Annotated in this window: 46 protein-coding genes (1 of these 46 running past the window's edge); 25 read left to right on the top strand and 21 right to left on the bottom strand. The window is 43.1% G+C overall.

The annotated features are described in order from the left end of the window. The first annotated feature begins 191 nt into the window (after positions 1-191). Genes galE through ACT3TH_RS09370 form a run of 4 tightly spaced genes read left to right on the top strand, consistent with a single transcriptional unit; the run spans position 192 to position 4,242 of the window. Positions 192-1,163 (top strand): UDP-glucose 4-epimerase GalE, encoded by a 972-nt coding sequence (gene galE, locus ACT3TH_RS09355; protein ID WP_444755584.1) that lies wholly within the window; start codon positions 192-194, stop codon positions 1,161-1,163. A 14-nt stretch (positions 1,164-1,177) separates the two neighbouring features. Next, entirely contained in the window at positions 1,178-2,266 is a 1,089-nt protein-coding gene (locus ACT3TH_RS09360) for a glycosyltransferase family 4 protein (RefSeq protein WP_444755585.1), read from the top strand. A 29-nt stretch (positions 2,267-2,295) separates the two neighbouring features. After that, positions 2,296-3,258, top strand: a complete 963-nt coding sequence (locus tag ACT3TH_RS09365; protein WP_444755586.1) for a glycosyltransferase family 2 protein — start codon at positions 2,296-2,298, stop codon at positions 3,256-3,258. A gap of 3 nt (positions 3,259-3,261) precedes the next feature. After that, positions 3,262-4,242 carry a capsular polysaccharide synthesis protein gene (locus tag ACT3TH_RS09370; protein ID WP_444755587.1) on the top strand — a complete coding sequence of 327 codons (981 nt, stop codon included), beginning with the start codon at positions 3,262-3,264 and terminating at the stop codon, positions 4,240-4,242. Between the two features lie 13 nt (positions 4,243-4,255). Here the strand turns inward: ACT3TH_RS09370 and ACT3TH_RS09375 are convergent, their stop codons facing one another. The 3 genes from ACT3TH_RS09375 to aspS all read right to left on the bottom strand — a co-directional run bounded on the left by ACT3TH_RS09375 (position 4,256) and on the right by aspS (position 8,050). Beyond that, the gene (locus tag ACT3TH_RS09375; RefSeq protein ID WP_444755692.1) at positions 4,256-4,972 is read right to left on the bottom strand and encodes a glycosyltransferase; all 717 of its coding nucleotides are present in this window, start codon (positions 4,970-4,972) and stop codon (positions 4,256-4,258) included. A gap of 228 nt (positions 4,973-5,200) precedes the next feature. Further along, the gene (locus ACT3TH_RS09380) at positions 5,201-6,157 is read right to left on the bottom strand and encodes a lysophospholipid acyltransferase family protein (protein WP_444755588.1); all 957 of its coding nucleotides are present in this window, start codon (positions 6,155-6,157) and stop codon (positions 5,201-5,203) included. A 69-nt stretch (positions 6,158-6,226) separates the two neighbouring features. After that, on the bottom strand, positions 6,227-8,050 hold the full coding sequence (gene aspS / locus ACT3TH_RS09385; RefSeq protein WP_444755589.1) for an aspartate--tRNA ligase: 1,824 nt from the start codon (positions 8,048-8,050) through the stop codon (positions 6,227-6,229). 361 nt (positions 8,051-8,411) lie between these two features. Between aspS and sohB the strand changes: the two genes are divergently transcribed. From sohB to ACT3TH_RS09410, 5 genes are all read left to right on the top strand, one after another. Then, the gene (gene sohB / locus ACT3TH_RS09390; protein WP_444755693.1) at positions 8,412-9,401 is read left to right on the top strand and encodes a protease SohB; all 990 of its coding nucleotides are present in this window, start codon (positions 8,412-8,414) and stop codon (positions 9,399-9,401) included. 303 nt (positions 9,402-9,704) lie between these two features. Further along, complete coding sequence (locus tag ACT3TH_RS09395; protein ID WP_444755694.1) at positions 9,705-10,955, top strand: acyl-CoA dehydrogenase family protein; 1,251 nt, start codon at positions 9,705-9,707, stop codon at positions 10,953-10,955. 213 nt (positions 10,956-11,168) lie between these two features. Then, positions 11,169-12,458, top strand: coding sequence for a phosphotransferase family protein (locus ACT3TH_RS09400; protein WP_444755590.1), 1,290 nt, complete (start codon positions 11,169-11,171; stop codon positions 12,456-12,458). Positions 12,459-12,513: 55 nt separating this feature from the next. After that, positions 12,514-13,269: a histidine phosphatase family protein gene (locus tag ACT3TH_RS09405; protein WP_444755591.1), complete on the top strand. Its 756-nt coding sequence runs from the start codon at positions 12,514-12,516 to the stop codon at positions 13,267-13,269. Positions 13,270-13,476: 207 nt separating this feature from the next. Further along, positions 13,477-14,346 carry an SDR family oxidoreductase gene (locus ACT3TH_RS09410; RefSeq protein WP_444755592.1) on the top strand — a complete coding sequence of 290 codons (870 nt, stop codon included), beginning with the start codon at positions 13,477-13,479 and terminating at the stop codon, positions 14,344-14,346. Between the two features lie 96 nt (positions 14,347-14,442). Here the strand turns inward: ACT3TH_RS09410 and ACT3TH_RS09415 are convergent, their stop codons facing one another. The 5 genes from ACT3TH_RS09415 to ACT3TH_RS09435 all read right to left on the bottom strand — a co-directional run bounded on the left by ACT3TH_RS09415 (position 14,443) and on the right by ACT3TH_RS09435 (position 21,266). Beyond that, entirely contained in the window at positions 14,443-16,134 is a 1,692-nt protein-coding gene (locus ACT3TH_RS09415) for an AMP-binding protein (protein WP_444755593.1), read from the bottom strand. 626 nt (positions 16,135-16,760) lie between these two features. Further along, positions 16,761-18,452 carry an AMP-binding protein gene (locus ACT3TH_RS09420; protein ID WP_444755594.1) on the bottom strand — a complete coding sequence of 564 codons (1,692 nt, stop codon included), beginning with the start codon at positions 18,450-18,452 and terminating at the stop codon, positions 16,761-16,763. A gap of 474 nt (positions 18,453-18,926) precedes the next feature. After that, positions 18,927-19,700: an ABC transporter permease gene (locus ACT3TH_RS09425; protein WP_444755595.1), complete on the bottom strand. Its 774-nt coding sequence runs from the start codon at positions 19,698-19,700 to the stop codon at positions 18,927-18,929. A 126-nt stretch (positions 19,701-19,826) separates the two neighbouring features. Continuing rightward, complete coding sequence (locus ACT3TH_RS09430; protein ID WP_444755596.1) at positions 19,827-20,639, bottom strand: ABC transporter ATP-binding protein; 813 nt, start codon at positions 20,637-20,639, stop codon at positions 19,827-19,829. 36 nt (positions 20,640-20,675) lie between these two features. Then, positions 20,676-21,266 carry a hotdog domain-containing protein gene (locus ACT3TH_RS09435; protein WP_444755597.1) on the bottom strand — a complete coding sequence of 197 codons (591 nt, stop codon included), beginning with the start codon at positions 21,264-21,266 and terminating at the stop codon, positions 20,676-20,678. 215 nt (positions 21,267-21,481) lie between these two features. On the opposite strand from ACT3TH_RS09435, the gene xthA reads away from it, so the two are divergent. From xthA to ACT3TH_RS09450, 3 genes are all read left to right on the top strand, one after another. Beyond that, positions 21,482-22,306: an exodeoxyribonuclease III gene (gene xthA, locus ACT3TH_RS09440; RefSeq protein ID WP_444755598.1), complete on the top strand. Its 825-nt coding sequence runs from the start codon at positions 21,482-21,484 to the stop codon at positions 22,304-22,306. Positions 22,307-22,394: 88 nt separating this feature from the next. Continuing rightward, positions 22,395-23,618: a bifunctional glutamate N-acetyltransferase/amino-acid acetyltransferase ArgJ gene (gene argJ / locus ACT3TH_RS09445; protein ID WP_444755599.1), complete on the top strand. Its 1,224-nt coding sequence runs from the start codon at positions 22,395-22,397 to the stop codon at positions 23,616-23,618. A 401-nt stretch (positions 23,619-24,019) separates the two neighbouring features. After that, a complete protein-coding gene (locus tag ACT3TH_RS09450; protein WP_444755600.1) occupies positions 24,020-24,418 on the top strand; it encodes a DUF4377 domain-containing protein in 399 nt (132 codons plus the stop codon). 107 nt (positions 24,419-24,525) lie between these two features. Here ACT3TH_RS09450 and ACT3TH_RS09455 read toward each other — a convergent pair whose 3' ends face one another. Next, positions 24,526-25,959 carry an L-serine ammonia-lyase gene (locus ACT3TH_RS09455; protein WP_444755601.1) on the bottom strand — a complete coding sequence of 478 codons (1,434 nt, stop codon included), beginning with the start codon at positions 25,957-25,959 and terminating at the stop codon, positions 24,526-24,528. Positions 25,960-26,509: 550 nt separating this feature from the next. On the opposite strand from ACT3TH_RS09455, the gene ACT3TH_RS09460 reads away from it, so the two are divergent. Beyond that, positions 26,510-27,958 (top strand): solute carrier family 23 protein, encoded by a 1,449-nt coding sequence (locus ACT3TH_RS09460; RefSeq protein WP_444755602.1) that lies wholly within the window; start codon positions 26,510-26,512, stop codon positions 27,956-27,958. A 91-nt stretch (positions 27,959-28,049) separates the two neighbouring features. Here the strand turns inward: ACT3TH_RS09460 and ACT3TH_RS09465 are convergent, their stop codons facing one another. Then, the gene (locus ACT3TH_RS09465) at positions 28,050-28,982 is read right to left on the bottom strand and encodes a DMT family transporter (protein ID WP_444755603.1); all 933 of its coding nucleotides are present in this window, start codon (positions 28,980-28,982) and stop codon (positions 28,050-28,052) included. Between the two features lie 302 nt (positions 28,983-29,284). Between ACT3TH_RS09465 and ACT3TH_RS09470 the strand changes: the two genes are divergently transcribed. Then, positions 29,285-30,313, top strand: a complete 1,029-nt coding sequence (locus ACT3TH_RS09470; RefSeq protein ID WP_444755604.1) for a WG repeat-containing protein — start codon at positions 29,285-29,287, stop codon at positions 30,311-30,313. Between the two features lie 173 nt (positions 30,314-30,486). On the opposite strand, the gene ACT3TH_RS09475 is transcribed toward ACT3TH_RS09470, so the two are convergent. Continuing rightward, on the bottom strand, positions 30,487-31,524 hold the full coding sequence (locus ACT3TH_RS09475; protein ID WP_444755605.1) for an alpha/beta fold hydrolase: 1,038 nt from the start codon (positions 31,522-31,524) through the stop codon (positions 30,487-30,489). A 27-nt stretch (positions 31,525-31,551) separates the two neighbouring features. After that, positions 31,552-31,716, bottom strand: coding sequence for a rubredoxin (locus ACT3TH_RS09480; RefSeq protein ID WP_021814629.1), 165 nt, complete (start codon positions 31,714-31,716; stop codon positions 31,552-31,554). A gap of 480 nt (positions 31,717-32,196) precedes the next feature. Between ACT3TH_RS09480 and ACT3TH_RS09485 the strand changes: the two genes are divergently transcribed. Beyond that, complete coding sequence (locus ACT3TH_RS09485; protein ID WP_444755606.1) at positions 32,197-32,763, top strand: adenine phosphoribosyltransferase; 567 nt, start codon at positions 32,197-32,199, stop codon at positions 32,761-32,763. A gap of 86 nt (positions 32,764-32,849) precedes the next feature. On the opposite strand, the gene ACT3TH_RS09490 is transcribed toward ACT3TH_RS09485, so the two are convergent. Then, a complete protein-coding gene (locus ACT3TH_RS09490) occupies positions 32,850-33,338 on the bottom strand; it encodes a hypothetical protein (RefSeq protein WP_444755607.1) in 489 nt (162 codons plus the stop codon). A 120-nt stretch (positions 33,339-33,458) separates the two neighbouring features. After that, a complete protein-coding gene (locus ACT3TH_RS09495; protein ID WP_444755608.1) occupies positions 33,459-34,400 on the bottom strand; it encodes a transaldolase in 942 nt (313 codons plus the stop codon). 512 nt (positions 34,401-34,912) lie between these two features. Here ACT3TH_RS09495 and pheA point away from each other — a divergent pair. The 6 genes from pheA to ACT3TH_RS09525 all read left to right on the top strand — a co-directional run bounded on the left by pheA (position 34,913) and on the right by ACT3TH_RS09525 (position 42,112). After that, the gene (gene pheA, locus ACT3TH_RS09500; RefSeq protein ID WP_444755609.1) at positions 34,913-36,091 is read left to right on the top strand and encodes a prephenate dehydratase; all 1,179 of its coding nucleotides are present in this window, start codon (positions 34,913-34,915) and stop codon (positions 36,089-36,091) included. 98 nt (positions 36,092-36,189) lie between these two features. Next, a complete protein-coding gene (hisC, locus tag ACT3TH_RS09505; RefSeq protein WP_444755610.1) occupies positions 36,190-37,332 on the top strand; it encodes a histidinol-phosphate transaminase in 1,143 nt (380 codons plus the stop codon). Between the two features lie 188 nt (positions 37,333-37,520). Next, positions 37,521-39,809, top strand: a complete 2,289-nt coding sequence (locus ACT3TH_RS09510; protein ID WP_444755695.1) for a bifunctional prephenate dehydrogenase/3-phosphoshikimate 1-carboxyvinyltransferase — start codon at positions 37,521-37,523, stop codon at positions 39,807-39,809. Between the two features lie 385 nt (positions 39,810-40,194). Then, entirely contained in the window at positions 40,195-41,157 is a 963-nt protein-coding gene (gene rarD / locus ACT3TH_RS09515; RefSeq protein WP_444755611.1) for an EamA family transporter RarD, read from the top strand. 45 nt (positions 41,158-41,202) lie between these two features. Then, a complete protein-coding gene (folB, locus tag ACT3TH_RS09520) occupies positions 41,203-41,589 on the top strand; it encodes a dihydroneopterin aldolase (RefSeq protein WP_444755612.1) in 387 nt (128 codons plus the stop codon). Continuing rightward, positions 41,579-42,112, top strand: a complete 534-nt coding sequence (locus tag ACT3TH_RS09525; protein WP_444755613.1) for a 2-amino-4-hydroxy-6-hydroxymethyldihydropteridine diphosphokinase — start codon at positions 41,579-41,581, stop codon at positions 42,110-42,112. The genes folB and ACT3TH_RS09525 overlap by 11 nt, the downstream gene beginning before the upstream one ends. Positions 42,113-42,217: 105 nt before the next feature. Here ACT3TH_RS09525 and ACT3TH_RS09530 read toward each other — a convergent pair whose 3' ends face one another. The 6 genes from ACT3TH_RS09530 to ggt all read right to left on the bottom strand — a co-directional run bounded on the left by ACT3TH_RS09530 (position 42,218) and on the right by ggt (position 51,237). After that, positions 42,218-42,664, bottom strand: coding sequence for a PACE efflux transporter (locus ACT3TH_RS09530; protein WP_444755614.1), 447 nt, complete (start codon positions 42,662-42,664; stop codon positions 42,218-42,220). 177 nt (positions 42,665-42,841) lie between these two features. Next, positions 42,842-43,717, bottom strand: coding sequence for a serine O-acetyltransferase (gene cysE / locus ACT3TH_RS09535; RefSeq protein ID WP_444755696.1), 876 nt, complete (start codon positions 43,715-43,717; stop codon positions 42,842-42,844). A gap of 201 nt (positions 43,718-43,918) precedes the next feature. Continuing rightward, the gene (locus ACT3TH_RS09540) at positions 43,919-44,800 is read right to left on the bottom strand and encodes an RNA methyltransferase (protein WP_444755615.1); all 882 of its coding nucleotides are present in this window, start codon (positions 44,798-44,800) and stop codon (positions 43,919-43,921) included. Continuing rightward, positions 44,801-45,172 carry an Hpt domain-containing protein gene (locus ACT3TH_RS09545; protein ID WP_444755616.1) on the bottom strand — a complete coding sequence of 124 codons (372 nt, stop codon included), beginning with the start codon at positions 45,170-45,172 and terminating at the stop codon, positions 44,801-44,803. It abuts the gene before it with no gap. Positions 45,173-45,243: 71 nt separating this feature from the next. Then, positions 45,244-48,978, bottom strand: a complete 3,735-nt coding sequence (gene dnaE, locus ACT3TH_RS09550) for a DNA polymerase III subunit alpha (protein WP_444755617.1) — start codon at positions 48,976-48,978, stop codon at positions 45,244-45,246. A 309-nt stretch (positions 48,979-49,287) separates the two neighbouring features. Next, a complete protein-coding gene (gene ggt, locus ACT3TH_RS09555; protein ID WP_444755618.1) occupies positions 49,288-51,237 on the bottom strand; it encodes a gamma-glutamyltransferase in 1,950 nt (649 codons plus the stop codon). Between the two features lie 313 nt (positions 51,238-51,550). On the opposite strand from ggt, the gene ACT3TH_RS09560 reads away from it, so the two are divergent. Beyond that, positions 51,551-53,530, top strand: coding sequence for a hypothetical protein (locus ACT3TH_RS09560; protein ID WP_444755619.1), 1,980 nt, complete (start codon positions 51,551-51,553; stop codon positions 53,528-53,530). A 75-nt stretch (positions 53,531-53,605) separates the two neighbouring features. Beyond that, positions 53,606-55,231, top strand: coding sequence for a hypothetical protein (locus ACT3TH_RS09565; protein ID WP_444755620.1), 1,626 nt, complete (start codon positions 53,606-53,608; stop codon positions 55,229-55,231). A gap of 161 nt (positions 55,232-55,392) precedes the next feature. Here the strand turns inward: ACT3TH_RS09565 and ACT3TH_RS09570 are convergent, their stop codons facing one another. After that, positions 55,393-55,920, bottom strand: a complete 528-nt coding sequence (locus ACT3TH_RS09570) for a Spy/CpxP family protein refolding chaperone (protein ID WP_444755621.1) — start codon at positions 55,918-55,920, stop codon at positions 55,393-55,395. Positions 55,921-56,187: 267 nt separating this feature from the next. Between ACT3TH_RS09570 and ACT3TH_RS09575 the strand changes: the two genes are divergently transcribed. Continuing rightward, positions 56,188-56,895 carry a response regulator transcription factor gene (locus ACT3TH_RS09575; RefSeq protein WP_444755622.1) on the top strand — a complete coding sequence of 236 codons (708 nt, stop codon included), beginning with the start codon at positions 56,188-56,190 and terminating at the stop codon, positions 56,893-56,895. Beyond that, positions 56,895-57,671 carry the start of a sensor histidine kinase gene (locus tag ACT3TH_RS09580; protein ID WP_444755623.1) on the top strand. It continues 867 nt past the right edge of the window, so only the first 777 of its 1,644 coding nucleotides appear in the window; it begins with the start codon at positions 56,895-56,897; the stop codon falls past the right edge of the window. Before ACT3TH_RS09575 ends, ACT3TH_RS09580 begins: the two co-directional genes overlap by 1 nt.

The raw sequence follows: 57,671 nt of genomic DNA on the forward strand, positions 1-57,671 counted from the left end.
GGCTGTCAGTAGAAGTATGCATGGATTTACTCGCGTAGGTATTATAAGTATTGTATTATAGAAGCACTGAAATATTTAATATAAACAAGGATTTTTAATAGTGCGCATTGTAGTCATTTATATATATGATTGCGAATAAATAGTTTTGTGAAATCTAATTGTTTTAATTATATAAATTAAATAGGAAATCTATGTTATTAGTAACGGGTGGGCTTGGGTACATTGGCAGTCATTTTGTGATAGTGGCGTTACAATCAGGATATGATGTTGTGGTTATAGACAACTTATCAAATAGTCATGCCCACACACAACAACACATAGAGACCATCGCTCAATCTCACTTTCAATTTATTGAAGGGGACATAAGAAACAAATCGTTGTTAGAGCGTATATTTAAACAATATCAAATAGATACTGTCATACATTTTGCTGGTTTAAAAGCGGTGGCAGAATCTGTTGTAAGTCCGATGCGCTACTACGATAATAACGTATATGGCAGCTTAGTCTTATTAGAAGCTATGCAGGAACACTGTATACAAAAGATTGTTTTTTCATCATCGGCCACTGTATATGGTGAGCCTCAGTATTTACCCTACGATGAGAAGCACCCAACCATTCCTATCAATCCTTATGGTCATACCAAGCTACATGTAGAGAATGTACTGCAAGATGTCTGTCAAGCTGATAAGGATTTTGCAGCAGTTACGCTGCGCTACTTTAACCCAATTGGCGCACATCCTTCTGGTCTAATTGGTGAGAACCCTAAGGACATCCCTAATAACTTGATGCCATATATAGTTAAAGTGGCTCAGGGAAACTTACCTTATTTACAAGTCTTTGGTGATGATTATGATACTCGAGATGGTACAGGTGAGCGGGACTATATTTATGTTATGGACTTAGTACAAGGCCACCTCGCTGCCCTCAGTTATCTAAACAAAAAAGGGTTCCATATATTCAACTTGGGGACAGGAACAGGAACCACTGTTTTAGAATTGGTTGCAGCGTTTGAAGCCGCGAATTCGGTGACTATCAATCAGCGCGTTATGCCAAGGCGTGAGGGAGATCTGTCTAAATTTTGGGCAAATCCAAGTCTTGCTAAGACAGAGCTAAACTGGCAAGCTGTGACTCCTTTGCATGTTAGTTGTCTACTTAACTCATAACAGTGGTGAAATCATTGAAAGTATTGCATTTCGTGACAGGTGGTTTTTCGGGTGCAACCAAAGTTGCTGTTGATTTAATTGCCTCTCACAATAAAATAGCCCATGTTGACAATCTATTAGTGATGCGCCGCAAAAAAACCACGACATTAGAAAAGCTATCAGAGCTTGATGATAAAAATATCAACTATGAGTTGGTTACTGGCAGTACGCATATAGCGACCGTACGAGAATTGAAAAAGATATGTCAGAAGTGGCAGCCAGATATCTTAGTTGCTCATGGGTTTCCAGAACACTTATTGGGACGACAGGCAGGATTGCTTGCAAAAGTACCGATTTTAATACAAGTCGAGCACAATTCTAAAGAGCGTTATACACCTTGGAAGCTTTACCAGACACGTAAATTAAGTAAGCACACAGACAAAGTCGTTGCCGTATCAAAAGGTGTGGCGCAGGTATTGACCGAGCAGCATCTTGAGGCTCCTATACAAGCCATCCCTAATGGAATTGATACTGAACGATTTGGTGGTATCAATCCCGTAGCTATACTTGATAGACCAAAAGATTTAATCATGGTTGGTCGTTATGCTAAAAGCAAAGACCATGTGACTTTGATTGAGGCGCTGCATCAGCTAAAGCAAAGAGGGTTTGCACCAAGCTTGACTTTGGTTGGAGACGGGCGCAAACAATATAAACAGCAAGTAAATAGTCTTGTTGAGCGCTATGGACTACAAAGCCAAGTTAACTTTATTGAATATAGCCGTGAGGTTGATACACTATTATCGCAGCACAAGGTTTTTGTGATGTCGAGCCGGTTCGAGGGGTTGAACCTTGCAGTATTAGAAGCGATGGCAAGTGCTTGTGTGGTGATTGGCAGTCGAGCCATTGGTGTAGAGGAGCTGATCGAAGATCAAAGAGATGGCTTTTTGTTTCCGATTGGCGATGCTACTGCCTTGGCGGATATCATTGAGACCATATTGTCTAAACCTGTCGATTATCAATCACTTGCTCTGTCTGCTAGGGAAAAGGTGTTAGCATATTACAATCAGCAAAAAGTGACGCAGGCTTATTACCAACTCTTTCAGGATTTATTAACGAGCCATTAATTATCATAAAGTTTTAGTGTGAGTGTTATATGAATAGAGACGACATAACAATTGTTATTTTAATACCTGTTTACAATGTAGCAGAATATGTAGAAGAATGCATAAAATCGGTACTAGAGCAAATCGATACTAGAGCAACTTTATTAATAATGAATGATGCTTCAACAGACAATAGCGCAGAAGTCATCAGAATTTTCGAAAATCATCCTCAAGTGCAAATCTTTGATGCACCTCATAATAGAGGTTTATCCGCCACACGTAATGCGCTTTTCGATATGGCTCAGGCGGACTATGTATGGTTCATTGATTCTGATGATCTCATGTATGAAAACGCATATTTATCAGTTATGTCTCAATTAGAAAAACTAAATTCAGATGTATTGTGTGCGGATTATGTATCATTACGAAAAGAGAAAGAAGTAGAAAAAAAAGCTTTCATAGGTAAGGCTTGCCAGAATTTTACTAATAAAAATAATAGTTTCTTAAACAATATTATTGAAAATAACAGTAATCACGTTTGGAATAAGGTTTTTAGAAGACAGTTGATACAAGATATAAGATTTAAAGAAGGATTAAATTTTGAAGATATCCTATATATGACTGATGTCTCATTAAAAAACTTCCAATATAGCTATTTAAAACAGCCTGTAATAAAGTATAGAGAGCGTGAAGGCTCTATCTCAAAAAACTTCGACAAAAAATATGTAGATGATTATCTATTTGCCTTTACTTATCGCGTTGATAATTATCAGAGATCTGAAAAAAAGGATGAGTACTATTACTTATTATATAAGGTATATAAGCGTTATGTGGGGTTGTTAAGTAAAATAGCTAAAAATAATCAGGAAAATTTATTAAAAGACACTTATGATAAATACAATAGCTATTTTTCAGATCTTTATCTGATTGCGATTAAAGAGCTCCCAATGCATAAAAAAATTATCCTTAATATTAAAAAATCCAAATTAAATAATATTTTGATAGGTGTATAGTACATGGAAAAGATTTTTGAGGTTATCAGTAATAAGCCTTTTAAAATATTCTATAATGGTCTTGTGCCTAGAAGTATAAGGAAGCGCTGGAATTATCAGTATGATGATAAAATTAAGCAAGAAAAAGTAGCTTCTTACTGGATAACAGTTATTAATCAATACGCTGATAAAAAAATCCAGAAGTATGATATTTTGCCAGTCAATGAGGAACTGGTAGGAAAGAGAATAATTTGGCAATATTGGGGACAAGGGTTAGAGGATTTGCCCGAGATGGTTGAAATATGTTTTGCTTCAGTAGATAACCATGCGCATGATTATAGGGTTATCAGAATTACTGATGATAACTTGAATGAATATATAAAGCTTCCAGATTTTGTTAATGAAAAACGTAAAAACGACGTGTTTAGTCGAGTGTTTTTTTCTGATTTGCTTCGTATTGCATTGTTGTCTGTTTATGGAGGAGTTTGGCTAGATGCCTCAATTTTATTGACAGATAGACTACCTAAAGAATATACAAGCTCTGACTTTTTTATGTATAGCCGTGATCCTAACTCGCTTAACAAAAATTGGGGAAAAAATGATACACATTTTTATTTCAATTGGCGTGATGAGTTCAAAGTAAAACACCTTAATAGTATTATTTTTTCTAAGCCAAACTCATTAGTTGCAAAAACTTTGACTGACTTGCTACTCTATTATTGGAAAACTGAAAATAAAATAGACTATTATTTTTTCTTTCAAGTAATGGTTAATGAACTGAAAAATATGAATATAATTAATTTTAGTTTTCCAGTAGAGGATGATACGCTACCGCATTTACTACAGACTGAAATGAATAATAAATTTAAAAAAGAGAAGTATGAACATATTATAGAACAAGCTTCCTTACATAAACTTAGCTTACATGAAAAATTTAAGGAAAAAGATATCTTGGGTAATCTAACCTACTATGGTTTCTTAAAAAAAGAGTTTTCTAATAAATAAAATATTCAAAAGCTTACTGCCAATGCTCTTTTAGCCAAGGACTGGCTTTTGCATGACGATACCATTTACCGCCACCGCCATTAATGGCATCTGGTGGATTGATTTCACCATGGAAGACGACAATTTTTGCACCATTAGGTAGAGTCGGTGCGCGTACTAGGTTAAAAGGAATAGGCGCCATACACTGATACTTAAAGCTGACACACCAGTCTTTATCCCAATACTCTAGATTATGGTGCTCACGCAAGTAATTAGACAGATACGCCTGTTCATGGCGAACTTGCTGACGAATAGTGTCAAAGTTACGCTCAAAGTTTGCTAACAAGTCAGGGTAGGTATGCATACCAATGTTAAAGCGATATACAGAGCTATTGCCGATCATGCGCCACGGTTTTTTCCAGTCACGAATGATGACAACGCTGTCTTCGTGTTCAGCTTTATAGGTAAAGAAAGCATCGATATTATCAACGATGACAATGTCAATGTCCAAAAATAACGCAACACCTTTGAGATCATAAAGCTCAGGCTTAAAGGTAGTGAGTTTTTTCCAGCCACGTTCGGGACCCGCTGGTAAGTCCATTTCAGGTATAGGATAACAAGTAATAGCAGGGTCAATGCCAGTGCTGTCATCAGTTAGGCAAACCATCTGAAAATCTAAGGTAAGATGGCGACTGACCATATTATAAAGACGGTTAACGTATTCACAACCGTATTTATCTCCCCATTTCATACAAATGACGTAACGCTGTTCAGAGACGTCACGGTCTATTTGTGTTTGGTCTGTCGATGCGCAAGTCGTTGTATCCGCTGCCATAATATACTCATATAAAAATAGAAAAATAAATAAAATAAAGGATTTACATGCTAAAAAGACTAAAAATCTTCCATGATGCTAGCACAGCCATTACGTACAAATGTGTTTGTAATATTAAAGTCCTTGATACTACCTATCTAGTTTTTAGTTGTTTATGTGATGAGTATTCTTATATGCATCTGCGGTGATGCTTGCGTGATTTGCCTGAACGAATGCTGCTAGCTCAGATTTTTCCGCATTGTAAGGATTACCCAATGTTGGAACGTGCTTAAAACGTCGGTATCCCCACATATAGTGACTGCACTCATCTTCAATCATTCGTTGCATTGCTTGATTAAGAGCATAAGCCGCAGTTTCGGCATTACGGTCATAAAGGGCAGGATCATCGAGTTTATAGCAATAGATGTCAAAACCGCGACCATCGTCACGGCGAATACAAGACAAACCGACCAGTGCACATTTGGTTTTGCTCGCAAGTTTTGAGGCCAGTGTGCTGGTTAAGGTGTTAATCCCGAAAAAAGGGACTACTACGCCACCTGAAGGGTCAGGCACATGATCAGGCAATACGATGCTAAAACCGCCTTGCTTTAGTGTTTTGAATATAGCTTTGACGCCACTGCCATCAGTAGGAACCAACGTGGCATTGAGCCGCGCACGACCCTTGAGCACAAAGTCATTAGTCAAATCACCTTTGACAGGCTTGTACATGATGGTTGGCGAACCAAATTGATTCAGCCATGCGTTCATCATCTCCCACGTACCAAGATGCGGTACGATTGCGAGCATACCGTTAGGACTGGCAAGGCCTTCTAATAAAATGTCTTTATCATGGACGTCACAGATTTGAGCAATACTCCACTTAGGAGGCATCGCCCAGCTTTTGATGGATTCGATACTGGTTAGGCATTGATGATAAACAATATCTTTGGTCAACGATTTTTTTTGAATATCAGATAAGGTGGGGGCAACCAGTGCCATATTGGTGCTAATAGTACGCATGATACTCAAACTTGGTATTTTAATGATTATCCAAGCGACAAAACGTGCCAATATCTGTAGCACAGACAAGGGCACGTATTTGAAAATATGATACGGATTCATAACCCTCCACACGGCGATGAATCACGTAAAAGATACTGTGAAAAATAAAAAGACATATCAAATCATTTATTAGGTGGGTTTGTTGGCATCAGCTTGTACTTTTTCACGCACACGAATACCAAGATCACGTAATTGCTTGCTATCCACTTCAGCTGGTGCTTGAGTTAGTGGGCATTCAGCCGTTTTGGTTTTTGGGAAGGCGATGACATCACGAATAGAGTCTGCGCCTACCATCAACATAATCAAACGATCTAAACCAAAAGCCAAACCACCATGCGGCGGTGCACCAAATTTCAAGGCATCAAGTAAGAAACCAAACTTGTCTTCAGCCTCCTGCTCGTCAATACCTAGAGCATCAAGTACAGCTTGCTGCATATCAAAAGTATTGATACGTAAGCTGCCGCCGCCAATCTCAGTACCGTTCAACACCATATCATAAGCGATAGAAAGGGCAGATTCTGGATTGTTTTTCAACTCTTCAACTGAGCCTTTAGGCTTGGTGAACGGATGGTGCATTGACGTCCAGCGACCGTCATCAGTTTGTTCAAACATTGGAAAGTCAGTTACCCAAAGTGGCGCCCACTGGCAAGTGGTCATTTCAAGATCTAGACCGATTTTTTGACGTAGGGCACCGATTGCATCGTTTACCACACTGGCTTTATCAGCACCAAAGAAGATAATGTCGCCATCTTCTGCCGCAGTACGTTTAATCAGACTAACAAGTACATCATCAGTCATATTTTTGATGATAGGAGACTGTAGGCCAGATTCTTGGTCAACACCATTGTTGATTTTGCTTGCGTCATTGACTTTGATATAAGCCAAACCGCGAGCGCCATAGATACCAACGAACTTAGTGTATTCATCGATTTGCTTACGACTTAACGAAGCACCGCCAGGAATGCGTAAAGCAGCCACACGACCTTTAGGATCATTAGCAGGACCTGCAAATACTTTGAAATCAACATCTTTCATCAAGTCTGCAACGTCGATCAGTTTCAACGGAATACGTAAATCAGGCTTGTCTGAAGCATAATCACGCATCGCTTCGGCATAAGTCATACGTGGAAATTGTTCAAACTCAACGTCCATCATCGTCTTAAACAAATGCTTAATCAGACCTTCGTTGATGTTCATGATTTCTTCTTCATTTAAGAAAGAAGTCTCAATATCTACCTGAGTAAATTCAGGCTGACGATCGGCACGTAAGTCTTCATCGCGGAAACATTTGGCGATTTGATAATAACGGTCAAAGCCCGACACCATCAATAACTGCTTAAATAGCTGTGGTGACTGGGGTAGTGCAAAGAAGTTACCTGGGCGAGTACGTGATGGTACCAGATAATCGCGCGCGCCTTCAGGGGTTGCACGAGTCAAAATAGGCGTTTCAACGTCTAAGAAGCCGTGATCATCTAAGTAACGACGAATCGCTGAGGTGGCTTTGGCACGGAAAACCATACGCTCCTGCATTTGCGGACGACGCATATCCAGATAGCGATACTTAAGACGCAAGTCTTCTGATACGGTCGTCTTTTCATCATTTAATGGAAATGGCGGGGTTTCAGACTTAGCCAGTACTTCAATCTCTTTGCCCAATAGCTCAATCTGACCACTGGTCATCGTATTATTTTCAGTGCCTTCATAACGGCGACGTACGCGGCCAGTGATTTTTAGCACATATTCAGGACGTACTGCATCAGCAGTAGCAAAGGCTTCTGGCGTATCAGGATCAACGACTACCTGCAAGATACCAGCGCGGTCACGCATGTCTAAAAAAATCACGCCGCCATGATCGCGACGACGATGTACCCAGCCTACGATACTAATGGTTTGCTCAAGTAAGCTTTCGGTTACGGCTCCGCAATATTCGTCTCGGTATTCGCTATGCGTCATAATATAGTTATCCAGTTATCAGCCCAATTCAAAGTACAATAATGCAGCCGTTGCTGTGCGATTCAAGCTATTTGCAAAAAAAAGCACAAACAACGCGATTCAGACAAAAGGTCATCACGTTGGCTACAGAAGATTTGATATAAACGCATATTATGCCTAATCTGCCTTTGTTATACAACCAGCTGAGTTCAATCAAAATGTCGAACTGTCTTGGTATCAGGCGTACTTATCCAGTAACATTTGCACTGGGTTAAATATTGTCATTCTGCTTGAAAATGTAGCCATATGTGCGCATATCAACGGCACGCTAATAAAAACAGCCTTATTTATATATTTATTGCCCCATCTACCGATTTTAGGAATTGTAATCATGCTATTTCATTCGACCAAAAACCCTATTGAACTCAAAATACTGCATCTCAATGAAGCGCAAAAGCAGCGCCGTGAAGACTTGATGGAAGCGACGCAAGGCAAAGACGCGCTTAAGCAATTCAAAAAAACAATGGCTAAAAAGGCCAAACAAGCTCTAAAAGCCAAATCTAAAAATAAGAAAAAAGAGACTGACAATAAAACCCAAGTTTTTGTCTTAGACTTCGATGGTGATATTAAGGCGACAGCAGTTAAGCACTTACGTGAAGAAATTAGCACACTTATTAGTGCAGCAAATAAAGGTGATGAAGTCGTCATACGCCTTGAGTCAGGTGGCGGCTTAGTACATGGCTACGGATTGGCAGCGGCGCAATTGGCGCGTTTAAAAGACGCGGGTTTGAAATTGACCGTGTGTGTGGATAAGGTCGCAGCGAGCGGCGGCTATATGATGGCGTGTGTCGCAGACAGTATCGTGGCTGCGCCTTTTGCCATTATTGGCTCAATCGGTGTGGTATCACAATTGCCAAACTTCCATAAATGGCTCAAAAATCATGACGTAGATTATGAGATGTTTACCGCTGGTGATTATAAGCGCACCGTCACGGTATTTGGCGAAAACGATGATGAAGATCGTGCTAAGTATCAAGAAGAGCTTGAGCAGACACACGAGTTATTTAAACATTTTGTAACTACTTATCGCCCATCGCTCGAGGTTGCTAAAGTTGCCACTGGTGAGCATTGGTATGGCGAAGATGCACTAAAGCTTAATTTGATTGACAGCTTACAAACGTCTGACAGTTATATTTTGGCGCGTATGGAAGACAGCGAAGTATATGCCCTACATTCACGCCAGAAACCAACGCTTGCAGAAAAGCTAGGATTGTTGCAAGCGGCAGAAGCGACACTAAGTATGGCAGTTGATAAATTACCAGACGCGTTGGCTCGTTTTGACTTAAACAGTCGCTTAAACATTCTTAAATAACCACTTAAAATAAGATAAGTAGTTATAGCTGTTTTTATAGTAGAGCAGTAAGCTTAGTAAAAGCTATGATGCTTTTCATAGCGCAATGATTAAATGCTTTAGGATTTGCTCAAGCATTGTTTGTATTTTGTAAAAGGCGTGTCCTAATGGGTCGCGCCTTTTTGCTGTTTATTCATAATCGCTGTGTTATAAATGTAGGATACAAAAGACAGTATACGTACGTGCACTATAAAATTTTTATGGAAATTTGATTACGATAATCAATTAACGAAAAGGATGTCATTTATGTCTAACAGTACATTGATGTTTACCGCCACAGAACATGGTCAAGCCATGCATGCAAAGGTTAAAGCGTTCATCGAGACGCAGATTGAGCCCATTGAAGCGCAGTTTTGGCAAGATTGCCACGAGCAAAATCCCGATGGCAATTGGAAAAACTGGCAATGGCCAGAAAAATACGAGAGCCTGCGTAAACAAGCGCGCGAAGCTGGACTGTGGAATCTGTTTTTGCCTGATGACACTTTAGGTGCTGGGCTTTCAGTCACTGATTATGCGCCAATTGCAGAATTGACAGGTCGTAGTTTGCTTGCGCCTTACGTGTTCAACTGTAACGCACCTGATAGCGGCAATATGGAGCTGTTGTGGCGTTACGGCTCACGAGAGCAGCAAGATAAATGGATGATGCCAATTTTAGAAGGCAAAACGCGTTCTGTGTTTTGTATGACTGAGCCGGATGTGGCATCAAGTGATGCGACCAATATGCAAGCGACGGCTGTGGTTGATGGTGATGAGATCATCATTAATGGTAGCAAGTGGTGGTCATCAGGTTTGGGTGATCCTGCTGTAGACGTTTTGATTGTGATGGCCTATACGCCCGATGATAGCAAAGACCGTCATCATCAGCATTCTATGGTGCTGGTACCAGCAAAAACAGCTGGCGTGAATATCGAACGAATGCTCAAAGTATTTGGTGATTACGATGCACCGCACGGACACGGTGAAGTCAGCTTTGACAATGTCCGCGTGCCAGTTAGTCACTTTATCGGCGGGCCAGGGATGGGTTTTGAGATTGCCCAAGGTCGTCTAGGACCAGGCCGTATTCACCACTGTATGCGCTGTATTGGCGCTGCCGAAAAGTCTTTGGAATTGGCAATCAAACGCGGCATGACGCGTACAGCCTTTGGTAAGCCATTGCTTCAATTGGGTGGAAACTTTGAGCGTATCAGCGATGCCCGTATCAAGATTGACCAAGCGCGACTACTCACCTTATATGCTGCACAAAAAATGGATGCCCAAGGGACGAAAGCTGCCTTGACTGAAATCTCTGCCATTAAAGTAGTCGCACCGACAGTCCTACAAGAAGTGGTCGATATGGCAATTCAGATTCATGGTGGTATGGGTATATGTCAAGATACGATGCTACCAAACTTCTTTGCGCAAGCACGAGCACTACGCCTAGCCGATGGTCCTGATGAAGTGCACAAAACCATGATTGCCAAGTTGGAACTAAAGCGTCAGGGTTTTAGTCGCCCGTCTAAAGCGCCAAAATCCTAATTTTTATGACGAATTATTTTGGTTGCCGGCTATTTGTCTCTGTAGAAGTAATTCAAACGAGGGTAATTAGTATTCTTAGGTAATAATATTTTTTGAGAAATTTACTATCTAATTATCGATAGTGAATTTCTCATTACTTGACTGTTTTATGACAACAAGTTTTATAACAATTAACTTAACAACGCCAAATGACCACAGGATAAGGAACATCTTATGGCAATTCACTACTCTGCCAGCTCTACTGACGACAAAAACCAACCCACTGGGATTAACAGCCAAATACTAGATAAAGGCGGCGATGTTCGTGAGGGCGAGGCACTTGATGTTGAAGCGGTAAGCACATGGTTGCGTAATCAAGGAATCGATATACAAGGCGAGCCTATCGTTACCCAATTCTCAGGTGGCGCATCCAACTGGACGTACCGTCTGCAATATCAAAACCAAGACTTAATCTTACGTCGTCCACCAAAAGGCACCAAAGCCAAGTCAGCGCACGATATGGTGCGAGAGTATACTGTGCAAGAAGCATTAAAAAATGCTTATCCTTATGTGCCAAAGATGGTGGCACTTTGTACGGATGAGGAAGTGATTGGTGCTGATTTTTATGTTATGGAACGCATGGAAGGCATCATTCCTCGTGCCAATCTACCGAAAGGCGTGGATTTAGACACAGCCCAAACGCGTGCACTGTGTACCAATGTCATCGATGCTTTGATCGAATTGCACCAAGTAGATTATAAAGAACATCCTGATTTGGTCAATTTGGGTCGGGGCGAAGGTTATTGCGCGCGTCAGGTTAGTGGCTGGGATAAGCGTTATGTCAAAGCAAAAACACCTAACGTACCAAGCTTTGCACTGGTCAGCCAATGGCTGGGTAAGCACACACCGGCTGATAGCAAAACTTGTGTCATTCATAATGATTGGCGCTTTGACAATGTGATTTTGGATTCGAGCGATCCAACCAAGGTGATTGGCGTCCTCGATTGGGAAATGGCAACGCTTGGCGATCCGTTAATGGATTTGGGTAGTGCTTTGGCTTACTGGATTGAAGAAGATGACAATATCGTCATGCAGCAGTCACGTCGTCAACCAACACACCTAAAAGGCATGATGACTCGTGAAGAAGTGGTTGCCTATTATCTTAAGCAAACAGGATTAAAGATAGACAATTGGACTTTTTATGAAGTGTTTGGACTGTTTCGCTTAGCAGGTATCGTCCAGCAAATTTACTATCGTTACTATAATAAGCAAACGACCAATCCCACCTTTAAAAACTTTTGGATTATCGTGCATGTCCTGCATGCTAAGTGTCTTAAGTTGATTGCTCAATATGAAGGCGAGGCATTGTTTGTCAGCCATGTACAGCCTCATTTGCAAGACAGAGGTATTGATGCTGCCACTATTGAGCAGCTACCTAGTCCTGTACAATCTGTCATCAAAGGCATCTTGCCAAAAAGCTATTTTGTACAAACTAATCAGAAATCTGCAAAGCGAGAAGACTGAATAGTAAATATATAACAAACGGTATTTTAGAAAACATGATGAAAGGTAATATGTTATGACAACCATACTGCTGGCGCGCCATGGTCAGGCGTCTTTTGGACAAGAAAACTACGATCAGCTCTCAGAATTAGGTGGTATTCAGGCACAAATGCTCGGTCAGCATTATGCAACCACGCAGCGCCGAATCGATGCTATTTTTACGGGTAGTTTGGTCAGGCAACGAGATTCTGCTCGACATTTTTGGGAGTCTTATCAATCGTCTATCGATGCTGGGCATAATAATGGCACACCTATTATTAATATAAATGAGCCTGATAGCTACGTCTTGCCACAGTTTGATGAATTTAATCATAAAGATGTCTTTGTTAAATCCGATCCTGCTTTTGGTAGTCGAGCCGCAATCGCAGCTGAAATCGCTAAGTCAGAAGTGCCAAGCACGCGTTTGGCTGAATTGTTTGATCAGGCGATGCAGCGCTGGCATGGTGGCGACAACGATCAAGATTATATCGAGAGTTGGCCACAGTTTAACCAGCGGGCGCAGCTAGCACTTGAACAAATACGTGCAAAGGTTGCCAGTCTGAACTTAGATCAGGACAGTACAGTATTGGTTTTCACCTCAGGTGGTGTGATCGCTGCTATTACTGCGCAGTTATTAAAACAAGGCAGTCAGACAGCCTATCGATTGAATAGAAGCTTGGTCAATACAGGCGTCACGTCTGTTACCCTAAAGGAGCAAGGGGCTCGTTTGATGTCTTTAAACGAATATAGCCATTTGTTTTCTGATGGCAAGCGTTTCGTCACTTGGCGGTAGAAGATACGTTGTAGGGAAGAGTTAAAACACTAAAAAAATGGAAAAGCAGTCACCGTAAATGGCTGACTGCTATCTGTATATACAAGTTCTGGAAGCGACAATTTTTGCCTGCTTTTGATTTATTTTTATAACTGACAAACCCAATCTATAGATTTGCGCTATTATAGACTATCGACTTTACCCAATATCGATAAAAAAGGATTGTCCATGCAAAATAAGTTGATCAATTTAGTCGTCAAAAGCGCCAATCAAAGTAAAAATCAAGTATATAGTGCGATTCAGCCGTCTCGCTATTTGAGAGACTTAAACAAACAGCAGGCTGGACGAGGCAAAACGGTATTAATTACTGGTGCGAGCTCAGGTTTGGGCGAGGGAATGGCAAGACTTTTTGCCAAGCTTGGCTACAATCTCGCTATTTGCGCGCGCCGTATCGATCGTTTGGAACGTCTACAGTCGGAACTGATGGCAGAATTCCCCAACATACGCGTCGAGTACAAAACGCTTGATGTTAGCGACTATGATGCAATTTTCGAAGTATTTGATGCTTTTGCAAAGGATTTTGGTAGTATTGATCGAGTAGTGGTCAATGCGGGTATTGGCGACAGTCGCCGTATTGGGAAAGGTCGCTTTGACACCAATCGCCGTACCGTTGAAATTAACTTTATATCAGCATTGGCTCAATGTGAAGCGGCAATGAATATTTTTCGAGCGCAAAACAGTGGGCATTTGGTTGTGATATCAAGCATGTCAGCGATGCGTGGATTGCCTAAGCACTTGACGGCCTATGGTGCTAGTAAAGCCGGATTGGCTCATTTAGCAGAAGGCATTCGCGCAGATATGCTCTTAACCAAATTGCCGATTAAGGTGTCTACGATTTATCCTGGTTATATTCGTACCGAGATTAATGAGAATGCAAAACCATTGCCGTTTGAAGTGGACGCTGACAAAGGCACTAAAGCAATCGTTGCCGCGATTGAAGCTGGCGTAGAAGAAGCTTGCGTTCCAAGTCTGCCTTGGTCTATTGTGGGTCAAGCGATGAAGCGTTTGCCATTACAGATCATTAGTAAAGTAAATTAAAACAAAGATAAGATAGAACAAGAAAAAGCCCTCTACATTCTAATGTAGAGGGCTTTTTTTAAATATATTTAAATAAGATTGTTTGGGATGCAAAATCTAAAGCGCGTCTGAGATATGCTTTTCACGCAATTTTTGACGGAGCACTTTGCCTACATTGCTCTTTGGTAATTCACTGACAAATTCGATATGACGCGGACATTTATAGCCAGTCAAGTTTTCTAGCGCAAATTCTGTAATGATCTCTTTTGTCACGTTGTTATCAACAGGCACCACATAGATCTTTACGGCTTCACCTTGATGCTCGTCTGGGATACCAATTACCGCACAATCAATGATGCCATCACAATCGAGCATGACTGACTCAATCTCATTTGGAAAAACATTGAAACCAGACACCAAAATCATATCTTTTTTGCGATCAAGTAGAGTGAAGTAGCCCTTTTCATTCATACTGACAATATCACCCGTACGGAAGTAACCGTCATTGGTAAATATGTTTGAGTTGTCTTTATTAAAGTAACCTGACATGACGTTTGGCCCTTTAATACACATCTCGCCAGCTTGGTTGTATCCAACACGCTCGCCATTTTCATCGACGACAATGATATCGACACTCGGTACTGGTAAGCCAATAGAGCCATTGAACTTGCGGTCAGTCACGATGTTTGCAGTACCCGCTGAGACGCCCTCGGTCATACCCCAACCTTCAATCATAGGACAGCCAGTCACCTTTAACCAACGTGCTGCGGTTTGCTCAGTGGCTGCCATACCACCGGCTTGGGTAATACTTAATGGGCCAAAATCTAAATCCTTAAAGTTTGGCTGATCAAGGAGACCTTTGAATAAGGTATTCACGCCTGGGAAAATATGAAAGGGTTGTTTTGATAAAGTTTTGACAAAACCCGACATATCGCGTGGGTTTGGCACCAATATAAAAGTATAGCCCGAGCGCATGCCAAGTAAGCTAAGTGAAAAAGCAAAAATATGATAGAGCGGCAAGGCCATGACCATATTGATATATACCTCATTGATCTCTGAGGTAATAGGTCGATACCAAGCTTCTGCCATCATTGCAGAAGCCGCTATATTACGTTGCGTTAATATTGTGCCCTGAGACAGACCTGTCGTGCCGCCAGTATATTGCAATATACCCAATTGATCTAAACTCATGACTGGTGCAGTAAAAAGTAGGCTTTTGCCTTTTTTGAGCACGTCAGGGAATTTGGTGACATTATATTTGGGATCATTGAGATTGTATTTGGGCACTAAGCGTTTGACCTGACGAATAACCGTATTAACCAAAATGCCTTTTAAGCCCATCATATCGCCCATTTTTGATAAGATAATACGCTTAATATTTGTCTCTTCAATAACCTGCTCTAGAGCTTGCGCGAAATTATCAACCACAAAAATAACTTGAGCGCCCGAGTCATTTAATTGATGACGTAGCTCGCGACCAGTATATAGCGGGTTAATAGGTGTACAGACATAGCCTGCGCGTAAGATACCAATCATTATCGGTAAGTACTGAGGGACGTTTGGCATCATTAGAGCCACGACGCTACCTTTAGATAGGCCTTGCGCTTGTAACCATGCTGCCACTGCAAGTGATGCCTTATCAACATCACCATAAGTATGAGTAACGCCCATACAAACAGTCATAGGGTGCATACGAAAACGGTCAAAGCACTCTTCATACAACTCTATAAGGCTTTGATATTGATCTGGGTTAATCGTCTTGGGAACGTTTTTTGGATACTGCTCAAGCCATGGTTTATCTACTGTCATACTTAGCGTCCTTAAATACTGCAATAAGTTAAGGTTCTATAAAAGAGTAGTCACATCCATGTCAACAATCTCGTTCATTGCTTTGAGGGCAATGGATTGTCGCGTGCTATCCTGTTAATTCACAGACTGCTAAAATATTGAGGCCTTCATTTTGGTACTGTTATTTAACTACGAAGAATAAGCCTCTAAGTAGATTAAATGGCTGATTGGTACTCTTAATACTAAAAAAATAGTCGATACATAAAATCAGCTCGCAGCTTTCATTAAATAGATCAATCTATTGATTCAGATTAAAGAGGCGTGACGAGCTTGGTCACACATTAACACAAATGCAATTGATTAAATTAATAAATTTTATAACTTTGTAGTTAATAATTGATATTGCTAAAATATAGAATATATGGTTTTATGTATATAAGACAAACGGTATTTATAAATAGATAAACGGTAAATTTACTAGTAAATTATAAGCAAACGTATGGATAATAGCTTATCAGTCTATATAAAAGTATCTTTACCCCAAAATTATTTACATTATAAATACATTTATGAGATGTTATTCTGACAAAAAAAGGCATTCTCCAATAGAGGTAGAATGCCTTTAATCATTAGTGCTTTATTTGAAATTATGAATGGTCTGAATGATGCTTTTCACGTAGTTTCTGACGCAGTACTTTACCGACATTACTTTTTGGTAATTCACTGACAAACTCGATATGACGCGGGCACTTGTAACCAGTTAAGTTATCTAGTGCAAATTCAGTAATGACTTCTTTCGTCACGTTATTGTCAGCAGGGACGATATAGATTTTGACGGCTTCGCCTTGACGTTCATCAGGAATACCAATCACTGCGCAATCAATAATGCCATCACAATCGAGCATGACGGATTCAATCTCATTCGGGAAAACGTTAAAACCTGAGACCAAAATCATGTCTTTTTTGCGATCAAGCAGTTTAAAATACCCTTTTTCATCCATACTCGCGATATCACCTGTTCGGAAGTAACCGTCACTGGTAAAGTCATCATTGCTGTCTCTATTAAGATAGCCTGAGGTCACGTTTGGCCCTTTGATACACATCTCGCCTGCTTGGTTGACGCCCACACGTTCACCGTTTTCATCGATCAGAATAATATCGACACTCGGTACTGGTAGGCCAATAGAGCCATTAAACTTGCGATCAGTGACAATATTCGCTGTACCACCAGCGACTCCTTCCGTCATTCCCCAACCTTCAATCATTGGACAACCAGTGGTATCCAGCCAGCGTGCAGCTGTTTGTTCGGTGGCCGCCATACCGCCCGCTTGCGTGATCTTTAATGGGCCAAAATTTAAGTCTTTAAAATTTGGTTGATCAAGTAGCGCTTTGAATAGCGTATTCACGCCTGGGAAAATGTGGAACGGCTGTTTTGATAGTGTTTTGATAAAGCCTGGCATATCGCGTGGGTTTGGTACCATGATAAACGTGTAGCCTGAGCGCATGCCAAGTAGACTGAGCGAAAAAGCAAAGATATGATAAAGCGGTAATGCCATGACCATATTAATATACACTTCATTAATCTCTGAGGTCACTGGACGATACCATGCTTCTGCCATCAAGGCGGCAGACACAATATTACGCTGACTCAGGATGGTGCCCTTAGACAATCCTGTCGTACCGCCCGTATATTGCAAAATCGCTAATTGATCCAAGCTCATCTGTGGTGGATGAAAGGGCAAGCTTTTGCCTCTTTTGAGGACATCAGGGAACTTCGTTACTTCATGCTTTGGATCGTCAAGCTTATACTTAGGTATCAAGCGTTTGACTTGGCGAACGATGGTGTTAACCAACATGCCTTTTAAGCCCATCATATCGCCCAATTTCGACAATACAATACGTTTGATATTGGTTTCATCAACCACTTGTTCGAGTGCTTGTGCGAAGTTATCAACCACAAAAATAACTTGAGCACCTGAATCGTTTAATTGATGGCGCAGCTCACGACCTGTGTATAAAGGATTGATAGGCGTACAAACATAGCCTGCTCGCAAAATACCAATCATCGTTGGTAAGTATTGAGGAACGTTTGGCATCATTAATGCGACGACACTGCCTTTGGGAAGGTTTTGCGCTTGTAACCATGCTGCTATAGCAAGAGATGCCTTATCAACATCACCATAAGTATGGGTGACGCCCATGCAGATTGTCATTGGGTGCATACGAAAGCGCTCAAAGCACTCTTCGTATAGCTCCATTATGCTGCTATATTTGTCTGGATTGATGGTTTTAGGTACACCATTAGGGTAATGGTTCAGCCAAGGTTTATTCGGCATCATAGTCAGCGTCCTTGAAATTCAAATAGGTTGGGATTTTGTCGTAAAGCAGTCATATCCGTGTCAACAAAATATCTCAGCGCTGACATAAAGCATTTCCGCTGAGAAAAACAACATCCTTATCTGTTGACTGGCTGCTAGGCTTCATTGCTATGCACCACTTTTCTTGATGACTTTTTCTTAGTGCATGTTTTTCTCAGCGACTATTAAAGAAAAAAGTTAAGAACAGTGAACAAAGAGACGGCTCCATAGTAAAAACATGCTTTCTCTTAAGTAAAAATTATGTAATGCCTACTGTAAAATTACCCAAAAAACAATACATTCAAGCAATACATTAGCATGAATATAAGCAGATGCAATACTAGTATGTAGTACTGAGCAGTGCATAAATAAAGCTGAAAAAAACAATGAATAGGGCAATAGATCAGTTACGTGATGGCCTATAATCAGTTTGCTAAGGCTCAGTCATGATATTCATTAAGAAAGAATTAGCTGCTTGTCCTTATTGAAAAAGCGTCGATAAATAAGCAGAGCGCTTATCGTGCAGCCGAGCATACTACTCACACAGATCAAAAACATGGTGACTATCTGATAACGAACCGCTTGGGTGGGGTCGGCTCCAGCCAGTATTTGACCTGTCATCATACCGGGCAAGCTGACAATACCGACAACCAACATAGAGTTCAGAGTTGGCGTCATACCGTTGATAATGGCGGCACGTATTGGTTCGTGGACCGCTTCAAATGGTCGAGCAGATAAGCTCAGCATCATTTCAATACGTCCTTGCTGCTCATGAAAGGCTTCAATCAGCTGATTACTCGTCAATGAAATGGCCGTCAAAGAGTTACCTAATATCAATCCTAATATAGGAATGACGAACTGCGGCGTATACCAAGGTTGTACGTTTAAAATCACGATAATGGCGATCGCAGTGACCAACATAGCAGAGGCGCTGACCGAGAGAAGAGTATCGATCCATAAGCCCTTATAATGGCGTTTGACACGGTTTTTGGCAGCGCTCCCAGCGATTAGGGTCATGATGGTTAAAATGAGTAATACTTCATACCATTGTTCGCGTGCAAAAATCCATGCCAGTATCAATCCAATAAAACTCAGCTGGACGACAGTACGAACGGCGGCGATTAACAAAGTTTTGGTAAGCTGCAAGCGCAGTTGCCAAGATAGGATTAGAACAATAATAATGAGACTACTGGCAAGGGCAATGTCGCCATAAGTTAGAAATACTTGCATATTGTCCATACCGCTCATGGTGGCTTACGATAAAGGTAGAAGTGTAGGGCAAGATTCAGGGAGACTGCCCTCAAAATTTACAGGGATATTGGGATTCTAGTAATGCAATGCATTGTTAACATATAACTAAAACACATATCTTAATACACCTGCCTGCATGTGCCAATGCTTATCGGCCAACGACATGATGTCTTGTGTGTCATGAGTCACCCACAACAATGTACGTAAAGTATCTGCCCGTAACCAGTCGATGAGTAACTGTACCAACTGGGCGGATGTGCTGCTATCTAAAGCCGCGGTCGGCTCATCCAATAGTAATACTTGTGGGTTTAATTGTAAAAGCCGCAAGGTGTTAACCAGCTGGCGTTCACCGCCCGATAGATGGGAAGCTTCTTGGTATAAGAAGTCAGCACTGCGCTCTAGATGGGCAAGTTGAGCGATATGCCAGTCAATATCAAAATGTCGATGCTGATGGGCTTGCAAATGATAAGGCATTTGCAAATTATCAATGACACGGCCTTCTATCAATTGAGGGTGCTGTGCGAGTAGAGACACCTGTGAGCGCCATTCTGTAGGCGCACTGTCATGAATACTACGGGAAGTGTGGCTGTTTGGCTCGCCTGTGCTGTGTAAACTGACATCGCCACTGCTCATTGGTAACAGACCCGCGAGCACCCGCAGTAGGACTGATTTACCACTGCCAGAGGCACCCGTCAAAACAGTCACTTGTCCTGATAATAATTTGCCACTGATGCCGCTTATTAGGACACGTTTATGAATAGACAAAGTGTTATCCGTCGTAGACGGCTTTTTTATTTTGGTAAGCCAGTTGCGGTATGTGTTAGACAAGGTAGGTACTGGGGCAGAGAGATTTTCACGATTGGGGTTTACCACCGTGGCGCGCTTGCTATGTACCCAAAGATCGTTAAATTCTAGCATAGCGCTCTTCTTATACAAACCAGTAAATCAGAACAATTACTTGTTAATTTGTTGGTTGATGGCGTGCTCAATAGCATCATGCAGCTTTTTTGGGACACGAATAGGTCGCATTGGAGCAGCGTGAGTTATGGCATCATCATCGTTAGCGATGGACTCTGGTGTTACTTGGTTTTGCACGCAAGCAATCACAATTTTGGTACTGCTCAATAAGGTGCTATTGGCATTGGCTTTATTAGTAGCGTCACCAGTTGGTGTATGACGATGGATGCTTTGGTAAAATACAATACTGGCAGGCTTTAGCTCTACTTTATCGATACGCACATTGATGACTTCGTCCAACAGAATGGCTCGTTTATATTGCAGATCTGCTTGACTCACGACAAAGTGCTGTACGTCACCGTTGTCAGTCTGTAAAAAATACCCATTTAAACCGAGCTGAGTAAACCAGTCGCGCCGACAGTTTTCAAAAAAAACCAGATGGTTGGCATGGTAGACTATACCGCCAGCGTCCGTATGGTTAATATAGACGTTGTAATCAGTGGCGAATAACGGCGTGGTCGTTTTGTTAGAGGCTGTTTTATCAGAAGTTGAGACGATTTTTGTATTTTTAATTTTAGTAGTTGTCATAATAGTACTCAATAAAGTGGTTTGCGAGCTGTCATTTAATAAACGTGACTGTATTAGAAGTGACGTATGCGATAATAAAAGCTACTTTATCTTAAGATATAAAACCACGCAACAGATAGGCTGGCCTGCGTCTGCTATCATAGTCGTTTATTTGCCGCTGTATTTCATAAATTCGTATCAGCACCGTATTATAATTAATCAGTATAGGATGGTTTATGCCCCGTTTTGTCAGTTTTAATATCAATGGTATTCGCGCCCGCCAACATCAGCTTGAAGCTGTACGAGAGGTCATCGATCCTGATGTAATGGGTCTACAAGAAACGAAAGTTCATGATGAGCAGTTTCCACTTAAAAACATTGAAAGCCTTGGCTATCATATCGAGTATTTTGGACAAAAAGCGCATTATGGCGTGGCACTTTTGTCTAAGGTCGCCCCTATATTTGTGCAAAAAGGCTTTCCGGGCGAAGACGCAGAGGCGCAGAAGCGTTTTATCCACGCGCGTTATGAGCTAGAAGGGCGTGAGATCGATGTGCTCAATGGCTATTTCCCGCAAGGAGAGAGTGAAGACCATCCGACCAAATTTCCGATGAAGCGTGCTTATTATGTGGATTTGATGGCTTATATTGACACACTAAAGGCAGAAGGGCGCTCACTCATCGTCATGGGAGATATGAATATCGCCCCAGAGGATATCGATATTGGTATTGGTGAGGTCAATGCGAAACGCTGGCTCAAAAACAGAAAGACGTCATTTTTACCAGAAGAGCGCGCATGGTATAGCGATTTGATGTCGCGCGAGCTGACCGACACCTACCGCTTGCACTATCCGGAGAGCACAGACTTATATAGCTGGTTTGATTACCGCAGTGGCGGTTTCAATGACGATCCTAAGCGTGGCTTACGTATCGACCATATCTTGTGTACTGCTAATTTGGTTGACGCCTGTGTCGATGCAGGTATCAGTTATGAGTTGCGAGGCATGGAAAAACCCTCTGACCATGCCCCAATTTGGTCTGCATTTGATTTAAGTAAACTTTAACATTTAACAAAATAGCATTTACTAAAATGATATTTAGTAAACCAGCTTCTACAAATAATAGCAAAAATTGAAAAATAAGGATTTAATGATGGCTGTCGGAAATGTTGCAGTACCCAATACGGTTTATCCTATCGAAGGCATCAAATTAAGCGCTACAGCAGCGGGTGTACGTTACAAAAATCGTGACGACTTGGTTGTGATTGAAATCGCTGATACGGCTACGGCGGCAGTTGTGACAACCAAAAATGCCTTTTGTGCTGCGCCTGTGCGTGTGTTACGTGAACACTTTGCCAAGGCCAGTCCGCGCTATTTGGTCACCAATACTGGTAATGCCAATGCTGGTACTGGCGCTGATGGTAAGCGTCGTGCTATCGATATCTGTCAGGCATTAGCGACTAAAGCAGGGGTGGATATCAGCACTGTATTGCCATTCTCTACTGGCGTGATTGGCGAGCCGCTAAACAGTGAGGCCATTGTCGCTGGTTTGGATAGTGCCCTTACCAATCTAGCACCAGATAATTGGCAAGCTGCGGCCAATGGTATTCGTACTACTGACACGATTCCAAAGATCGCCAGTCAAAAATTCGATATTGATAACGTCAGCTACCATATCACAGGTATGTCAAAAGGCTCAGGTATGATACGCCCGAATATGGCGACCATGCTTGGCTATGTGGCGACAGATGCCAATATTAAAGCAGACTTACTACAAGAGATGCTAAGTGCCATCAACGAGCAGTCTTTTAACCGTATTACTGTCGATGGAGACACCTCGACCAATGACTGCTGTGTATTAATAGCGACAGGGACTGCCAGCTCAGACGTCATCGATAGCGTTGCACATCCACATTATCAGCCTATCTTTGACGCTTTAACGGATGTGTTTATACGTCTGGCACAACTGATCGTACGTGATGGTGAAGGCGCTACCAAGTTTATGACAGTGAAAGTCACTGGTGGTAAAACGACGCAAGAGTGTTGTGATGTGGCATACGCTGTCGCCCATTCGCCATTGGTAAAAACCGCATTCTTTGCCAGCGATGCCAATTGGGGTCGCATCTTAGCAGCGGTTGGTTATGCCGGTATCGACGATCTTGATACAGAACAAGTCGATGTATATTTAGATGACGTAATGATCTGCCAAAATGGCGGCGTTGCACCAAGTTATACGGAGGAGGCTGGCAAGGCAGTCATGAGCCGCTCTGAGATTAGCATTCATATTGATCTTGCACGCGGTAACGCCAATGATACGGTATATACCTGTGATTTGTCTTATGACTATGTCAAGATTAACGCTGACTATCGCAGTTAATAATACTTAGATTCGATAATTTTTTTCAATCTAATTAAAAAGCCAGAGCATATTTTGCTTTGGCTTTTTACGTTTCAAAAATCAGTGGTTAGCAATTTATACTGTTATTTAATACGCTTCATTAACATCAGTTGCAAAAGCTGACGTTACTTTACAAACCAGTTATAGAGAGAAAGCAGTTCTGCATCCTATACTAACCTCAGCAAACAATAGACGATACTGTTGATATCTTAATAGATTTATTGATTAGTCTTAATTAAATTTGGATCAACGGTAGCGTCATAATAATCGTTAAAATTACTTGCCATGCTTTGAGTGTATATTAAACAATATAAAACGTTTATAACAATAAATTCAAACAGGCAATAAAGCATTTATATCAATTATCTGAGGATTTAATAATGAAAAAATTAGCACTTGCAGCATTGATGACAACATTTGCCCTTTCAGGCTGTTCTACTATGGGTATGGACAATGAGCGTACTATGGTTGTTGAAGGAGAGCCTGTAAACGTTAAAGTCGTTAATATCCCAAGCTTTAAAGTAGAGATTGCACCGCGTAAAGCTGTGTGTGAGTTGAATGCAAACGATGGCACCAAAGTAGAATCACAGTGCTTACAATACCGTCAGACTCATCAGAAAAACTACAATACGCTAAATGGTAATATCCAAGGTTTTACTTATGAGCCAAATTATCGCTACATCCTTGACGTACGCCAGGAAGCTGTAACTGCTGAAGGTTCTACCGTGGTTCAACCTGTTTGGATTCTTAATGAAGTAGTATCAAAAACTGCTGAATAATATGGTACTGGCTTGAAGGTAAGAGCCAATCATGATTATAAAAGCTATTTGTACAAAAAAGCCTCTAATTTTTAGAGGCTTTTTTATGTCAAAAATAAAAGCTTATATTAACACTGACTATAGTTAACGCTGACACCACGAGTCGCGGTTGGAATTCGACTGTCCGCATAGACTGCAAGACCACCACGAGCCGTTTCCTTGTATTTATCAGACATATCGGCTCCCGTTTGTTTCATGGTTTCTATCGCTTTGTCTAGAGAGACAAAGTGCTGACCATTGCCTCTACAGGCGAGGCGTGCTCCGTTGATGGCTTTGACCGCACCCATAGCATTGCGCTCAATACAAGGCACTTGTACCAATCCGCCAATGGGGTCACAAGTCAGACCTAGATTATGCTCAATCCCAATTTCGGCTGCATTCAAGCATTTGGCGGGTGAGCCATTCATGATCTCTGCCAATGCCGAACCTGCCATGGCACATGCAGAACCAACTTCACCTTGACAGCCAACTTCTGCGCCAGAGATTGAAGCGTTTTGTTTAATCAAGCTACCTATAGCAGTCGCATTTAATAAAAACTTGCGTACGCCATCTTGGCTGTAATTTGGCAAAAAATCACGATAATAATGTAATACGGCTGGAATGATACCAGCTGCGCCATTGGTAGGAGCAGTGACTACTTTACCGCCGTTGGCGTTTTCTTCGTTAACGGCGAGTGCATATAAATCGACCCAGTCCATCGCTGCCAGCTTATCCGTCTTTGATATAGGCTGATCTTTTTCAGCACATAATTGCACATACAAATCCTTCGCACGGCGTCTAACATCTAGACCACCCGGTAAAATACCACCGTTTTCACAACCTTGTTTGACGCAGTCTTGCATCACGTCCCAAATATTGTCCAAATAGGCAAACACGTCTTCTTTACTATGGAAATGACATTCGTTTGCCAGTACCAGATCACTGATACTCAAGTCATGCTGACAGCACTGATCTAACAGTTCTGCGGCATTATTAAAAGGGTAGGGAACACGATCAATCGTTGGATTGGCATGATCTTCATCAGGATTGGTCGCATCTTCTTCATTGATGACAAAGCCACCACCGACTGAGTAATAGGTCTGCTGATAACGAGCACCATCTGTCAATATGGCGCGAAGGGTCATTGCATTAGGATGATAGGGCAGGACAGTATCATCGTACCAGTAAATGTCTTGCTCTGTATCAAAGGCAACAGTATGAGCTCCTGAGACATTGAGGGTTTTTTCAGAAAAAATAGGAGACAGATAACTGCTGGTCATACGGGTATCAATAGTGCTAGGTGTATGTCCGAGCAATCCCAATAATATAGCAGTATCGGTGGCATGACCCTTTCCAGTCGCCGCCAAAGAACCATATAGCTCAATCTCAACCTTTTCAATAGACGTCAGTTCTGCCTGTTTAGCTAATGATGCCAAAAACAGATTGGCAGCCACCATCGGTCCTACCGTATGTGAGCTTGATGGGCCAATGCCAATTTTAAATAAGTCAAAGACACTAATCATAATAAGTTACCGAGATTTTTAAAGGCGTCAGCATAGTGTATTCACTGCTTGAGGCACTTTTATTAAGAATATAATAGACACCCATTGTGCTTATGTACCCATAAAAAATAGGCATGAGGCATTATCTATGAAAGTCTGGAAGTCAAAGCATTTAAATGATGATTGAATAATAACTTTTATTTATTTTAAAACTCCGTTATCATGCTCGGAATCAGAGGCTATGTAACATCCTGTAAGCCCTTATCACTATAAAATACGCTTGGTCATAGACGATCAAAACCATTTTTTATAGAGCATGTTTGGCCCTATACATTAATAAATGGTAGCCATATGACAAGTCTTACTTTTGGTTTGTCATATTACAACATAAATGAATGAATTGGGATGGCATATTATAGATGGGAATATAGATAGTTGCTATTTATAAAAATCGCCAGCCATATAGCCCCATTAATTGATCTTCTACGTTTATCCAATTTCTATCTTATCAACCATTTTATTAGTTATTTTAGCCTATTACTTTAGCTCAGCTCACATAGGATACGCGCGCATGCCATCTCAAAAAGACCCCTCGCCACCTTTAGAAAACAGCGCTCAAGATCAGTCAGCTCACAACGCCTTAGTGGCTGCAGGCATTGATAATGCAGCCATCAATCATCCGCATAATCCAGACTTTGACAATGGTCGCTGGTTTCCGACATGGCGACCTTATAAGGGCAATTTGGATCAAGATCCAGTCGGCATTAATGAGTATCTGCCGCCATCAAAGAGTATCTTGCTCGGCGTGCAGCATACTTTTGCGATGTTTGGTGCAACCGTACTGGCCCCGCTTTTAATGGGTTTTGACCCAAATTTGGCCATTTTGATGTCAGGTATTTGTACAGTGATGTTTTTTATAATCACTGGTGGACGTATGCCAAGTTATTTGGGATCGAGTTTTGCCTTTATTGGTCCAGTCATCGTTGTGACAGCGTATGCAGGTGCAGGGTTCAATGACAATCTGAATGTCGCATTAGGTGGCATCATGGCATGTGGCATTATTTATGCATTGATTGGACTTTTGGTAATGAAAACGGGTACAGGTTGGATTGAGCGTTTGATGCCGCCGATTGTAACTGGTGCTATCGTTATGATTATTGGTCTGAATTTAGCGCCAGTAACCATTCAAGGCGTGTCTGCCAACCAATTTGATGCGTGGATGGCCACATTGACGGTATTACTGATTAGTATGGTAGCCGTGTTTACACGAGGTATGCTGCGCCGTTTACTATTATTAGTTGGCTTAGTGCTGTCGTACGTTGCTTATTTTGTGATGACCAATGTACTGGGCTTTGGATCGGGCATTGACTTTAGTGGTGTGGCAGCGGCTTCTTGGTTTGGCTTGCCAAGTATTCATACGCCAAGCTTTGAGATGAGCGCCATTGTCTTAATAGCTCCTGTGGCCTTTATTTTGGTTGCTGAAAACTTAGGGCACTTTAAGGCGGTTGAAGGTATGACCAAGGCACGTGTGACGCCTTATATGGGGCGCGCCTTTTTCGCTGATGGCTTGGCGACGACTTTTTCGGCGGGATTCGGTGGTACTGGTGTCACCACATATGCTGAAAACATCGGTGTCATGGCGGTAACAAAGGTATATAGCACCACGATATTTGTCGTCGCTGGTTTGGTAGCAATCTTGCTGGGACTGTCACCAAAATTTGGTGCAATTATCCAGACCATTCCAGCCGCTTTATTGGGCGGGGCCTCTATCGTAGTGTTTGGTTTGATTGCGGTAGCAGGCGTCAAAATTTGGATAGACAATCATATCGATTTTAGCAAAAACAGCAATCTTATTATTGCGGCTGTCACCGTTATCATGGGTACAGGTAACTTTAGCTTGCACTTAGGCGGTTTTGATTTGGGTGGTATCGGTACTGCTACGTTGGCTGCTATTATACTAAATGCCTTGTTCAATCAAGGCTCTGAAGCTAAAGATGCTAAGAAATCATTGGTCAAATAATCCGTTTTAAGCCAGTTATTAATAAAGCCCGTATCATTAAAAAAGCGCTTCTCTACGTAAGAGGAGCGCTTTTTTTAGCAAAAAAATCAGCTTATTTATATTTACGTCTATAAAACCTTGCAAAAAATCGATAACGGCGTAAACCTTGATTATCAGGTTTTAATGAGCCTAAGTAGATCGCAAACATGGTCAGTAATGCACCGCTCCATTGCAACGTATTGATCGGTTTGTCGAGCCAACTATAATCAATAATCAAGGCAGCAATGGGTTCTGTCAATAGTAATAATCCAGTCAACGCCAGCGACAGCTTAGGAATAGAGTAGGCAATTAAGCCCCAAGCTAGGCACTGCATCACCGTACCATAAACCAATATCCAGCCAATCTCAGACCACGTATTGGGTAAAATATGACCCATATCAAACACAAACATTGGCACAATCATCGCGACAACCCCGCCGATACTGATAAGCTGCATCAGCATAAATATAGGTGTCGGTTCAGTATCGTGCGTTTTACGGATAAAGGTCATTGATGCGGCTAGCATTGCTCCTGACAAGATACCCGTGACAAACCCCCAAGTGGCTGCCGTGTTGTGCGCAAATTCAGGACTGCCGATCATTGCCACGCCAAGCATGGCCAAAAACAAACTGACAAGCTGCACAATAGATTGGCGTTCATTAAAGTATAAAAACCCAATTGCAGCTAAGAAAAAAATCTGTAAGCTGTTGAGTAAGGTTGAGATACCAGGTCCAACTGCATAGATACTCTCGTGCCAAAGCGCCAAATCCAACCCTAAAAAGGCACCTGATAATAAGCTATAAAAAATAGCGCGTCTTGAGCGGGGCAAGCGTTGCCCCATAATTTTGGCTAACACAGCAAATACGATGCCCGAAACGGCCAATCGCCAAAAGGACATTGCCCAACCACCAATATCAACGTGCGCGACAATCAAACTACCCAAACCAAATATAATACAACCAATGACCAAGCCAATAGGTGCAGAGCGTGATGAAGCAATAGCCATAACTGTCCTTAAATCGATATTATTCTTTCGTTCTATTGTATCAGTGCGGGTGTCAACACAAGCTGTATTGTCGAGGTTTTAAGCAAAAATTGAAATGCTTAAAATAGCATTTATGCTTAATTGTTAAGTTGACGGTTGCTCTATTAAACATGATTTATCGGAGCGCTTGTACAATTGAGTCACATCATTACAGGAATGATATTGGCGCAGATAACCCTATTTGCTAAGCTAGCGATTTAAAATGGTATTATTTTACCAATCTTTATATCAATAATTTCAATACCATTAGCTTAGGTCTACTTATGTCTCGACGTTCACTATCAAAACGACATCCTTCTTTGATATCCAGTTTACCGCTCACAATGTCTCGATATGGCTTAGCGGTAAGTCTCTTATCTGGCGCACTATTTGTCATGCCAACTGCTAATGCAGCCAGTTGTAAGATCCCGAAAAGTTATTATAAAAACGTCGCCTGTACGGCAAACAGTAGTTATTTTTTGGCCACAAAAGATTCCGGTGCGCCAGTAGCATTGCTTAACAATAAAGGCGTCAGTGTGGTTGATTTATCACGCTATCAAAAAGTCGATGTCAATCAGTTGGCAGGCGGTCTGCTACCAGTGCAGCGTAGCAATCGGGTAGGCTATCTCAATATGAAAGGTCGTGAAGTCGTTCCTGCGATGTACGATGTATTGACCGACAGCCAAGGATGGGCGCGTCCTGTATCTGATGGGCGTATCGTGGTAAAAAAGGATGGTAAATACGGGGTTGTTAATACTGCCAATAAGATCATTGTGCCGTTTTCAGCAGCGATTAGTGATATTGATGAGTATCAAAACGGTAGGGCGCGGGTACGTAAAGATCGAGCAGTCAGTTGGCTCGATAAAAATGGTAAAACGACGAGTGAGCCCAATAGCGCAGCCAATACGCAGTCCACAACGAAGCAATCGTCCGCTAATACCAGTAGCAACGTATCATCGTCAAAACAGTCAGCGTCCAATCGTTTTACCACGCTACAACCACGGAAGCAGGACGGTAAATGGGGGTTTGTCGATGACGACAACGTGACTATGATTACCTATTCATTTGATGAGGCACGTCCGTTTTCCGAGGGATTGGCTGGCGTGCGTATCGGTAAAGACTGGGGCTTTGTCAATCTGGGCGGCGAGCTTGTGATACCTTTTCGTTTTGCCAATAGCGGTGTGTCAGCGGGCGGTAGTTATAAAGGTCAATCCGCATTCGTGTTTACAGATGGTAAGGCTTGGATTGGCAACCTAAAAAATGGCAACAAGATGTGCGTCGATAAAAAAGGCGACGGTGTCAATTGTAGTTAGATTCGTCATTCGGCTCAAAATCGAGCATAAAAAGAGGATAGCACCTATGGTAGGCGCTATCCTCTTTTTTATTGCCAGTCGCTTATTAAAAATCTTTGATCGCCAACCTATAAATACAGGCAAATGGCAGAAAACGATTATCAGACAATTATCAAATAACGACTTCTCAAAAATCAGCGTGCCAATAAATGCGTGCTAATCAAATCGACCATATAAGGTTGATAGTACTCGGGAATGTCGTGTGCCATTCCTTCAATTAGATGAAACTTGGCATTGGGAATAGTCCTAGCAACTACACGTCCTTGCGAAGGAGGCAACAACCCATCTGCGCTACCATGAAGTACGATAGTCGGCGCCTTGACTTGCTTGCTAAACCGACTGATAGAGCCTGATGCCAAAATAGCATTGAGCTGTTGTACTGTACCAAGTGGATGAAAATTGCGCTGATAACGCAGTTTGGCAATTTCACGTACCATACGTACGTTCACGTGTCCAGGCGTACCAACCGTCTTCATAAACCAGACACTATGGCGCACGATATCGCGCTCAGAGTGGCTTTCAGGACGATTAATGAGTGTGTACAATTGCTTGGGTTTTGGTGGTCGCAAAAATGCACGGTTGGTTGAGGTAAACATCAATGCCATTCTCTGCACAAGACTCGGATAACGCGCTGCCACAATCTGTGTAATCATGCCGCCCATAGAAGCGCCAAGCAGATGAGTGGCGCCGAGGTTCAAGGCTTTAATCAAACGCGCTGTGTCTTCTGCCATATCCGTTAGGTTGTAAGCCACGGGCGCACCTTTATTAGAGAGTCCCGTTTGCAAGCGCATCATCATTTTGAATTGGCTGATACGTGGCAGACCTTCAATCTGGACTTTAGAAGACAAGCCGATATCACGATTGTCAAAGCGAATCACAAAAAAACCTGCATCAATGAAGCGTTTGATAAAGTTATCTGGCCAAAACACCATTTGCGAACCAAGTCCCATCACCATCAAGAGTGGCGGATTATTGGGGTTGCCACCCGCCTCAACACAAAGCTCAATATTATCACCAATATCAATCATTGCTTGGTAAAGGTGTTCGCTCAAATCGGAATCACGCCATTGATGCTCACCAAATTTTTTCCACTCAGGCGCTGGATAGTTGATTGAATCCTCAGCTAAGGTTTCAGACAATTGGGTGTCATTGATATCATTGGATTTTGTCATGAAGTATCCTAATTAGAGGGTCGTCTACTAAATCTCAAGCATTTCAAAATCAAGCTTGCCGACACCGCACTCAGGGCAAGTCCAATCATCAGGGATATCTTCCCATTTGGTGCCAGGCGCAATGCCTTCTTCAGGACAACCAAGCTCTTCATCATATATCCAGCCGCAGACGATACATTCATAACGTTTCATAAATAGTCCTATCGATCATTACCAGTGTCACAGTAAGTTGTTGATGCGCATGTTTAGAATCACAGTCATCATATTAGACCGTAAAAGCGCACGTAGTTTAGCATATAACCATGGTTTTCATAGTTAAGTTTACACTTGTATATTGAGATGGATTGGCTTTTATCAAGGCCCGTAGTATTGTCTTCTCAAAATAAACCATATCATTTTTATATAGTTAACCCTTTTGAAAAGAATTCCGTTTTAAAAATACAGTGGTGCTTGGAAGAGCTACTGAGGTTTCTGTTTGCCATAGTACAGTAAGCAAAGACAGTTTATACCGGCCTCACGCTTTTATTTTAAACTGCCGATACCCCAAGTCACGACATTTCTGTCAGTTGTGCTATAATCATCGCCGCAAAATTCATAGTGATATTCATGACTCACTACCGTTATATTGTTATCTATATACTGTTATCTAAGCCGTAAAAACTAAGGGTTATTATGAGCATCAATGCCGCCATATCCACCAACAATGCAGCCGAACCATCTACTGTGCTCAATACTGACCATCGGTTTTGGCAGGTTATTCGTACAGTGCCAGACTTCCCAAAAGTCGGCATTGATTTTTATGATATTACGCCATTATTGCGTAGCCATATTAATGATGTCATCGATGAGCTACTTGCCGCACTGCCAGAAGGGTTAATAGACGACGTCGATTGTCTAGGAGCGGTTGAAGCGCGCGGGTTTGTGTTTGCAAGTTTGCTGGCAGGTCGCTTGGGTAAAGGCATGATTTTACTGCGTAAACCCGGTAAGCTACCACCGCCAGTTGCCAATAAAGCTTATGCGTTAGAATATGGCAAAGACACGCTTGAGATGCAAAATAATTTGCCACCTGAACGTGTATTGCTGGTCGATGATATCTTAGCCACAGGCGGCACATTGACGACGGCTTATGAGCTGTGCCAATCAGCGAGCCACACAGTGGTAGGCGCATTGGTACTACTTGATTTGGTCGATTTGCATGGCGAATTTCCAGTGCCTGTTTATACGGTGTTAAAGGCTTAGTCTTAGTTGTTTACATTGATTCTAAAAATAGAAAAGCGCGCTGAACGATATCAGCGCGCTTTTTTTGTTTAGCTCAGTCTTAATGGCTAAACCGATTGCTTGGCTTGCTCGTAGTTTTTACATGCTTGCTCAACGATAGTGCGACCAATCGTCTTAGGGCCAGTGATGGTAAAATCCTTTGTCGTTAGGATTGGCTTGTCTGATTGCCAAGACTTGATGACTTTATTATCAATACTATAGTTCACATAAGCCCTTGTATAGTAGCTGGCATCCTTACAAGATATGAGCAATTGCTGATCACTATGATGAAGCGCGGTGTCTTTGTTGACTTTCGCCTCTCTATTTGTTTTGGTTCCTTTTGTCTCGTTTTGCTGCACAGGATAGGTTTTACGAATAGACACCGTAATATTCTCGACTGGTTTGTCGTCTATGATACTGATGTCGGAGCTTTCAACAGAGCTCAAATCTAAACTAAAAATGGTTCCAGTAGGACTTTCTGACACTTTTGACCAGTTCACTGCATGTGCGCTGACTGCTAGAGCACCCCCTGCTAATAATACTGATAGCCGTTTCATAATCGAACCTTGCTTGTTTTAATTAAAAGTAGGTCATAATAGCCAACTTGCTACTATCGGGCAAATCTGTTTTATGACTGCCTGTTTGTAGCGTGTCGCCGCTATTACTAAGTGCTCATATTAATTGCGCATTGTCGCCAGCATCTGAGCAAGCTCATCACGAGCCCCAATGAAACCATCGATACCCTTTGGCAGTAAATCCTGAGTGACCGTGTCTTGCTGGTAAGCAGCACTGAACTCTTCATGCGTCAAGCTTACTCGCGTCATATCTGCCATATCGAGTGACATGCTTGGTGACAGTTGCTGAGTCACCTCGATATCCATCGCGGCCAGCTCGTCAATAAGGTTGGGCGCAATCGTCAATAAATCACAACCTGCTAGTGCCAGTATCTGCTCAGTTGAGCGAAAACTGGCGCCCATCACTTGTGTATGATAGTGATGTTGCTTGTAGTATTGGTAAATGCGCTTCACCGATTGTACGCCCATGTCATCAGAGGCGGGTACGTTTTGACGATTCTGTTGGCGTTTTTGCCAATCTAAAATTCGACCAACGAAAGGCGATATCAATGTCACGCCAGCATCCGCACAAGCAATCGCTTGGTGCTGTCCAAACAGCAAGGTCAAGTTACAGTGAATGCCTTGGGTTTCAAGATAACGTGCGGCTTCAATACCTTGCCAAGTCGCAGCCATTTTGATCAGGACGCGCTCTGAATCAATACCTGCCTTTTGGTAAGCTTCCATAAACTCTAAGGCTTTATCGATCGTCGCCTTAGTGTCATAAGATAAGCGCGCATCCACTTCCGTAGACACTCGACCTTCAATCAACGCCAAAATATCACAGCCGATTTTTATGGTTAAGGCATCGATCACGGCATCTACATTACCATTATAACGACTCATGGTTTCAGACAGCATACCTTGGTTGTCAGGATGAATGAGCGCCTTGGTAATAAGACTTGGGTTAGTAGTCGCGTCGATAGGTTTTAGGCGCGCGATGTCAGTTAGGTCGCCCGTATCAGCGACAATCGTGGTCATGGTATGAAGCTGTTGTAATGCGCTCATCAGATATCCTTCTTTGCAATTATGAAAGTATTTTCTTATTTATAGTGCTGTTTGTTATTGGTTTTAAACTGTACCATAGATTTGAGGCTGTGTTGCTTCATAGTTTGATCGCACATGGCCGTCATTTGATATGGCTTTACTCCTTTGGGGGTCTATAGTCAGACCTAAATAAACTAAGTACAGACATTATAACGCGCTAATGAGGTGAATGTTGCTTGCTGTGCCGTTGTTGATAGAAGCTGCTAAAAATTTCTCTCAGTAGCACTGTATTTATTTTATAGGGGATCGACTATAACCGGCATTTACACATGGGCACTGAGCACAGTTTTTGTTATAGTAGAGTCGGTCAGCTATCTGGTTGCTGCCTTTATCATTCGAGGTATGCTCGGTAAATAGTAACCATAAAAGATAGGACTGGCAGGGCACAATATTTTTGATAGACTGGTCTATTGCATATTAAAATTAACACAGTAATACTTAACAGATTAAAAATCTAAGAGGGATGGGCGGTAATGAGTGAGCAGTCAACAGAGCAAAACATGGATAATCTAAATCAAACCATCACAAGCGCTAGCGATACCGCAACTGAAAAAGAGTTTTTGGACAACATTCGTCAAAATATTGATGCAGTAGACTGCGAAATCCAGACGTTAATCAACAACCGTGCCAAGCTGGCTCAACAAGTAGCAGCCGTAAAAAAGAGCCATACAGCCAATAGTTCGACTGCTGATAGTAACCCTATTTTTTATCGTCCTGAGCGTGAGGCTCAAGTGCTAAAAGCGGTCATGGAGCGCAATGAAGGTCCAATCGCTGATGATAAGATGGCACGTTTATTCCGTGAAATCATGTCGGTTTGCTTAGATTTAGAAGCGCCGCAACGCATTGCTTTTTTGGGTCCAGTCGGTACATTTACGCATGCAGCTGCCCTCAAACATTTTGGTAAAGCGGCTGATACAGTGCCGATGACGACCATTACGGATGTATTCCGCGAAGTTGAAGCGGGGACAGCGATGTATGGCGTGGTACCTGTTGAAAACTCATCAGAGGGCGTGGTCAATCACACTTTGGATGGTTTTTTATCTTCTAGTCTCAAAATCATTGGGGAAGTGGAGCTGCCCATTCATCAGAACTTCTTAGTCGCTGAACACACTAAGATTGATGGTTTGAGCCGCATTTATTCGCATCAGCAGTCTTTGGCACAGTGCCGTCATTGGCTCGATGTAAACTTCCCAAATGTGGAGCGTGTTGCCGTATCGAGCAATGGCGAAGCCGCCCGTCGTTTAAAAAATGAATGGCATTCAGCAGCGATTGCAGGGGACGTGGCGGTTGCAGAATATGACTTACATAAGCTGTATTCAAATATCGAAGACAACCCAAACAATACCACACGCTTCCTCATTATCGGTCATGAAGCCATCGCCCCATCAGGACAAGATAAAACCTCTATCGTGGTCTCAGCGCATGACAAAGCAGGCGCATTGATCGAAATCTTAAAGCCTTTGTCCTATCATGGCGTCTCGATGACAAGCATTGAAACACGTCCTGAACGTCCTAATAAGTGGGCATACGTGTTCTTTATTGATATGAATGGTCATATCGATGAAGCCAATGTGAGTGCTGCTATTGCTGATATCCGTCCGTTGGTAAAAGATTTGCGTATATTGGGTTCTTATCCAAAAGCAGTATTGTAATCTTTATAAGTGCCATGACTATATCTCATATAGTAATCATGACTAAAACGAACGGTCTTAACCAATAATAGATGTCTTACCACATCTAAGGATACATCATGCAATCTACTCAATCGACAGCGTCAAATTTATCACCGCTCATACCTGCCTACGACAGTATTTTAGCGTTGGCGCCTTATCAAACAGGCAAGCCGGTTGAGGAGTTGACGCGTGAGTATGGCATCTCAGATGTGGTAAAACTTGCCAGTAACGAAAACCCGATGGGCTGCTCGCCGCACGTGACGTTGGCTGTGACGGAGCAGTTGGGTCAGTTGGCGCGTTATCCTGATGGTAATGGTTATTATCTAAAGCAAGCATTGGCAGATTTTAATGATGTCGATGTCAGTCAGATCACATTAGGTAATGGTTCTAACGATTTACTTGATATCTTGGCGCGTAGTTTTGCTAGTGCCGATGACGCGATTATTTATAGTCAGTACGCATTTATCATTTATCCGATGCTGGCAAAAATGCAGGGCGCGACTGGCATAGAAGTGCCTGCTCAGCGCTTTGGGCATGATTTAAAAGCTATGAGTCAAGCGGTTCGAGACAACGCCAATGCTAAAATGGTGTTTATTGCCAATCCTAATAACCCAACCGGTACGCAGCTAGAGCACAAAGCATTGCGTGAGTTTGTGGCCAGTGTACCAAGCTCGGTGTTGGTGGTATTGGATGAGGCTTATATCGAATACAGCCCTGAGACCAATAATCGAGCGTTGCTTGACGAGTTTGACAATGTGGTTATTGTCCGCACTTTTTCTAAAGCGTACGGGTTAGCAGGTTTGCGGGTTGGCTATGCATTAAGCTCGGTAGCAGTGGCTGATTTGCTTAACCGTATTCGTCAGCCATTTAATGTGAGCCGTGTGGGTTTGGCCGCCGCCGCCGCCGCCCTTCGTGACCAAGAATTTATTGAAAAAACTCGTCAGATGAATGATGAGCAAATGCGTTGGTTGGAAAAGCAGTTTGACGCACTGGGATTGGGATTTATTAAGTCGCATGCCAATTTTATTATGGTAGAAGTGGAAGTTGAGATGGAGGAGATCACGGCTGCTATGATTTACCAAGCATTACTGGAACAAGGCGTGATTGTCCGTCCATTGGGCGCTTATGGTCTACCTAACTGGCTGCGTATCACTGTCGGCTTAGCAGAAGACAATCTACGCTTGATTGATACTCTGCGCTCTATTTTGACTGATACTTAACCAATTTGTTGAATTAGACCGCTTTGTTTCCTGTTTGAAGAGCTGAGTCAGCCCGCCATTAATTTTTATGACACGAGCGTTAGGTTGCTTTACCTCAATTGAAGCTCGCTTGTACAATGAGAAAAGCCGTGAGTAGTTTGCAAAAAATTCAAAAGAATAAGAATCAACTGTTTTTAAATGCTTGCCCGTTGTTGTTTAAACAAGTTTGCGTGATCGGACTTGGGTTAATCGGTGCCAGTCTTGCACAGGCCATTAAAGACAATGGCTTGAGTTCGCGTTTGGTGGCGGTCGATAGACATGCGCCAAGTATAGAAGAAGCAATTCAGCAAGGACTGATAGAGGCAGGTAGTTCGAGCCTAAGTGATGTGGTCGGCGGTAGTGATTTGATCGTCATTGCTGTACCAGTACAGGCGGTACAAGCGGTGTTTGCCGATATCAAACAGGCAATGGATGACGGCCAGCTTGCAACGGATTGTATCATCACCGATGTCTGTAGCACCAAGGTCAATATCATTGATGCGGCAAAAACTGTTTTTGGATCGCTACCGGTAGGCTTTGTGCCTGCCCATCCGATTGCTGGTGCTGAAAATTCAGGGTATCATGCTCGCCGCGCCAATTTGTTTGTCAATCATAGCGTCATCATTTGTGAACTGCCCACGGCCAATAATACAGCCATTGCAAAGCTGCGTCTATTGTGGGAAGCGGTAGGTGCAAAAGTGATGCCAATGGCTGCTGATCATCACGATGCCATATTGGCACATACCAGCCATCTGCCGCATCTGCTTGCATTTAATCTGGTTGAACAACTGGCAAGTCATGATGATAATTTGGATATGTTTCGCTATGCTGCAGGCGGGTTTCGTGACTTTACTCGTATCGCCGCCAGCGATCCTAAAATGTGGCACGATATATTTTTTGCCAATCAAAGCGCGATAGTCAGCGCCCTTGATGAGTATGGCGTTTATTTACAGACCATGCGTCAGCTTATTATTGATAAAGATTCAACCGCCCTGATGGGGCTTTTGGGCCGCGCGCAAGCCGCACGGCGACATTTTGGCCATATGTTAGCCAGCACCCCTTATACGGATACTTCTGCCATGTCAGCTTCTTATATTATTACGCCCAGCAATACCGTCTCTGGCACGATTACGATTCCTGGTGACAAATCTATCTCGCATCGCAGTATTATGCTTGGTAGCCTCGCCACAGGCGTCACACATGTTACTGGGTTCTTGGAAGGGGAAGATGCCCTTGCGACCTTGCAAGCGTTTCGTGATATGGGCGTAACCATTGAAGGCCCTGATAATGGCAAATTGACAATTCATGGGGTCGGTATGAACGGCTTGAAGCCGAGTAAAACGCCGCTATATATGGGCAATTCTGGCACCAGTATGCGCCTGTTATCAGGGATATTGGCCGCCCAACCGTTTGATAGTGTGTTGACAGGCGATACCAGTCTGAGTAAGCGTCCTATGGAGCGTGTGGCAGCACCGCTACGTGCGATGGGCGCCGTCATTCAGAGTACAGGCCATAGCGGTACAGCGCCACTTAGCATTACAGGTCGAGACACAGTTGGCAAACCGCTACAAGGTATAGACTATGAGCTGCCAGTTGCTTCTGCGCAGATTAAGTCTTGCTTATTGCTGGCAGGTCTGTGGAGCGAGGGCACAACGACGATTACTCAACCAGAAGTCAGCCGCGATCACACCGAGCGTATGTTGTCGGCCTTTGGCTACCCTGTCACCGTCGATGGCAATCGCATCAGTGTGGAAGGTGGCGGTCAGTTAACAGGTGGAGACATCGCTGTGCCTGCCGACATTTCTTCAGCAGCATTTTTTATGGTAGCGGCTGCCATTAGCCAAGGTAGTGAGTTGACTTTAACGCAAGTCGGTATCAACCCCACGCGTACGGGTATCCTTGATATTTTAAAATTAATGCAAGCCGATATCAGCTTGAGTAATGAGACACACGTGGGCGGTGAACCCGTTGCGGATATCACAATTCGCGCTTCAAACTTGGTTGGTATTGAGATACCCGAGCATTTGGTGCCGCTCGCGATTGATGAGTTCCCTGTATTATTCATTGCAGCCAGCTGTGCGCAGGGCCGTACGGTGTTAACGGGTGCAAAAGAGTTACGTGTCAAAGAATCTGACCGTATTGCCGTGATGGCTGAAGGCTTACAAACACTCGGTATTGATTGTACTGTGACGGACGATGGCCTAATCATTGAGGGTAAAGGTATTGAAGGCAAGGGCGTTACGGATAAAGACGCTGAGAGCAAACCTGTCTTTGGTGGTGGTCACATTACCTCACATCATGACCATCGTATCGCCATGAGCTTCGCTATTGCTAGTCTACGCGCCTCTGAGCAAATTACCATCGAAGGGGTGGAAACGGTCAATACCAGCTTCCCAGGATTTGCAGAACTTGCCAATCAGATTGGTATGTCTATCCACGTCGATAGCACGAATGCGTAAAACTGTATCTTTAATCCAAAATAAAAACGGCAAATACGGTTGTAGCGTTCTACTGGTATAAATTTTCCTCACTTGCTGTTCGCAAACGTGACAGAGGTTTCGTAAAATTTACTCCAGTAGAACCGTACTCTTCTTAAAGTAAATCGGCCGTATAATCTACAAAGCAATGAAACGTTCAATGCTTAAATAACGTTCGAGCTTGTGACAGTCTCTATTTTAAAGCAGTAAATATCGTTAGCAATGTGTTGATATCTATATGGATGTCAGCACATTGCTTTTTAACTTATATCCTATCTGTAGTAACCCTGCGTTCTTGCCACTGCGTTGATATAAATAATTGACAATAGGTTTGGGCGCGCTTTGCTCTAAAACGTTGTACTGTACTATGGCTACCCAAGACCTTATCAAAAAACAAGCTGCCCCTATCAAAACGACCAAACATGGTATTTTAATCGCGCTTACCGCCTTTTTTATCTGGGGCATTTTCCCGTTATATTTTAAGCAGTTGGCTGCCTATGATGCCACTGAGATTATCGGGCACCGTATCGTTTGGACGTTTGCTTGCTTGCTTGTCGTGCTGGTGGTTACCAAACGCTGGCAATGGATTGATACGCTCAAACAAAACCCAAGATGGATTGCGTACTCATTCATATCAGGTTTGATTATCGCTACCAATTGGCTCACGTATGTATGGGCCGTCAATCACGACCGTATCCTTGAAGCCAGTTTGGGCTATTTTATCGGACCGCTAGTAGGTGTGGCGCTATCGATGATTTTGTTTAAAGAGCGCCTGCGTTCGCTACAATGGATTGCCATTGGCTTTGCGCTGCTATCCGTGGTCATTCAGGTGGTTATGATTGGTAGCTTGCCTTGGATATCATTAATACTGGCCTTTAGTTTTAGTACTTATGGTACGATTCAACGGCAAACGCCACTAACGGCTGTCGATGCGATGTTTGTCGAGACGACAATGTTGGTACCGATTTGCTTATGGTGGTTTTGGCAGGCAGATGTGGTTAGTAGTCAACTGAGTTTTTGGTTCAGTCCAAGTATCTGGCTTTTAATGCTGGCAGGTCCCATTACGTTGATACCACTTTTGCTGTTTAACAAATCAACGAAGCTGGTTGCTTTTAGTATTTTAAGCTTTATGAATTATCTGACGCCAACCTTTATTTTCTTCCTAGCAGTCTTTTATTATAACGAACCTTTTGATTTGCACCGTTTGGCTGTGTTTGGTTTGATTTGGCTGGGTCTGCTATTATTTAGCATCGATTTATGGCGTCACCGTCCCAGTAAAGCGTTGAAGGCTGAGCGTCTACGTGAAGAAGCATTACAGCAACTTAAATAACAATTTAAAAAATTCGAATTAAAATTAACAAACAAGGATGAAAGCATGTTTCATACCCAATCTGATGTGGTGTTTGTAAAAGGTTTGAAAGTAGAGGCGGTGATAGGGGTTTATGAGTGGGAGCGCGCTATTACTCAGCCACTACTGATTGATATCGCGCTTGAGACGGATATTAGTAAGGCGGCGATCTCGGACAACGTTGACGATGCGCTGAATTATAAAGCGGTCTGCGATGATGTGACTGAATGGTGTCAAGACATCAAAGCCGCGCTGCTTGAGCATTTGGCTGGACAAATCGCGGACAAGCTACTCAAAAAGTACACCAGTCATAAAGTGACTTTGAGTATTGCCAAACCGACGGCCATTAAACAAGCGGATTCGGTTGGTGTGCAGATCACACGTTACGCCAAAGCTTCCTCTAATGATGCATAAAACGCTCACTAATTTGAATACTGAGGCTTTAGAGAAGCAGTCGCCTGAAGCGTTGCAAGCGCACTCGGTGGCGGCAGTCGTATTGGCTTTGGGCAGCAATTATCGAGCGCAAAAATATCTACCAATCGCTCGAGAGCATTTGGGGGCTTTAGGTGAGATACAGTTATCGACGGCTTTTCAAAACCCTGATTTTACAGCGACGATTGAATTGCCAAAACCGGACTACACCAATCAATGTGTCTACCTGTCTTTAAAATCGCCCACGACATTATGCCAGTTAGAGCAAACGTTAAAACAGTTTGAACGTGAATGTCATCGGCAGCGTTTGGTAGAAGAGCAAACGCTTATAAAAAAGGTTACAATAGATATTGATGTGCTGCTCGTGAATTTGCAAATGAATGAAAATAGCCTAAGCAATTTAAGAAAACCTAAATGGGTAGTTATAGAGACCCGTTATCCGTTTAAAACACATGAAGCCGCAGGAATTGAAGAATTGGTAAAGAAGGGTTTTTTAACTAACTAAAGCTTTGTAAGAAATAAAAAACGTTATTAAAAAAGGTATGTTTCTCAAAAAATTTAGAGAAACATACCTAATGAGCATAACGCTTACTTACGGTGTACAAAGACACTAGGTACATTCGGCAGGGGTACCGACTTGCTGTGGCAAAGCAAATATTTTGTCGAAAATAAGGGTAAAGATAAAGGTATAGACTAAGAAAAATACTAACAATGCCGCTTCCATGACAAACGCAGTCCATAATCCAACGCCAAACCACAGCATATATAACGGCAAACAGATTAGAATAAGGCCGCCTTCAAACCCTAAAGCGTGAAATGCCCGTATGATAAATGTGCGCTCGTGAATCTGCCAACGTTTTTCAACATATTCAAAAGCAGAGTTATAGATAAAGTTCCACAGCACAGCAGCGCCTGAGACCATAATAGCGAGCGGCAAAGAGTGGGTCGCATCGTTACCACTGAGTTGCATAAGAATGACTGTAGAAAATAAGACAGCCAGTATTTCAAAAACGGTCACGTAAACGATACGGCGTTTGAGGGGGGATAATGTATACAACCGAAACTCCAATGAGCCTTCCTGGCTTTCGTAGATAAAAAAGCCGGTCCGTCCCGGTTTATATAAAAAATAATAAGTAAAGCAGTACCACGGTTTCCGTCTGCACCGCTATTATAACCGAATTTTTCGATTAATAAAAATGGAGTGGGCCGTGGTACTCATAAGTTGTTGATAATACTACTCTAATTTATTACTGGTGCCATCTGATTCAGACTGATCAATGATATCCAAATCCTCTAATCGTAGCTTGTCGTACTCTTTTTTGCAAAATTCAGGATCAATTTGGCACATCGCTGCCTGTAGTTGATCTAAGCGTCTTTCAGATTGTTGAATGTGTTCAAGCATTTTAGCAAAGGCTTCTGTAACTGGATCTTGCGAAGAAGGATCTACACCATATGCTTGGAAAGTAGTGGTGCGCTTCGTGTTTGGAGCAGTGGGCTTGGTAGGACCGCTATCAGCATTACCAGCGGATTGTGCGGCTTTTTCTTGCTGCTTGGCGTCTTGTACTTTGGTAGCGATTGGATTGCCTTTCTCATCATGATGATCTGAAATCATACGCGCAGCACTGCCAACCATTGTGGCACCTGCTGGTACAGGTTTTACAACTACCGCATTTGAGCCAATTTTGGCATTCTTACCAACCGTGAATGGCCCTAAAACTTTTGCACCTGCACCCACAGTAACGCCATCTTCTAGTGTTGGGTGACGTTTGCCATTATTCCAAGAGACGCCGCCAAGCGTCACACCATGATATAAGGTGACATCATTGCCAATTTCAGCGGTCTCACCAATGACGACGCCAACACCATGATCGATAAAAAAGCGCTTACCGATTTTGGCAGCAGGGTGAATCTCAATACCAGTAATGATACGCGAACCATAAGAGATGACACGTGCTGCCAGTTTTTGTTCGTTATTCCAAAGGCAGTGTGCACCGCGATGTAAGATAAGCGCATGAAAGCCTGGGTAAGTCAGTACGATTTCCAGACTATTACGTGCCGCGGGATCACGAGTGAACACCGCATCGATATCTTCTTTTAGGTCTTTTTTGATCGTGGCAAGCGATTTGAACAATTTGGATGGCAATGACATAAAGCGTCCTATCTATTCATCGGTAAAGTGGCATTTATTTTAAGTTATAGTAGCTTTATATCATAAAATACAGTGATAGATTATCAAATAAAAGTACATCGATACATTAATATCGGTTTATTAATGGCGTCGCTATACTCAATCCCAATAATGAATCAATATCTAGCTTTTTGACAGCTTAGCAATTAAGGCGCTCAGCAACTGGTATTCCTTTTGGTCAAGCTGTAAGCGTGAGCCAAGTCTTGATAGCCGCGATGGCAATGACTTTAGGTGTTCGCTATTTGCCAAGCCGCGCTGAACCATCAGTTCAGTGGTACGTTGAGTCAGCTGCTGCAGCTGTTGTTGAGTAATAGCGGGTTCATCCCACTCTTGACGCAAGTGAACCTCTACTGTTGGTTGAGTAGTTGCGCTTATATTTTTGTCTAAACTATTGGTCGCCTGACCATGGGTCTGCGCGTAAGCAAAGATAAAGCTTGCAATTACTTGCACGGCTGAAGCCACATTTAGCACAGGATAAGCAGGATTGGCATCAATTTGAATATGATAATCCGCATAAGCTAACTCTTCGTTGGTTAAACCGCGATCTTCACGGCCAAACAAAATAGCGATGTTTGGTTTGCCAATAGTGGCATCAGTTTTACTATTGTTTGTATCAATAGTAGATTGACTGTCAATAAATTCAAACATGATTTTAGCTGCTTGCGTAGGCGTCACAACAGGGCGCGGCATGTGACGGCTACGACTACTGGCTGCAAACACGAGCTGACAATCCGCTATCGCAGACTCCAAAGTGGGTGCAATGGTGGCGGATGACAACACGTCACTACCGCCTGCCGCATGAGATATACTGGTTTCATCGATCGGAAGCTTTGGGTCAACGATGGTCAGACGTGACAGACCCATGGTATACATCGCCCTTGCTGCCGAGCCAATATTGGCAGGCAGGGTTGTATTAACCATGACCACTTGCAAGCAAGCAAGATAATCACCCACGCTGTAAGCTTGTGGTGTTGAGGCGGTAGATGATGAAGCGTCGTTACTCATTTATTGTCCCAATCTTTTATAAATTTCTTGTTCAGCCTGTTGTAATGCGATGGCGATCTCTTCAATAAGGTCGGCTTGCTCGCTGATAAGTCGGTCACGGCAGCGTTCTTGTAACTGCATGCAAAGTCTTACGACCTGTGTTGTACCCAAATTGGCGCTAGCACCTTTTAGGGCATGAGCGCTCTCAAAGCCATTGGCGTTGTCGTTTTCTTGCTGAGCGATTCGTAGCATTATCACTCGCTGATGGCTGTCAGTAATATACACTTGTATCAAATCAGCGAAGTCTTCCTCTAGCAGGTCGCGCATGTCTTCAAATTGGTCATGGTTGATGATTTCTTCATCACTCTGAGCTGTCATGTTTTTATTGTCCATAGCTATATATCCAGTTCTTAAGGTAAACGCTAGAAAATCACTATGATCAATTTTCTAGCCGTAATCATGCTTTAGCTATAATGAAAATGTAAGTTGTCTTCACTAACCATGGTCTTTAATTGCTGTAGGTTATCGTCGTTAGGATAAATTCGCCAATGCTCAGATAAGCCAACATTAGCAATACCAAATGCCTCATAGATACTCAATCCAAGCGGCAAACAATTATCATTGATAGAGGTGTCTGTATTGCTCAGTGCATTATTGGCATAATTGTGGTCAGTAAGGGTTTGATGACTTCTGTTTTGATAAAGAGCGCCTTGATTCATATCGCTCTCTAATGCCAGTAAGTCATTGCCATCTTCGTCGTATAAGCTGCCGCCCATAGCAGGATCGTAAATGCCGCTATTATCGATAGGTTGCTCGTCCGGCTCATTGTTATAGCCTAAGCGCGGCGCAGGGATGATATCTGTTTGTGCGGACTTGAGTAAAGGCTGCAAGCGAGTGAGCAAATTGATATCGCTACCATGAACTTTGATGCTGATCTTTTTGAGCCAGCGCAAGCGTGCGTCCACGATGCTCATGGCACTATCAAGACGGGCAAATAAACGTCCATCACGCTCACGAATACTGCCTTTGATGATGACCACTTCATCGACTTTTAGCTGGTCTTTGACGCGGTTAAAGCGCTCAGCATAGCAGCTCACTTCAAGACGAGACGTACCGTCATCCAAGGTAATCACATTGCGATTACCAAAATTGGCGATATCTATAATCAATCCTGAAAAATAACAGCTACCGTTGTAGCCAGTATCTGTCAACTTATCAAGACGCGCGCCTGAGGTATAGCGTTGCAGCTCTTCTAGATATTCGTTGATGGGGTGGCCAGTCAAGTACAGACCCAAGGTGTTTTTTTCTGCTTTTAGGCGATGCTTGTCACCCCAAATCAGCTCTGGCGTCATCACCAGTGGCGGGGCAGCGACCACACCATCCATCTCGCCAAACAAGTCCATCATGCCTATTTCGCGGTTCTGGCGGTCTTGCTCGGCCGCCTGTACCGCGTTTGGCAACTGACTCATTAACGCACCGCGAATCTCGTAGGCTTCATCGGCTGGCAAGTCAGGTCGTAGAGTCTCAGCAAAGTCATCAAAACAGCCGGCGCTCACCAATGCCTCAAGCGTACGCTTATTGACTTTTTTGATGTCGACTCGGCGACAAAAATCATATAGGTCTTTAAAAGGTCCTTCACGGCGACGCGCTTCCACGATAGATTCAACCGCACCTTCGCCCACGCCTTTGATCGCCCCAAGTCCATAAATAATATTGGTTGGCGTATCAGCAACGAAATGCCATTCACTACGGTTGACCGATGGATTGACCACGGTTAAGCCAAAGTTTTCACGGCAGTCATTGATAAAGAACACCACGTTGTCAGTGTTGTTCATATCGGAGGTTAATACTGCTGCCATAAATTCAGCAGGGTAGTACTGTTTTAGATACGCAGTCTGATAAGCCAAAACGCCGTAAGCTGCCGAGTGCGAGCGGTTAAAGCCGTAACCTGCGAACTTCTCCATCAAGTCAAAGACGCCGCCTGAGGTGACTTCATCAATACCTTGCGAAGTGGCACCTGTGACAAAAATATCGCGCTGTTTGGCCATCTCTTCAGGCTTTTTCTTACCCATGGCGCGACGCAGCATATCCGCACCGCCCAAACTATAGCCTGCCATCACCTGAGAGATTTGCATGACTTGTTCTTGATAGACGATAACGCCATTGGTGTTTTCTAAAATGGGTTCAAGATTGGGGTGATCGTAAATGACTTCCTCGCGACCATGTTTACGGTCGATATACATCTCTACCATCCCAGCATCGAGTGGACCAGGGCGGTACAATGCACACATGGCGATCACATCTTCGATATTGGTCGGCTGCAATTTGGCCAGATATTTTTTCATACCCATACTTTCTAATTGAAAGACGGCGGTGGTTTTGGCATCTTGCAACAGCTTATAAGCTTTGGTGTCGTCTAATGGTAAATCTTCTAATACTAGAGCGTCTTTGCCTTCTTTGGCACGGCGTAAATTGATGTTTTCAACTGCCGCGTTAATCACCGTCAAGTTGCGCAAGCCCAAGAAGTCAAACTTCACCAGTCCAACAGCTTCGACATCATCTTTATCGAATTGACTGACACGATGTCCTTCGTCGTCACAATAGATAGCACTAAAATCCGTGATTTTGTGCGGAGCGATCAAGACGCCACCCGCATGCTTACCGACATTTCGACAAACGCCTTCAAGTTTAATCGCCATCTCCCAAATCTCAATGGCGTCTTCATAATCCATGTTATCAGGATTGGATATTAAGTCTTTGAGTTGAGGTTCTTGCTCCAGTGCTTGACTAAGCGTAATACCGGGCGTTTTGGGAATGAGTTTGGATAATTTACTGGCGAGAAAGTACGATTTGCTTTGTACTCGCGCTACATCGCGTACTACGGCTTTTGCTGCCATCGTACCAAAGGTAATGATCTGTGAGACCGCTTCACGCCCATAAGTTTGTGCCACGTAATCAATGACTCGGTCGCGACCTTCGATACAAAAGTCAATATCAAAATCTGGCATTGACACACGCTCTGGATTTAAGAAGCGCTCGAACAAGAGATCATAGTGGATAGGATCAAGGTCAGTGATATTCAACGCGTATGCGACAAGGGAACCTGCACCAGAACCACGACCTGGCCCCACAGGCACGCCATTGGCTTTTGCCCAGCGGATGAAGTCCATGACGATTAAGAAATAACCAGGGAAACCCATAGATAGGATAACTTCAAGCTCATACTCTAGGCGTTCATCATATTTTTGACGAATATTGCTCCAGTTATCAGTGCGTGCCTCAACAGGAAATAACTTATCTAAGCGCTGGTCGAGACCTCTCTGGGACTCTGCACGAAAAAACGATTCAATTGTCTCGCCTTCAGGTACTGGAAAATCAGGCAGTACGTTGATGCCAAGCGTCAAGGACACATTGCAGCGCGTTGCCAATCGTAAGGTATTGTCAATAACTTGTGGAATATCCGCAAATAACTGCACCATTTGTTCTTGGGTTTTTAGGTATTGCTCATCAGAATAGGTCTGCGGGCGGTTCGGATCTGCCAGTACGTAAGAGCCTGCAATACAGACGCGTGCTTCATGGGCATCAAAATCGTCTTGCTCTAAGAAACGCACGTCATTGTGCGCAATGATAGGAATGTTGTGTTTGGCACCCGATTGAATCGCTGCTTTGATAAAAGCGTCTTCGCCTGAGCGATTGGTGCGCTTGATGGCAAAGTATAAACGATCAGCAAATTGTGCTCGCCACTCAGCAAGTAACTCATCGGCTTTTTCTGGCATAGAACCGACCAGCGCCTGACCGACGTCTGATTTCTCAGCGAGTAGTACTATTACCCCTGCGGCATGCTCTAAGATATGACGACGCTTAATAACAGGAGTACCGTGATTGACTGGGTCAGCACGGCCTTCGGTAAAGCCAAGTGACACAATGCGGGTGATGTTTTGATAACCTTCGTTGTTCATCGCTAGTAAGGTGAGCCGCGTGTCTTCATTATCCATAATGACTTCACTGCCAATAATCGGCTTGATGCCAGCGTTTAGGCAGGCACGATAAAACTTCACCGTCGCATAAAGGTTGGATAAATCTGTCAGCGCAAGCGCGCGCTGATTGTCAGCCGCAGCAGCTTTAACGAGCGGTTTGATGCGCACGATAGAATCGGTAATTGAATATTCGCTGTGAATGCCAAGGTGTACAAATGCCATAGAGGACTCTTACGGATACGATCAAAAAATAGGCTGACAAGAAAATAAAGAGATTCTTATCAATGATTTAATCTGGTTTTTTGAGACAAAATGTAAGACAAAGAATGCAGTAGAGGTTGCGTTTATTTGTTTTATATTAGGCCCTTAATAATATCATTATTTGCTCTAGACAGCCACTGATTCACAGGGTTTAATCTGAGCGAGATTGGTAAATATGTTATTGATATAAGGCAAAAAGCACAATAAAAAAGCCCTCTAGACTATGAAGTATAGAGGACTGCGTTACTTACTATTAGAGACAATTTTAAATCAATAACCAACTACTGCTGCATCGACGATACGCGGATCAGAAGAGCCATAAACGCCATCTGGGGTAATCATAATCGACTGTGTTGAACCCATCGCGGCTTGTGGACTTACCGTATGTCCCATTGATTCCAGTTTTTTGACAGTATCGACGTTTAATGCTTTTTCGATACGAATTTCATCAGGCAACCATTGGTCATGAATGCGCGGTGCATGAGTTGCCTCAGCGATATTCATGTCATGGTCGATGACATTTGAGATAACTTGAGTGACGGTCGTAATGATACGGCTACCGCCTGGGCTGCCCGTGACGATATAAGGCTTGCTGTCTTTGAAGACTAGCGTTGGACTCATAGAGGATAACGGACGCTTATTGGCTTCAACGGCATTTGCCTCACCACCCAACAGTCCATAGCCGTTAGGCACACCGGGTTTGGCAGAAAAATCGTCCATTTCGTTATTGAGTAATATGCCTGTCCCTTCAGCAACAAGGCCAGTGCCATAAGAGAAGTTTAGCGTATATGTATTGGCTACCGCATTGCCGTCTTTATCCACGATAGAGAAATGCGTGGTTTGGTCACTCTCGTAAGGGAGCGGATTGTTGGCTTTAATCGTTGACGCTGGCGTGGCTTTGTTTGGATCAATCAAAGCGCGCAATTTATTGGCATAAGGCTGGGCAGTAAGGCCGCTGGCAGGTACATCAATAAAGTCAGAATCTCCCAAGTACTCAGAACGATCTGCATACGCTAATTGCATGGCTTCGGCCATTAAGTGAATGGTTTGGGCGCTGTTCTGTCCGTAGTCTTTTAGTGGATAACCTTCCAAGATATTCAAGATTTGAATGATATGAATACCGCCTGAAGACGGAGGCGGCATAGAGACAATCTCATAACCACGGTAGTCACCTTTGACAGGCTCGCGAGCGATGGCTTGATAATTGGTCAAATCCTGCAAGCTCATACTACCACCAGCCTCATTGACGGCTTTGACCAGTTTACGAGCGGTTTCGCCTTTATAAAACCCATCCGCTCCTTGCGCGGCAATCAATTTTAGAGAGCGGGCAAGCTCTGGTTGCTTTAGGCGCTCACCTGGTTGATAGGCACTGCCGTTGGGTTTAAAGAATATCTTTTTGGTGCTTGGCCATTTTTGTAAACGATCACTCAAAGCTTCTAAGGATTCAGACAACCCAGGTGTCACTTCGATGCCATTTTCTGCTAAAGCAATCGCGGGTGCCATGACTTGCTCGCGGCTCATCGTGCCGTGCTCCTCTAGTGCCTTGAGTAACCCCGCAACTGTACCCGGCACACCAACGGCTAGGCCATGATAGCGAGACAGATCGCTTACGGCATTGCCCTCACTATCAAGATACATATCACGATTGGCGCTACTTGGTGCTTTTTCACGGTAATCGAGTGCTACAGTTTTGCCTTGCTTGGCATCATAAATCATCATAAAACCGCCGCCGCCAATGTTGCCTGCGCGCGGTAAGGTGACAGCAAGCGCAAAACCAACAGCAACCCCAGCATCAACGGCATTACCGCCGTCTTTTAAAATCTGAAGCCCAATATCAGAAGCAAGCGCTTCTTGCGAGGCAACCATGCCGTTTTTTGCCCATACTGGATGATGAATGGCATCTGCCGAATAAATGGCTTGGTCGGTTTTGGCAGTTTTAATCGTAGGTTTAAGACTGTTGGTCTTCGCGCGTGTGATTCGCTGGTTTTCAGACAATACGGTGGGCGCAGCCGTCATGATTGGCAGGTTGATTGCACTGGTATTGAGTGAAGGGTTATTGGTAGCTGCACTATCTGTTGAGCCAGTAGTTTCAAGCGCATGAGCTGATACTGACAGTAATAACGCACTACTAATAAGTAAGCTTGCGGTTTTGAAGCGAGTTTTGGGCTTTGATTGGCCCTGCTGGATAGTGTGTTGATGATAAGAGGAGCGCGGTGACATTGAAAAATCCTTTTTATACGAGTAGGGGTTTAAGTAAATAAATCGATTAAAGAACATAAGCAACAGTGAAAATAATAATGTGTAAAAAATAGTTTATCGAATTTTATACCTTATCATTGGTATTTGTTTCCATAATATTTCTTTTATTAACGGTGCTATTTGTCCTTATCGACGCAAGTTATCGGCCATAAATTATGAAAAATTAAATTTTTTTTAAAAGGCCTTGCTAATATTACTACATTGTAACCTTTTGTGTTATAAATATACTTATCAACATACATCCATTATTGACTGTTTATCTAAAGAGATTTCTATGTCATCACACCATATCGATAACCAAGATCAACAGTGTTTTGCTAAAAAGACGCTCCACAGCTCATCTATTCATAAAAAACACACTTATAGACATCAGCCGCACAAGTTGTCTTCTATCATACGCGGCGCAATGCTGCTTGGTAGTAGCTCTTTGCTGTTGGTAGGTTGTCAATCGAGTCCAGCTGGATCATCGACTACTGCGGTATCAAGTAATATGCTGGATTTTAGTGTCGCAAATCCTGCACAAAACCAAGCACAGGGACGCGCCTTTAATGACAGCTTAACTGCTAAATCCGTCCATTATGATCAACTATTTGATCAAGACAAATACCCTAATACTGAGAATCAAGCCAAGTCTCACTTGCTTGCCGCTATTCGTCAGCATCTAGCCACAGAGCATACGGCAGTCGCGCAAGCCAATTATCAGTCTGTACCCTTTATACACCCTGATAGTATTGATGCGGGGTCTAGTAGCTTACTGAGAACAATCATAGAAACGTACGCTTATGAGTCTGAGCTAGACACTGATTATGATGAAAGTAGCTACAACGGAGAAAGTTATGATGACGATACTGACGTCGATCATGCAGACGAGGTAGTCATCGTTGAAGAAAGTATGTCTGAGTCTGAGATGGATGAAGCGGTAAGAGAAGTAGACGCAGTCGCTGCGGTGTTAGAAGAAGCGGGCGAAAATGATGAGCCAGTATATATCGGTGGTGACGACAACGCTGAGTATGATACAGACGATTATGATGATGAAGATACCGATACAGGCAGCATCCTTTCGGGGATGAATCCAAGAGGGTGGGTGGAAAAATATGAAACCATGCAAATGGCAAAGCAACAGCCAAAAACAGTTGATGAAGACGAGAAGCCAGCACCATCTACAGAAGCAGTTGGTCAACTGCTTACCATGTTCCATCGTACTCCTGAACAAATAGCCGCGACAAACGCATATCAATATAAACATTTAACGTTTAGTAGTGTCAGTCACTATCAGCCCAAAAAAAGACAACTACAAAGCGTCTATAGTTATGACTATGTGACGCCAACAATTGGCTCATCAATACAGATACCACTGGCGTTCGACTTTACAAATAGCCTTGTCACGGTTGACCCATCGGCAATTCTACCGATTGTAGCAATTGTCAATCCTGAAAATACTCCGTTACCCAATCAAATGGCCTCACATACCGTCAGTTTTGGTTTGCCTGAGAGTATTACGGCACAGTTGCCGCCAGCAGTACTCTATGATGCAGCAGTTGCAGCAATACAGAGTAGTATGGCAGAGCTGGCACCTGAGTATTTTAGTGCCGTGGACATTCGTCAAGATCAGTTTGCCAAAGAAGTCGGCGCCAGCCGAGCAGTAAAAGTATATTTTGGCAGTCAGCAAAGCGGTGAGATGATTGGCAAAATACTCAAATATATGACGCAGTCACTACAAAATCATGTCGATACCAATCCAGACAAGTACCCTGATGGTGCCATGCTAAAAGCCGCGCTCGACAAGATGGCTTTGTACAATAAAGGCTATCAAAGTGCGGATGTGGGTGCGCTGCTCCAGCTTATTGAGGCCATCGGACCGCTTTCTTTCAATCAGATAAATTACTATTATCTAGACAGCTCAGATCGCCTACTTGCAAAGCAGCAACGCATGAATATCGGTGGCGATTTGCTTGGTTCTACCACCACGATCCTAAACCAAATACGTTACGATAAAGCCAGCTTTAATAAGCATGTATTGACGCCCTTATTGGCAGAGTCTTTTGGGGAAAACGCCAAACCTGCTATCGATGGCAACGCGTGGATTGCAGAGCAACGTCTAAAAAAAGACAGACTACAAACCGCTCGTTATGCACGCTACGATTATAGTGACAGTGACGTAAATGATGATGGCAGGGGCAGCGATGACGATAACACAAGCTACAACGATGTGGATTACGTCATTGATGCCGAAGAGGATACTGACAACAGATAGAGACGCAGTAGCGTTGCCTTGCTTGTAACGTTGGCATGTTGTCACGTTTAAGCGAATGTTTATTAAGGATAAAAAATGAAAGCAGATCATCAAGCCATCGCAAACAATGTTTTGTCACCCATCAAAAGCAATGTCTTATTTGCCAGTGCGTTTCTGACAGGCACGCTGTTATTGACAGGTTGTCAGTCTACCAGCTTTTCTAGCAATGCTAGCCAGTCTAACGCTATGATGGCAAAGCAAACGCCCGCTGCTGCCAAGACGGCATTAGCCACAGCCTTACAAAAACAGCGCCGTCAGTCATTTAGCTATCATAGCAACCTTGAGATCAATAACGATCAGTTATCCACCAAGGTCGATACACAACCAGTTGTCGCATCGGATAGTGTAGATACGTATTGCGAAGACACTCACGACCAAGCATATGCAACATTAATCGCGCAGACAGAGATACAAAACAAAGATATCTTGGACGCTGACTATGATGCTCAGCGAGTAGCACTCAAAGACACTTATCTTGAGTGCACAAATGCGTATGAAGCGTGGTTAGACCAGACATATGACAGTAGCATCACCGTGCCTTCCTCTTACCAGCAGTTATTTGACAATTATGAAGATCAGTCAAAACCACTGGATACCAAAAAAGCGAAGCTGCTGGATGCGTATTTGCTAAAACCTTTGTCAATCAACACCCAAGGTATCTATCAGCCGATGGCTGGTAGAGCAACCATGCTTGCCAGCGCCCAGTATCATGCGCGCAATCATCAAAGTCATATCAACCAGCCCATTTATATTGACTTTAAAAACGGTGACGTTTATCTGTGGGCGGACAATTTTGCGATACTTAACTCAGAGTTTTTAGATGACAAACTTGGGACAAAATGGCAAAACAAGTGGCTAAAAATAGCCATTGATGATGGCACATTGCCGAAAGACTTTGGTCGGGAAGTGATTAAAAGTCATTTCGCTGCTGTCGATCAAACGTTTGCAGCAGCACCTATTAGTCAATTTGATTATATAGCGCCCAATACCTTGGCATCGCTTTCTCCCAAGTTACCAAAGCATCAGCTACCATCCATGCTGGCAAGCGATCAAATCATTCGCCGTGTACAAAGCGCTGAGAGCTACGAGAAATTTTATCAAGACTATCTCCGCATTTTTTACGATCGCATTAGTAAGCAATATCCTGAGCTGGTCAAAGAAAGTGAGCCTGATGAAGTAGAAGGAATGCGTGCTGAGAAATTTACCAGTAAAGCTTTAGCGCAGCAAATGCTCGCCATGATCAAGAAGGAGATGAATGATGAGAGTGAAGGTAAAGACGAAACAGCAGAAGTAAAAGCGCGAGCAAGCACGCAAGTGCAAGAGCTTTATGGTTTTGATAAACGCGGTCAGCTCAAATGGCAACATGCACGAAAAGAATTTTCAAGCAAAGCCAAATCTGATGGTAATACATTAGGCAAAGGTGTGGTTATAGATGTGTTGCAGCAGTATTCGGATATAAGCACCAAAGCGGCTATGTTCCCGAATTTACCAAATAATGTGCAAGTGCCAAACGCTAGTAATAGCATCGATGCGCGCCAATATGGTAAAGAGATTTTGCAGTATTACCGCGATGGTAACGGGACTTTTATGGGCAAGATGGTGTTTGGTAGGTTGTCGATGTCTGGGGAGTCGCTTGGTACTGTTGAGGGTATTGCGGATTAAGATAGTCGTGCGTATTTGAGTAGTCAGTTTTTATCCATAAAAAGTGCACCGTTGATACGATGCACTTTTTTATATTCTTATACTAAGTAGGACAGGGCGTATTAACGCCATGTTGTCTATCTATACTATGTTGCCTACCCATGCTATGACGACTTGAGCGCTTACATGCCTTGACGCTGTTTGTCATGCATCATTTTGCGGTGCTCTGAGCCTTTATGACCTTTGGCCATTTTTTCAGCTTTCATTTTAGCCATTTTTTCACGCTGTTCAGGCGTTAGGACTTGAGTGATGGCGTGCTGAGTTTGCACACGTTCGATAAAGCGCTGTTTTGTTTTGGCGGCTTGCTGGTCTGCCAAACGGTTGACAGCCGCATTGTTTAGCGTGCTTGCATTGGTCAATGCTTGCATTTGCTGTTCCATTTGCGCGCGTTCTGCTTTGTATTTTGCGCGGTCAGCTTTATGGTCGCCATGTTTTGCTTCCATGATGGTTTTGATTTTTGCTTGTTGTGCCGCAGTCAGATCCAACTGAGACATTGGGCCTCTCATGCCGCCCTTTTTCATGCCATCTTTATGTTTTTGCATGCTGGTGCTGGCAGGTTTTGTATCAGTGGTTGCGTTAACACTGGTACAAGCGGTGACGGTAAACACGCTAGACATTGCCAATACTGAGCCCAATAATAATTTTTTCATAATGCTATCCTTGATTGAATTTGGCGTGGTTAAATGAACAAATAAAGTCTTATCTATGACGCTCAATCTCACTATTGATAATTTGAACGTTAGAGATAAGCGCCGTACTTGTTGCTGGCCGTACTTACTGCTGATAGTCGCTATCTTACGACAGTTGAAGGTTACGAACATTTATGAAACATTAAGAAAGGTAACGTTTATGGCGTATCGACAAGCACTTGCCTGATAATATGGTAATAAAGCCATTTAGCGCTTAAGGAGACAGATGTGCCAAATGTACTACTAGGCGACGATGACGAAGAACTGACGCAATTATTACAAGAGTATTTGCACAATCATGGTGTGAGCTGCGATTGCGTACACGATGGCGAAGCCGTCATTCAAAAGCTTAAAACCGCAAATACTGTGGATGCCGTAAATACCAGCAGTACCTCTGCCTACGACTTGCTGGTACTCGATATTATGATGCCAAAAATTGATGGGCTGAGTGTGCTACGTCAATTGCCAAACATCAGTGATATTCCTGTCATCATGCTGACCGCAAAAGGTGAAGAGATTGATCGTATCATTGGTTTAGAGCTTGGCGCTGATGACTATATTACCAAGCCCTGCAATCCGCGAGAGTTGCTTGCGCGTATCAATGCCGTGATCAAACGCACCAATGCGATTGCATCAGAGCACACGCCATTACCTGAGAGTCGCTTATGTCTCGATCAAAACCAGCGGGTTTGTCAGATAGATGGTGTAGAGTTACAAGTGACGGGTACGGAGTTTGATCTATTGGTCGCGCTCCTCAAACAAAAGGGCGAAGTCGTCAGTAAGACGTGGTTGTCAGAGCATGTCTTGCAGCGTGAATTGCAGCCGTTTGATCGTAGTCTAGACGTTCATGTCTCACGTCTGCGCAAAAAACTTCAACCCTTTCACGATGAGCCGATAAAAGCGGTGCGTGGTAAAGGGTATCAGTTGGTACTTTAATGAAAGATTCATTAATTAAGAACACATCGATAAAGGATACGTCGATAAAAACTTCTGCCTTTAAGATTCGAGTAACGCTGTTTTGGCGTCTGTTTTTGAGTCTGCTCTTGACGATTTTAATGACTTCCATTTTGTCTATCATGGTGGAGCGTTGGTTGGTTGAAAAAGCGCTGACGGCTCGCATGGATACACAAATCGACAGTCTTTTGATCAAGCGTCAAGAGATGGTTGAGGCACTACAAGCAGAGGACTTGGCGGCTGTCAGACAAATGTATCGTCAAGACTGGCGGCTTATGAGTCAGATCAGAGTCTATGATGAGCAAGGCGCTATTATATTTCCGCGTTATCGAGACAGATATGATCCGCGCAGGCAAGAACGTAAGCAAGAGAGACAGAAAACGATTAGACAGCCGTCAATGCCTTCAGTGCAGTCGACGACAACAAAGCCCAAAGCTGATATCGACAGAAGAATTGACCACGACGATAATGGCCCATCGCATGACAAGCCATCTGTCTTAAGTCATCTTTTGCATCCGGTGATACCGCGTCGCGCTACGATTGCTGATCCTGATAATCGCCCTGAATTGGCTGACATGACAGTCGTCTTACCAGACAACCAGACGGTCATCGTGCAATTGCGTCCGCACTTGCGTTTTTCAGATGTGGTCGAGCTGCAACGTGGCAACTTTCCAGTTCGACTGCTTTTGATCATTGTCTTTAGTGTTTTGGTTTGCATCTGGCTTAGTCGTACGCTAAGTCAGCGCATTCGACGTGTG

The organism is Psychrobacter sp. AOP22-C1-C5 (assembly GCF_052378885.1).
Lineage (GTDB): Bacteria > Pseudomonadota > Gammaproteobacteria > Pseudomonadales > Moraxellaceae > Psychrobacter.

Coding starts and splice junctions, on each gene's coding strand:
- ACT3TH_RS09400 (WP_444755590.1), top strand. CDS start 11,169: ATGGCAATTCACTACTCTGCCAGCTCTACTGACGACAAAAACCAACCC.
- galE (WP_444755584.1), top strand. CDS start 192: ATGTTATTAGTAACGGGTGGGCTTGGGTACATTGGCAGTCATTTTGTG.
- ACT3TH_RS09545 (WP_444755616.1), bottom strand. CDS start 45,172: ATGGACAATAAAAACATGACAGCTCAGAGTGATGAAGAAATCATCAAC.
- ACT3TH_RS09465 (WP_444755603.1), bottom strand. CDS start 28,982: ATGGCTATTGCTTCATCACGCTCTGCACCTATTGGCTTGGTCATTGGT.
- xthA (WP_444755598.1), top strand. CDS start 21,482: ATGCCCCGTTTTGTCAGTTTTAATATCAATGGTATTCGCGCCCGCCAA.
- ACT3TH_RS09480 (WP_021814629.1), bottom strand. CDS start 31,716: ATGAAACGTTATGAATGTATCGTCTGCGGCTGGATATATGATGAAGAG.
- ACT3TH_RS09380 (WP_444755588.1), bottom strand. CDS start 6,157: ATGAATCCGTATCATATTTTCAAATACGTGCCCTTGTCTGTGCTACAG.
- ACT3TH_RS09525 (WP_444755613.1), top strand. CDS start 41,579: ATGATGCATAAAACGCTCACTAATTTGAATACTGAGGCTTTAGAGAAG.
- ACT3TH_RS09570 (WP_444755621.1), bottom strand. CDS start 55,920: ATGAAAAAATTATTATTGGGCTCAGTATTGGCAATGTCTAGCGTGTTT.
- ACT3TH_RS09485 (WP_444755606.1), top strand. CDS start 32,197: ATGAGCATCAATGCCGCCATATCCACCAACAATGCAGCCGAACCATCT.
- folB (WP_444755612.1), top strand. CDS start 41,203: ATGTTTCATACCCAATCTGATGTGGTGTTTGTAAAAGGTTTGAAAGTA.
- hisC (WP_444755610.1), top strand. CDS start 36,190: ATGCAATCTACTCAATCGACAGCGTCAAATTTATCACCGCTCATACCT.
- ACT3TH_RS09475 (WP_444755605.1), bottom strand. CDS start 31,524: ATGACAAAATCCAATGATATCAATGACACCCAATTGTCTGAAACCTTA.
- ACT3TH_RS09405 (WP_444755591.1), top strand. CDS start 12,514: ATGACAACCATACTGCTGGCGCGCCATGGTCAGGCGTCTTTTGGACAA.
- aspS (WP_444755589.1), bottom strand. CDS start 8,050: ATGACGCATAGCGAATACCGAGACGAATATTGCGGAGCCGTAACCGAA.
- ACT3TH_RS09455 (WP_444755601.1), bottom strand. CDS start 25,959: ATGATTAGTGTCTTTGACTTATTTAAAATTGGCATTGGCCCATCAAGC.
- ACT3TH_RS09460 (WP_444755602.1), top strand. CDS start 26,510: ATGCCATCTCAAAAAGACCCCTCGCCACCTTTAGAAAACAGCGCTCAA.
- ACT3TH_RS09470 (WP_444755604.1), top strand. CDS start 29,285: ATGTCTCGACGTTCACTATCAAAACGACATCCTTCTTTGATATCCAGT.
- ggt (WP_444755618.1), bottom strand. CDS start 51,237: ATGTCACCGCGCTCCTCTTATCATCAACACACTATCCAGCAGGGCCAA.
- ACT3TH_RS09425 (WP_444755595.1), bottom strand. CDS start 19,700: ATGCAAGTATTTCTAACTTATGGCGACATTGCCCTTGCCAGTAGTCTC.
- ACT3TH_RS09420 (WP_444755594.1), bottom strand. CDS start 18,452: ATGATGCCGAATAAACCTTGGCTGAACCATTACCCTAATGGTGTACCT.
- ACT3TH_RS09430 (WP_444755596.1), bottom strand. CDS start 20,639: ATGCTAGAATTTAACGATCTTTGGGTACATAGCAAGCGCGCCACGGTG.
- ACT3TH_RS09375 (WP_444755692.1), bottom strand. CDS start 4,972: ATGAAATGGGGAGATAAATACGGTTGTGAATACGTTAACCGTCTTTAT.
- ACT3TH_RS09540 (WP_444755615.1), bottom strand. CDS start 44,800: ATGAGTAACGACGCTTCATCATCTACCGCCTCAACACCACAAGCTTAC.
- dnaE (WP_444755617.1), bottom strand. CDS start 48,978: ATGGCATTTGTACACCTTGGCATTCACAGCGAATATTCAATTACCGAT.
- ACT3TH_RS09415 (WP_444755593.1), bottom strand. CDS start 16,134: ATGACAGTAGATAAACCATGGCTTGAGCAGTATCCAAAAAACGTTCCC.
- ACT3TH_RS09370 (WP_444755587.1), top strand. CDS start 3,262: ATGGAAAAGATTTTTGAGGTTATCAGTAATAAGCCTTTTAAAATATTC.
- ACT3TH_RS09490 (WP_444755607.1), bottom strand. CDS start 33,338: ATGAAACGGCTATCAGTATTATTAGCAGGGGGTGCTCTAGCAGTCAGC.
- ACT3TH_RS09395 (WP_444755694.1), top strand. CDS start 9,705: ATGTTTACCGCCACAGAACATGGTCAAGCCATGCATGCAAAGGTTAAA.
- ACT3TH_RS09435 (WP_444755597.1), bottom strand. CDS start 21,266: ATGACAACTACTAAAATTAAAAATACAAAAATCGTCTCAACTTCTGAT.
- ACT3TH_RS09410 (WP_444755592.1), top strand. CDS start 13,477: ATGCAAAATAAGTTGATCAATTTAGTCGTCAAAAGCGCCAATCAAAGT.
- argJ (WP_444755599.1), top strand. CDS start 22,395: ATGGCTGTCGGAAATGTTGCAGTACCCAATACGGTTTATCCTATCGAA.
- rarD (WP_444755611.1), top strand. CDS start 40,195: ATGGCTACCCAAGACCTTATCAAAAAACAAGCTGCCCCTATCAAAACG.
- ACT3TH_RS09365 (WP_444755586.1), top strand. CDS start 2,296: ATGAATAGAGACGACATAACAATTGTTATTTTAATACCTGTTTACAAT.
- ACT3TH_RS09565 (WP_444755620.1), top strand. CDS start 53,606: ATGAAAGCAGATCATCAAGCCATCGCAAACAATGTTTTGTCACCCATC.
- pheA (WP_444755609.1), top strand. CDS start 34,913: ATGAGTGAGCAGTCAACAGAGCAAAACATGGATAATCTAAATCAAACC.
- ACT3TH_RS09560 (WP_444755619.1), top strand. CDS start 51,551: ATGTCATCACACCATATCGATAACCAAGATCAACAGTGTTTTGCTAAA.
- ACT3TH_RS09495 (WP_444755608.1), bottom strand. CDS start 34,400: ATGAGCGCATTACAACAGCTTCATACCATGACCACGATTGTCGCTGAT.
- ACT3TH_RS09450 (WP_444755600.1), top strand. CDS start 24,020: ATGAAAAAATTAGCACTTGCAGCATTGATGACAACATTTGCCCTTTCA.